This is a genomic window from Ottowia cancrivicina (genome assembly GCF_029813755.1).
GTDB lineage: Bacteria > Pseudomonadota > Gammaproteobacteria > Burkholderiales > Burkholderiaceae_C > Ottowia > Ottowia massiliensis.
This window is the reverse complement of record NZ_JARVII010000016.1, coordinates 1-55,903: the sequence shown is the minus strand read 5'-3', so window position 1 is coordinate 55,903 and position 55,903 is coordinate 1. Positions and strand designations below refer to the sequence as shown.

The following is a 55,903-nucleotide window of genomic DNA, read 5'->3' as shown; positions in this document are numbered from 1 at the left end:
GACTCGCCCGAAGCCTTGCTGCACGTGCGGCAAGTCTTCGCCCGCCTGGATGCCCTCGCGCCCGCCGTCGTCATGGACGCCGAGCGCCCCGCCCCTTGCAGCGAAAGCACCGCCAGCGCCCACGCCGCCAGCGCAGCGCCCGCGCTCATCGGCTTTGAACTGCCGCCGGAGCTGCCCTGGCCCCCTGCCCTGCCGGCCAGCCCCGCGCTTCGCATCCTGAATGTGGATGGCAGCAGCGCCCAGCGCCAGGCCGCCCTGGCCGAGCTGGCCGCGCACCCGCCCGCCGCCTTGCTGCTGGCCTGCCACGCCAGCGCCAGCCCTGACCGGGGCGCCGCCCGCTTCCTGCGCGAAGCCGCCCGCCACGCGCCGCGCACCGCGCTCTGGCTCGTGCCCGCAGACGAAGCGGCCCAGGCCGGGCACGCCGCGCGCTGGCAAAACTGGCTCCGCGCCGAAAAGCCGGGCGCCGCCCTGCTCGCCAGCAAAGCCAGCGCCCTCGCCTGGCTGCAAAAGCCATGACGGCATTGCCGCAAGCCGCGCAGCCAGTTCAGAAAAAAGAGCAAATTCAGGGCACCCAAAAACGGCATTGGCGCAAATTGCACTAGGACATCATGCTATGAATCAAGGAGCGAAATAAGCCCCCTTGATTCCGCCGCCCGCCAGCCCCCCTGAAAACAGCGCGGCCTGCGGCCATGCCCGCGAGACACGTCCGCTAACATTGCCCGCTTGTCCGCACACACAGGAGTAGGCCCTTGGCCAAACGCACCTTTCTCGACTTCGAGCAGCCCATCGCCGAACTCGAAAACAAGATTGAAGAGCTGCGCAACATGCAATCGGGCAATGAGGCGGCGGTAGATATCACCGAAGAAATCGACCGCCTCAGCCAGAAAAGCCTCAAGCTCACCCAGGACATCTACCGCAGCCTCACGCCCTGGCAAATCACCAAAATCGCCCGCCACCCCGACCGCCCCTACACGCTGGACTACGTCAAGGGCCTGTTCACCGGCTTCATTGAGCTGCACGGCGACCGCCACTTTGCCGACGACCAGAGCATCATCGGCGGCCTGGCGCGCTTTGGCGGCCATGCCTGCGTGGTGATCGGCCACCAAAAAGGGCGCGACACCAAGGAGCGCACCCTGCGCAACTTCGGCATGACGCGCCCCGAGGGCTACCGCAAGGCGCTGCGGCTGATGAAAACGGCCGAGAAATTCGGCCTGCCCGTCTTCACCTTCGTGGACACGCCCGGCGCTTTTCCGGGCATCGACGCCGAAGAGCGCGGCCAGTCTGAAGCCATCGGCCGCAACATCTATGAAATGGCGCAGCTGCGCACGCCCATCATCACCACCATCATTGGCGAAGGCGGCTCCGGCGGCGCGCTGGCCATTGCCGTGTCAGACCAGACGCTGATGCTGCAATACGCCATCTATTCCGTCATCAGCCCCGAAGGCTGCGCCTCCATCCTCTGGAAAACCGGCGAGAAAGCCGCCGAAGCCGCCGAAGCGCTGGGCATCACGGCCCCGCGCCTGAAAAGCCTGGGCCTGATCGACAAAGTAGTCAGCGAGCCGACAGGCGGCGCGCACCGCGACCCGCAGCACATGTGCACCCTGCTCAAGCGCGCCCTGGGCGAAGCCTGGCGCCAACTCAGCGCCCTGGAGCCTGAAGAGCTGCTGGAGCGCCGCTACCAGCGCCTGCAAAGCTACGGCCGCTTTGAAGCGGCCCCCGCCTGAGGGCCTGCTCAGCGCCTGGCCGTAAGGGCCGAAAGCGCAGCCCCGGGCGAAGCGGCGCTCAAACCACCATCGGCTCCGGCTCCAGGCGAATGCCGAAGCGCTCGTAAACGCTGGTCTGAATGGCCTTGGCCAGCGTCATCACTTCGCCGCCCGTGGCCGGGTGGTCGGCCGCGCCCAGGTTCACCAGCACGAGGGCCTGCTTTTCATAGACGCCCGCGTTGCCCATGCGCTTGCCGCGCCAGCCGCAGGCGTCGATCAGCCAGCCAGCGGCGAGCTTGACGCGGCCATCGGGCAGCGGGTAATGCACCACTTGCGGCTCGCGGGCAATGATGTCGCGGCACTGCTCGGCCGTGACGGTGGGGTTTTTGAAAAAGCTGCCCGCGTTGCCCAGCACGGCGGGATCGGGCAGCTTGGCGCGGCGGATGGCCACCACCCAATCGCGAATCTGGCTGGCCGTGGGCGCAGCCACGCCTTCTTCCGCCATGCGGCGCTGCAAATCCAGGTAGCCCAGCTCGGGCCGCCACTGGCGCGGCAGGGCGTAGCGCACGCGCAAGATGGCGGCGCACCCGGCCAGGCCCAGCCCGCCCGGCTCGGCGGGGGCGTGCTTGAAGATGGAATCGCGGTAGCCGAAGGCGCATTGCGCCGCGTCCAGCGTGAAGGGGCGGCCCGTGCGCAAGTCAATGGCATCCAGCGAATGAAAGCGGTCTTGCTGCTCCACGCCGTAAGCGCCAATGTTCTGCACGGGCGCTGCGCCCACCGTGCCGGGAATGAGCGCCAGGTTTTCCAGCCCCGGCAGGCCCTGCGCCAGCGTCCATTGCACAAAGCCGTGCCAGCTTTCGCCCGCGCCTGCTTCCACGATGGTGTGGCGCGCCGTCTGCTCCAGCACGCGCAGCCCCGGCACTTCCATCTTGAGCACGGCGGCGCGCACTTCGCCCGTGGCCAGCACGATGTTGCTGCCGCCGCCCAGCACCAGGCGCGGCAGGCCCGCCAGATCCGGGGCGGCCAGCGCCTGCCGCAAGTCTTGCTCGCTGCGCACGCGCACCAGCGCGGCAGCGCGCGCGGCGATGCCAAAGGTGTTGAAGCTCTGCAAGGGGGCCTGGCGGGAGACAAGCATGTGACAATTGTGGCATTGCCTTTTTGTTGCAGGAGATACAGATGCCTTCATTCGACACGGTGTGCGACCCCGACATGGTGCAAGTGCGCAACGCGGTGGACAACGCCGCCAAGGAAATCGGCACGCGCTTTGACTTCAAGGGCACCAGCGCCGCCATTGAACTCAAGGACAAGGAAATCACCCTGCTGGGCGATGCCGACTTCCAGCTCCAGCAGGTGGAAGACATCCTGCGCGCCAAGCTCGCCAAGCGCGGCGTGGACGTGCGCTTTCTGGACAAGGGCCAAGTGCAAAAAGCTGGCGGCGACAAAGTCAGGCAGGTGGTGAAAGTGCGCAGCGGCATCGCCACGGAAGACGGCAAGAAGATTCAGAAACTCATCAAGGACAGCAAGCTGAAAGTGCAGGCCGCCATCCAGGGCGAAGCCGTGCGCGTGACGGGCGCCAAGAAAGACGACTTGCAAGCCGTCATGGCCCTGCTGCGCAAGGAAATGAGCGCACTGCCGCTGTCGTTCAACAACTTTCGCGACTGAAAAAAACCTTATGCACTCACCTTCCTTTGTCTTGCTTGCCGCCTTGTTTGCCGCCTTTCCGGCAGCGGCGCAAAACGTTTCCCTGCAAGGCATGATGGGCAGCAAAGCGCTGCTGGTCATCAACGGCGGCCGCCCGCGCGCGCTGGCGCCGGGCGAAAGCGCACAGGGCGTTAAAGTCATCTCCACCGGCGCGGATCAGGCGGTTGTCTTGGCCGACGGCAAGCAACTGACCTTGCGCGTGGGCGCCACGCCCGTGAATGTGAGCGGCACCGGCAACAGCCGCATCGTGCTCACGGCTGACGCGCGCGGCCATTTCGTCACCGGCGGCAGCATCAACGGCAAAACCGTGGAGTTCATGGTGGATACCGGCGCCACGGCGCTTGCCATCGGCCATGCCGAAGCCGATCGCATCGGGCTGGACTACCAGAGCGGCCGCCCTGTGGGCTTGCGCACGGCCAATGGCATCGTGCGCGGCTGGCAAATCCACGTGGACAAAGTGCGCGTAGGCAATGTCACCGTGCATAACGTGGAAACCGTCGTCACCCCCATTCCCATGCCCTTCGTGCTGCTGGGCAACAGCTTTCTCAACCACTTCAGCATGCGCCGCGAAGGCAGCCAGATGACGCTGGAAAAGCGCGGCTGAGCGGCTCAGGCCCCTTCGCCCCACCCTTGTCCTCGCCTTTCACCCCTCATGCGCTGTCTGTCCGCCCACGCCGCTTCTGCCGCCCTGGCCCTCTTTCTGGCCGCACCGGCCTGGGCGCAGGCCCACAAATGCCAGACGCCCGGCGGCCCTGTCACCTACTCTGACCAGCCTTGCGCCAGCGCACAAGCCGGAGGCCCCATCACCCTGCGCCCCAACAGCATGGACGGCAGCGAAGGCCGCGCGCAAGACCAGCGCGCCGCAGCCGCGCAGGCTGCACCGCCCGCCAACCGTACAGGCCGCGCCAGCAGCCACCACTCAAACAGCTGGGCCTGCCGCAATGCCCTGCGCAGCCTGCAAACCCAGCCGCAGCGCGTGGATACCGAGCAGTTTGAGCAGGAACGCCAGGCCGCTTCCCGCGCCTGCGGCCATGAAGTGCGCGCCAAGCCGCCCAGGGAACCCAAAGCCCGGCTGCTGCGCAAACAGCGCGCCGCCAGCTCGCCTGCCAGCCGCGAAAAACGCCGCAGCAAGCCGTGACGCCTGGCATCAGACACACCAAAAACAGGAGCAAATCCAAGGGGCAAAAAAGGCGCTCCGCGCAGTTTCCACCAGGACATCACGCTATTGATAGAGTAGCTAAACGGCGCCACGCCTGCGGCTTGCCCGTGGTGCCCATTCATTCCCTGAAACAGCGGCCACGCCAAAACCATCCGGCTGATGAAAAAAGAAAATCAATCTGGCATTTTGTTTTATTACCCGGCGAATCATGTTTTCCCGGGGATATGAACGCCTGATTCAAGACAATGAATCAGCGGCGGAAATCATCGTGAATGTCCGGATTCATGATTTGAATGAACTGAAAATGACCGCCCGAAGCCATTGCCGGGCGGTTTTTTCATGTGATGAAGGCTGGCATTTTCAAAAGCCGCCTGCCAGCGCCGGAATGAATGGCCCGCAGCGCTTCCAGCCCGCGCGGAAGGGCTACGCCCAGCGCCGCACGCGCTGCGCATAGCGGGCATAGTCCGCGCCAAAGCGTGCGCGCAGCGCAGCTTCTTCAGGGCGGATCTGCAAGGTGTTGAGCACCGCCACAAAAAGCGGCAGCGCCAGCAGCGCAGCGGCATTGCCCAGCCACACGGCCCAGCCTGCCAGCGCCAGCAGCATGCCCAGGTACATGGGGTTGCGCGTGTAGCGATACACGCCGCCCGTGACCAGCGCGCGGGCGCGCTGCGGCGCCAGCGGATTGACGGTGGTGCGCGATCGCGCGAAGGCCCACACGCCCGCCAGCGCCAGCGTGCCGCCCGCCGCCGCCAGCGCCAGGGCTGCCGCCCAGACCCACGCACAGCCGCCCGGCGGCCAGAGCTGCCCGGCAGGCACGCTGCGGGCCAGCTGCCACATGAGGGCAGCGCAAGCTGCGTCGATCACGGGCGGAGGAATCTTGTGGGCGTACCAGGGCGAAGGCATGGCGCGGAATTTACCGGCCCTATTTACCGGCCGTAGCAGGCAGTAGCATCCGGCGGCGCGAGATGGTCTGCCGGCCTCGCGGGCGCGGCATTCCGGCGGCCCGGCTTTCATGCTCCCCGGAACAGGTTCTCATACCCCAATAAGCCGTTTGCGCCCGTAGATCAAGCGCGGGCAGCTATCAGAAACAGAGCAAAAAGGAGTGTTTTCCATGCATGAGCTGCTTCATCAGCTGGTGCGCCGTTTCAACCTGGAGGCGGCGCAGGCGCGGCAGCTGTGGCAAATGTCGCAACTGCACGCCCGGCCGCCCGCCTTGCGCGGCTGGCTGGAGGGGGCGCTGGCGGCCGTGGCGGCGCTGCTGCTGGGCGCGGGGCTGGTGTTCTGGGTGGCGGCCAACTGGCCGGAGCAAACGCGCGCTTTCAAATTCAATGCCTTGCAGGCGGCGGTGCTGCTGCCCGCGCTGGCGGCGCTGGCCCTGCCGCGCCTGCGCACGGTCTGCCTGCTGCTGGCCACGCTGGCGCTGGGCGCTTTGCTGGCGTTTGTGGGGCAGACGTATCAAACGGGGGCCGATCCCTGGCAGCTTTTCGCCGCCTGGGCCGCGCTGGCGCTGCCGTGGGTGCTGGCTGCGCGCCGCGCCTTGCTGTGGGCGGCCTGGCTGCTGCTGGCGGCGCTGGCGCTGGCGCTGTGGGGGCTGCCGCTGGAATTGGCCCGGTACGAGCTGGCGCATCCCCGCCTGCAGCTGGCGCTGGCGGGCTGGGCGCTGCTGCTGGCGCTGCCTTGGCTGCTGACCTGGCTGGGGCTGGCGCCGCCTCGCCATGCGCACTGGCTGGCGGGCGGGCGCGCGCCTTCGCTGCTGCTGATGCGCGTGGCGGCGCTGGCCGTGCTGCCGGTTTGGGTGGCGATGGGGCTGATGGGGCTGATAGGGCTGATCGAACGGGGGGGCGGCGCGCTTTACGCCATCTGTCTGCTGCTGACTGCGGCGGCGGGCGGGCTGATGGCGCGGCTGCGCGATGTGGCGGCGCTGGGGCTGGCGCTGCTGGCACTGGATTTGCTGCTGCTGGCAGGGCTGGGCTATGGCCTGCTGAAAAGCAATACCAACGTGATGGGCATGCTGCTGGTGGGCACCGTGGTCTCGGCTGCGTGCCTGGGCGGCAGCGCCGCGCTGCTGCTGCGGCTGCAAAGGCAGTGGCTGGCTGAAGAAGGCTGCGGGTAAAAAAAACAGTGGGCACAAAGGAGCATGAACATGCATCACGCATCTGAAGCGCAAAAACGCGCGGGCGCGCTGCCGCCTGAGCTGCGCCTGACCGGGCTGGGCATTCACGCGGGCCTGCTGCCGCCGCAAGCGGCCGAGTGGACCGCGCAGTGGCGCGAAAAGAAGGCGCGCGGCGAAGGGCTGTCGCACTGGATTTTTGCGGTGATGGGCTTTTTCGGCTCGCAGCTGCTGGTGTGGCCGCTGCTGGCGCTGGTGGGCTTTTTGTTCTGGAACATGCTGTCCGTGCCATTGGTGCGGCTGGCGATTTCGGGCGCGCTGCTGGCAACAGGCGCTTTCATGCTGCGCCCGCCAGTGGGCATGGCGCACGCGCAAATCGGTTTTGCCGTGCTGCAAGCCGGTTTGGTGGCGCTGTATCTGAGCCTGATGACGTTCGGCTTCATGGGGCCTGAAGACGGCCTTCTGCCAGACACGCTCGGACTGATTTTTCTGGCCGTGCTGACGGCCAGCGCGGCGCTGGCCGGGCCTGCCTGGGCACAGGCGCTGCTGGCCGCGCAGGCCACGGTGGTGGCCCTGGGGCTGTTCGGACGCTGGACGCTGTTTCATGACGGTTTCCTGTCCTGGAGCATGGGCATGCCCGTTTACGCCATCAACGCCGCCGTGCTGGCGCTGGCATGGGCCGTGCTGGTGGCCAGCGAAGGCCGCGTGCCTGGCCGCCACTGGCTGGCTGCCGCGCAGGCGCGCTGCTCACCGGCCCTGACAGGCATGGGCGTGGCGCTGGTGCTGTGCGTGACGCAAGTCAATGCCAGCCACTTTTTCGCAGCCGTAACGCTGCGCAAGCTGGCGTCAGGCTCGGCAGAGGCCGGCGCGCTAGCCGTGCCGCTGCTGCATCTGGGCCTGGGGGCCGCGCTGCAACTGGCCCTCACGCTGGCCGCCGCTGGCTGGCTGATGCGGCACTGGCGCTTGCGGCAAGCTGGCGCGCGCAGCCTGGGGCTGTTCGCGCTGGCCTATGGCGTGCTGCTGCTGGCGTGCTTTTTCATCCCGCTGATTGGCGTGGTCACGCTGGTAGGCACGGTGGCGCTGGGCACGCACCGCCGCCGCCTGCTGGCGCTGGCGCTATTTGTTCTGCTGCTCGGCCTTTCAGGCTTTTATTACGCCCTGCACTGGCCGCTGGTGCAAAAAGCCGCCGTGCTGGCCGCCACCGGCGCGGCGCTGGGCGCGCTGCTGGCCGCGCTGCGCTGGGGCACAGCCAGCCGCCGCGCCCGGCAGGCATGGAGCAGCGCCAGCCTGCTGGCGCCTGCCGTGCCCGCCAGCGCCGCCGCGTGGGCCAGCCTGGCGCTGATCGCCCTGGGCACGCTGGCCGCGCTGACGCTGGTGCGGCACGACGTGGCCGGCAAGGAAGCCGTCATCGCGCGCGGCGAAAAAATCTACGTGGCGCTGGCCCCGGCCGATCCGCGCTCGCTCATGCAGGGCGACTACATGGCGCTGCGCTTTGACCTGCCCGCCAACATCGCTGGCGAACTGGCCGTGCGTGAAAACCGGCCCTGGGCGCCCGCGCCGCGCATCGTGGCCCGGCTGGATGCGCGCGGTGTGGCCCAGCCGCTGCGCGTGGCCCGCCCCGGCGAAACGCTGGCCGCCGATGAGCGCCTGCTGCCCGTGCTGCACAAAAACGGCCGCTGGACGCTTGTGACCGACGCCTACCACTTCCCCGAAGGCCGTGGCCGCCCCTTCCAGCAGGCCCGCTACGGCGAATTCCGCACCCTGCCCGATGGCCGCGCCCTGCTCGCCGGCCTGGTAGACGAGCATTTGCAGGCCATTGAGCCAGCGCCCGCCAGCCAGGCATGGAAAGAGGCGGAAGACGAAACGGAAAACAAAACACAAACCCGCGAAGGCAGCCGCGCAACCGGCGATGCGGAAACAGAATGAAGCCAACGCGGCTGACATGAATGAAACAGCGCCCGCAATAGCCTGTTCCGGACGGCCCCTGCCCGCCTGGTCACATCAAAAACAGGAGCTAATCAAAGGGCCGAAAACACCGCTTCGCGCACATTCCACTAGGACATCACGCTATTAATAGAAGAGCGAAACGGGGCCGGCGGCACATGCTCCACATTCAGCCCCGGCCTGCCTCAGAGCCTGTCTTCAAACCCAGAATGAATAGCCAGGCTTCTCCATGTACCCAAGCGACAAGACCGGCGCGCAGCGGCAGGTGCTGACCCAACACTTTGCTGAAATGAGCGAGTGAGGACGTCCGCGCCCAAGTCCGCACTTCCCGCGCCAATGGATGGGCTCTGAACAGATTCTCAAGGCCGGGTGATTTCAGGGCCGTAGCGCAGGTTCAGCGGCGCCAGCCAGGCGCGCAAATCGGCGTAGGCGGCTTGCACGGCGGGCGGCGGGCCTTTCACGCCCAGGTCGATGTGGCGGCCGTATTCGGGGTGATCCATGCTGGGCAGGCTGAAGACTTTCACCTGGGGGTGCGCCGCTTCCACGCGCTCCATGACGGGAGTGAGCGCCGCCTCGATGGAGCCGAAGATGATGACCGAGCGCTCCAGCTGGCGCGCGCCTGTGTCCAGCCGCCCGGCGTATTCGTGCGTCAGCACCCATTCCATCATGGGCCAAGCCATGACGGGAAAGCCGGGCATGAAGTGCACTGCGCCGCCGCCGGGGCCGCTGCAACTGAAGCCGGGAATCTGGTTGTAGCTGTTGGGTATGAGCCGCGCGCCCGCTGGCAGCACGCCCATTTGCAGGCGGCGCTGGTGGTCGGGGTGATCGGGCTGCCAGGGCTGGCCCTGCTCGCGCGCGACAGCCTGCATGCGCGCATCAATCAGCGCCCTGGCTTCAGGATGCGGCTTGAGCGCCACGCCCAGGGCGGCTGCGGCGCACTGGCGCGTGTGGTCGTCTGGCGTGGCGCCGATGCCGCCGGTGCAGAACACCGCGTCGCCCGAGGCGAAGGCGCGGCGCAGCGTGGCGGTGATGCGCTGCGGCTCGTCGCCCACGTATTCGGCCCAGGCCAGCGCCTGGCCGTGGTCGGCCAGGATTTCGATGCACTTGGCCAGGTGTTTGTCACTGCGGCGGCCCGAGAGGATTTCATCGCCGATGACGATGAGGCCGAACACCGGGGCGTTCACGGTTTGTCCTCATACGGGTGCTCTTGCAGCCAGCTTTGGTAGTCAGGGTGCTCGCGCAGGGGCTTGAAGCAGTAGCCCAGCGCTTTGGCGTGGCCGATGAACTGCTTGAGCATGCCGCCTGTGACCCAGCCGTCGTGCCCTTCCCACATGCTGGTGCCCACCAGCAGCACGGGCTGGAGCGGCAGCGCCTTGAGGGCGTTGCGGGTCAGCTCGTCATAGGGCTTTTTGCCTTCGATCCAGTCTTTGCTGACCAGAAAGGAGGCGGGCGTCCAGTTCACGTGCTTGTAGCCGCAGGACTGGGCTGTTTCCAGCAAGCGGGGGGAGGCGCGCCCTTCCACGTGAAAAAGCTGTAGCGGCGGCTTGCCGGTGTAGTAGTTCAGGCGCTCGGCGGACTTGTCCAGGTTCTCGCAGTACTTGCTGCCTTTCCAGGTGAACTCGCGCCCGGCAAAAGCGCCGTCGTGTATGCGCATGCGAAAGCGCGGCTCGCGCCCCGGCAGGTCGCCATTCCATTCCACACGGTCCCAGGTGCGCGCGGCCGTGTCATGCCCTTCGCGGGCGCGCGCTTTCCACCACGGCCCCCAGGCGCGGTCCAGCGAGGTTTTGCCGTTTTTCTGCTTTTCATTGGCCGAAAAGAATGTGGCCGTCACGCCTTGCGTGTGCAGGGCTTCCACCAGCATGGGGGCCGATTCCAGATGGCCTGTTTCCAGCGCCAGATAAAGCGGCTGGCAGGCCCCGGGCGCCGTCACGGGCGCTGCGGGGGCTGGCGCGGGCGCGCTTTGCGCCGCCGCTGCCAGGCAGACGGCGCTTGAAGCAGCCAGTCCTGCGGCTCTGATCAGCGGGCGGCGCAGTAAATCAAGTTGTCGGGTCATGAAAAATCCTCAAAAATATCGCCAATGGCAAATGCCGGAACAAAACCAGCAGCATGAAGTAACTTATTGTAGTTTCCATATTCCGGTTGTCACGAAAATAAGCCGTTTCTCCTGATTCCGGAAATCAGGCCCCACCGTGAAATTTTTCTCATATTTCCTGCGATTCATTCCCACGCGCGAGCAACTCGCCAAACACCGCGCAACCCGCTGGCTGGCCCCTTGGCTGGGGCAGCGCAAGCTCTGGCACTTCTCGCGCCGCAGCGTGGCGCTGGGCATGGCCATTGGCATTTTTTTCGGTTTTCTGCTGCCCGTGGCGCAAATTCCGCTTTCGGCGGCCACCGCCGTTGTCTTGCGCGCCAACGTGCCTGCCGCCATGGGCAGCACGCTGGTGACCAATCCCATTACCTTCGCACCCATCTACTACCTGGCTTGGCGCACGGGCGCATGGCTCACCGGCCATGAAGGCGCCGCTCCCGCCAGCTTTCCGGCAGCCGAAGCAGTCAGCGCCGCTTCCGGCTCCCATGGCGCGCCGCCGCCCGGCCTGTGGCAGCACATTCAGGCGCTGGGCAAACCCCTCATCGTGGGCCTGGCTGTTTTCGCCTGTGCGGGCGGCTTGGCAACCTACGCGCTGGTTTCGCTGGGCTGGTGGCTGCACGTGCGATACAAGCGCTGGCGGCGCCAGCCCCGTTAGCTGCGCCAGGGCCGGGAGCCGGTCGCAGAGGCGGCCAGCCAGCTGGCCCACTGGCGGAGCCAGCATGAGGCAGCGATGCCAAGGGGGCCAATTTGAAAACCAGCTGGAATTCCGTTTGCCTTTTCTCTTTTCTAGACCCGCCGTTTTCCCTTCGCCTCTTTCACTGATCCCATCAATTTCAGTGATTTCTGATGGATTCACAGCTTTGCTCTGACGGGTAGTACGAAAGCCTTTTCTCGCGCGTCTGCATTCTTTGAATCAGGCCGTACAGCTGCTTCGCTTTGCAGTCTTTTTGCGCTCTCCAAGCGCTCCATGGCCGCCCGCCTGATGGGGGGAGGCAGGCTTCCAAACTCCTTTTCAAACGCGCTCCTTCCTGTTGGAAGCTGCTCAGAGCCTGGCCGCGAGAGGCAAAAACGCAGATCCGCATGGGCTGCAAGGCCCAAGAACGTCCGGGTCCGCGCTTTTTGCGCCTGCGAACGGAATTCGAGCAGGCCTCAAGCCCCCGTGATCAACACTTTCTTGATCTGCGTCTTGTTGCAACGCACAAAAAATGCTTGCAATGCGCATCGACGCTTCTAAAATTCCCTTGCTGCACTGCAACAAGCTTTTTGTGGCATGGCAGCGGTTTTTTCCCCTTTTATGTTTTTGAAGGAATCTACATGCTGACCCCTGAACAACTGCTGGCCGCCCAGAAAGCCAATATGGAAGCCCTGCACGACCTGACCACCAAGGCTTTTGAAAGCGTTGAGCGCCTGGTTGAGCTGAACATGACGGCCACCAAGGCCATGCTGGACGAATCAGCCGCTCACGCGCAGGCCCTGCTGGGCGCCAGGGACATGCAGGAGCTGCTCGCCCTGCAAGCCAGCGTGTTCCAGCCTCTGGCAGAAAAAACCGCCGCCTACAGCCGCCATCTGTATGACATTGCCGCAGGCGCAAGCGCCGAATTCGGCAAGGCTGTGGAAGCCAAGGTGGCCGAGTCGCAAACGCAGCTGTCCAACCTGGTGGAAAACACCGCGCAAAACGCCCCAGCCGGCTCTGAAACCGCCGTGGCCATGATGAAAAGCGCCGTGGCTGCCGCCAACAATGCTTATGAATCGGTGCAAAAAGCCGTGAAGCAAGCTTCCACCGTGGCCGAAGCCAACTTCAACGCCGTTACCGCCAACGCAGCCAATCTGGCCAAGAGCGGCAGCAAGAAGCGCTGATACCGTTTGTCTCCTTGGAGCCTCCCTCGCGGAGGCCACTTGCGGGCCACGCCTTTTTTCAGGCGTGGCCTTTTTTATGGCTGCGGGCCGCTTGCGCATTCAGGTCAGCGAACAGAGAAAAATCTGACGTGAAAAAACACGCCAGAGCCATCAGGCCCCGGTGCCTTTTTCATGCGCGCTGGCGCACAACCAGGCGCTTTCAATTCAGCCTTGCTTTGAAACCTGCTTGCAGCAATGACCTGGGGCGCAAAGGCAAAAGACTGCCTCTGTCAGACACGGCTGATGAATGTGATGAATAAGGCGGCACTTTCGGCGCACTCCTGCACGCCACATAAATTCAAAAACAGTAGCAAATCTAATAGGCAAGAAATACCATTCAGCGCAGATTCTACTAGGACATCATGCTATGGATAAAGGAGCAAAATAAGAGGGCAGGATGCGGGCATGGAATGCAGGTATGCAAAGGCTTGCGCGCCTGCCGCCTGCCGCCTGCCGCCTGCGCCCAGGCCTTTGCAGGCGGCTTTCTCCGCACCCGGCCAGGCTGGGGGGGTGGCTTGCAGCAAGGCGTGCGCGGGCGGCAGACAATGCTCCGCCGCGCGTGGCGCGAAGCTTTTTGTGGCACTACCTCAGAGGAAAAACACATGACCCGGCCTGATTCTTTGCTTGACTCTTCTTTTGACCTGTTCGTCATCGGCGGCGGCTCCGGCGGCGTGCGCGCGGCCCGCATGGCGGCGCAGCGCGGCGCACGCGTGGCGCTGGCCGAAGGCAGCCGCATGGGCGGCACTTGCGTGAACGTGGGCTGCATTCCGAAAAAGCTCTACAGCTACGCCGCCGGCTACGCCGAAGCATTTGAAGAGGCGCGCGGCTTTGGCTGGCGCTGGCCGCAAGCAGCCGCGCCGCAGCTGGACTGGGCCGCGCTCAAAAGCGCCCGCGCGCAGGAAATTGCGCGCCTGAACGGCGTGTATGAAGGTTTGATGGCGCAGGCGGGCGTTGCCGTGCTGCGCGGCCAGGCCGGCCTGCTGGGGCCGCAAGCGGGCGGCTTGCAGGGCGTGCAAGTCAGGGCCGCTGACGGGCGGCAGACGGCCCATGCCGCCCGCCACGTGCTGATTGCCACTGGCGGCATGCCGCGCCGCGCCAGCGTGCCGGGCGGCGAGCTGGCCATCACGTCAGACGAAATGTTTGACCTGCCCGCCTTCCCGCGCCGCCTGCTGGTGGTGGGCGGCGGCTATATCGGCTGCGAAATGGCCAGCATCTTTCACGGGCTGGGCGCTGATGTCACGCTGGTTTACCGGGGCGAGCAGGTGCTGCGCGGCTTTGATGACGAAGTGCGCACCTTCGTGGCCGGGCAAATGCAGCAGGCGGGCGTGCGGGTGCTTACGCGCTGCGATGTGCGGCGCATCAGCGCCGGTGCGGATGGCGCGCGGCAAGTGGAGCTGACCGATGGGCAGATCATCACCGCAGACGCCGTGCTCTACGCCACGGGCCGCGAGCCGAACACGCGCGGCCTGAACCTGGCCGCCGCCGGCGTGGCGGCGGATGCGGGCGGCCACATCGAAGTGGATGAACACTTCGCCACGCGCGCGCCGGGCATTTACGCCATTGGCGACGTGGTGGGCCGCATGGCGCTGACCCCCGTGGCGCTGGCAGAGGGCATGGCGCTGGCCGATCAGCTGTTTGGCCCCGCGCCGGGGCAGCCTGCGCGCCAGATGAACTACCGCAACATTCCCACGGCGGTGTTCACGCACCCGCCCATCGGCACGGTGGGCCTGACTGAAGAGCAGGCGCGCGCGGCGGGCCGTCCCATCCGCGTGTACCGCAGCGATTTCAGGCCGCTGCGCCACACGCTCTCGGGCAGCAGCGAGCGCGCGCTGGTCAAGCTCATCGTCGATGACGCCAGCGACCGCGTGATCGGCCTGCACATGGCCGGGCCTGACGCGCCCGAAATCACCCAGGGCTTTGCCGTGGCCCTGCAATGCGGCGCCACCAAGGCGCAGTTCGACGCCACCATCGGCATTCACCCCACGCTGGCCGAAGAGTTCGTAACGCTGCGGCAAGTGGCGCGCAACTGAACCAGGCCGGCAAAAGAATGGCAAAGACGCCAAAAGGCCGGCTGATTGACTGATGACGGCCCAAAAAGTCAGCCGCCGCTTGTTTGCCCAGCGGGTTCTTCAACAAACAAAGAGCCGTTTCCGTTTCATCAGAAAGCGGATTCAAGGCGCGGTGCCCTGACTTGGCAGGCCCATTGCCTACCAGCTTCCTGCCGCCTTCCCGCTTCCCGCAGCATCAGGCAAGGGGGCATTCAGGTCTGGCTGGCGGCCTGTAACTGGAGACGCGTTGGATCCGGGGCCATGTCCGGCTTGCGTTTCGTGTTCACGCACGGCTTTGAACAGGCTCTCATCACGCCCGGGCCGCCGGTTTTCAAAAAGCGCCTGGCGCTGGCATGTGCAAAGCCAGCGCTCGCGCCGGGCCTCTTTCGTCTTCCGGCCTGCGCCCAGCGGCCATCAGGGCATGCCGCTTTGGCATTTCAAAAAGGTCTCGCTCCTCGATTCATAGCATGAGGTCTTAGTGGAACGGGCGCTGGCGCCGCTTTTCATGCATCTGAATCAGCTTCTGTTTTTGTAGTGATGCCGCCCGCTCTGCTTTCTTTCCAGGCTCACCGGTTTAAAAGTGGCGGGCCTGGGCTTTGGATGCGGCTGATGCCGGAAAATCGCCGCCCATGTCTGCCTCTGCTTCTTTTGCCCTTGTGCTGGCCTCTACTTCGCGCTACCGGCGCGAGCTGCTGGCGCGGCTGGCGCTGCCGTTTGAGACGGTCGCGCCTGATGTGGATGAAACCCCGCGCGCGGGCGAAGCCCCGCGCGAGCTGGCCTTGCGGCTGGCGCTGGAGAAAGCGCAGGCGGTGGCGCAAACGATGGCAGATTGCAAGCCGCAGGCCATCGTGATCGGCTCTGACCAGGTGGCTGATTTGCATGGCCAGCCGCTGGGCAAGCCCGGCACGCACGAGCGCGCCGCCGCGCAGCTGGCCCGCATGAGCGGGCAAACCGTGCTGTTTCACACCGCCGTGGCCGTGGTGCAGGCCAGCCGGGGCTTCGCGCAAAGCAGCCTGGCCACTGTCACGGTGCGTTTTCGCACGCTGGACGCCGCCACGATCGAGCGCTACTTGCTTGCCGAGCAGCCTTACGACTGCGCGGGCAGCGCCAAGAGCGAAGGGCTGGGCATTGCCCTGCTGCAAGCCATTGAAAGCGACGACCCCACGGCGCTCATTGGCCTGCCGCTGATTCGCACCGCGCAACTTTTGCGCGCCGCCGGGCTGACGCTGCCGTAAAGCCCAAGAGCAACGCGCCATGAGCCATTCCGCCCCGCCCGCCAGCGCCCTGCCCGCTGGCACGCTGTTTTTGATGCCCGCGCCGCTGGACTTTGGCTGCGAGCCGCCCGCGCCGCTGGAAGCGGCCTTGCCGCGCCTGGCGATTGAGACCGCCGCGCGCCTGGCTTTCTGGGTGAGCGAAAACGCCCGCTCCACCCGCGCCTTTCTCAAGCGCGTGAACGCCATCGCGCCGCTGGCGCAGCCCTTGCAGGCCGTGCAAATTGCCGAACTGCCGCGCGCCGCCCACAAGCAGGGCGATCACGCAGGCGGCGGCGGTGCGCGGTTTGACGCGCGTGCCCTGCTGGCCCCCGCGCTGGCCGGGCATGACATGGCCCTGATCAGCGAAGCGGGCCTGCCCGCCGTGGCCGACCCCGGCAGCTCCGTCGTGCGTGCTGCGCACGAGGCGGGCGTGCCCGTGCAGCCGCTGGCCGGCCCCAGCTCGCTGCTGCTGGCGCTGGCCGCCAGCGGGCTGAATGGGCAGAGCTTTGCCTTCAACGGCTACCTGCCGCAGGAAGCGGCGGCGCGCGCGCGGCGCATTCGCGAGCTGGAAGCGCTGGCGCTCAAAACGGGGCAGACCCAGCTTTTCATTGAAACGCCCTACCGCAACGCCGCCTTGCTGCACGCGCTGGCGCACACCTTGCAGCCCGCCACGCGCCTGAGCGTGAGCCGGGGGCTGACGCTGCCTGCGGCCCGCTGCCGCACGCTGCCCGCCAGCGCCTGGCGCCGGCTGGGCGCGGACGCTGCGCCAGGGCGCGAGCCGGCCATCTTCGCCATCGGCCTTTGAGAAAAGCCCGCGCGCCATGAACGACCGCCAACTGCTGCGCTACGCCCGCCACCTGCTGCTGGACGAAATCGGCTTCGAGGGCCAGCAAAAGCTGCTGGATGCGCATGCGCTGGTGCTGGGCGCGGGCGGCCTGGGTTCGCCCGTGGCGCTGTATCTGGCCAGCGCGGGCGTGGGCCGCATCACGCTGGTGGATGACGATGTGGTGGACCTGGGCAACCTCCAGCGCCAAATCCTGCACACCGAAGCGCGCGTGGGCCAGCCCAAGGTGGCCTCCGCCCAGGCCGCGCTGGCCGCGCTCAACCCCGAAGTGCAGGTGCATGCCGTGCCCCGCCGCGCCGACGAGGCCCTGCTGCGCGAGCTGGCCGCGCAGGCCAGCGTGGCCGTGGATTGCAGCGACAACTTCGCCACGCGCCACGCCCTCAACCGCGCCTGCGTGGCGCAACGCGTGCCGCTGGTGGCGGGCGCGGCCATTGGCTTTGATGGGCAGGTTTCAGTGCACGATTTGCGCCAGCCCGGCGCGCCCTGCTATGCGTGCCTGTACCCGCCCACGCAGACCGTGCCCGAGCGCCGCTGCGCCACCACGGGCGTGTTCGCGCCGCTGGTGGGCATCGTCGGCAGCATTCAGGCCGCTGAAGCCCTCAAGCTGCTGACCGGCGCCGGCCAGAGCCTGGCAGGCCGCCTGCTCATGGTTGATGCCCGCGCCATGCGCTTTACCGAGCTGAGCCTGCCGCGTCACGCGCATTGCGAGGTGTGCGGCGCAGCAGCGGCATGAGAGGCTGTTCCGAGCCGCTTCAGGAGCGCTGCTTTTTGCTCCTTGTTTCATAGCATGACGTCCTAGTGGAATCAGCGCAGATGCCAATATTGGCTCCCTTGTATTTGCTTCTGTTTTTGACTCTCTTCGCGCAGACTGGCCAGGATCGCTGCGCTGCCGCCTTGGTTTTCCAGCCGCTACCAGACCTTCACGTGCCATCAATAAAGGGAGCGAATAGGAAGGGTCATAAAACCCGTTTTGCGCTGTTTCCACTAGGACGTCGCGCTATTAATAAAGAAGCAAAACAAGCCGTGGATTCGGGTCTTGCCATTCGCCGCCAGCGCCCTGTCTGTCTCCGTTCAATGCTTCCGGCAGACAAGGCATGAATCCGTGGAGCGCCCGGTCAGACCGTCCGGCCCACAACAGGGGCTGCTGGCATACTCGCCCGCTTTCCCCACGCGTTTTGAAAGCCCGGATTCATGGTTGAGTCTTTTACTTATGAGCAGCTGATCGCCTCTGGAGAAGGGCGGCTGTTCACGCCCGAAAGCGGCCGCCTGCCGCTGCCGCCCATGCTGATGTTTGACCGCATCACGCACATTGACGACGACGGCGGCGCGCACGGCCTGGGGTGCATTCGCGCGGAGCTGGATATCAAACCCGATTTGTGGTTTTTCGCCTGCCACTTCCAGGGCGACCCCGTGATGCCCGGCTGCCTGGGGCTGGATGCCATGTGGCAACTCATCGGCTTTTACCTGACCTGGCTGAAGCTGCCGGGGCGCGGCCGTGCGCTGGGCGCGGGCGAAGTCAAGTTCACCGGCGAAGTCGGCCCCGGCGTGAAGCAGGTGGTGTATGAAATCGACATCAAGCGCGTAATCAAGCGCAAGCTGGTCATGGCCATTGGCGACGCGCGCCTGCTGGCCGACGGCAACGAGATTTACACAGCCAGCGATTTGCGCGTGGGCCTGTTCCAGCGCGGTCAGGCCGCAGAACAGGGGTAAGACACATGAGCGCCAGGCAACGGGTCGTCATCACGGGCGCGGGCATCGTCTCGTGCATAGGCAACGACGAGGCCAGCGTGGTGGCTTCGCTGCGCGAAGGGCGCAGCGGCATCAGCGCCATGCCCCTGTTTGCCGAAATGGGCCTGCGCAGCCAGGTGGCCGGGCAGCCGCGCATTGACCTGGACGCGCGCATCGATCGCAAATTGCGCCGCTTCATGGGCGATGCCGCCGCCTATGCCTACGTCTCGCTGCAAGACGCCATCGCACAGGCGGGGCTGACGCCCGCGCAAATTTCGCACCCGCGCACGGGCCTCATCATGGGTTCGGGCGGCGGCTCGCCCACCCACCAGATTGAGGCGGCCGACATCCTGCGCAGCAAAGGCATCCGCCGCGTGGGGCCGTATCAGGTCACGCGCTGCATGGGTTCCACCGTTTCGGCCAACCTGTCCACGGCCTTCGGCATCAAGGGCATCAACTACAGCATCACCTCCGCGTGCAGCACCTCGGCGCACTGCGTGGGCGCGGCCGCCCAGCAAATTGCCTGGGGCATGCAGGACGTGATGTTTGCCGGCGGCGGCGAAGAGCTGGGCTGGGGCCTGGCCACGCTGTTTGACGCCATGGGCGCGATGTCGCACAGCTTCAACGCCACGCCCGAAAGCGCCTCACGCCCTTACGACGCGGCGCGCGACGGCTTCGTCATCGCTGGCGGCGGCGGCGCGCTGGTGCTGGAGAGCCTGGCGCACGCCAAGGCGCGCGGCGCGCACATCCTGGCCGAGATCGTGGGCTTTGGCCTTTCTTCGGATGGCCAGGACATGGTCGCGCCTTCCGGTGAAGGCGCCATGCGCTGCATGCGGCAGGCCATTGAAAGCGTGGAAGGCCCCATCGACTACATCAACACCCACGGCACCTCCACCCCCGTGGGCGATGTGCCCGAGCTGCACGCCCTGCGCGCCGTGTTCAGCCCCGACGGCAGCGGCGCAGGCGTGCCGCCTTTTTCATCCACCAAATCGCTCACCGGCCATTCGCAAGGCGCCACGGGCGTGCAGGAAGCCATCTACTGCCTCTACATGCTCAAGCACGGCTTCATCGCCGGCAATATCAACGTGGAAAACCCCGATCCTGCCGCGCACGGGCTGCCGCTGGTCACGGCTTCGCGCCCGGCCAGCCTGCGCACCGTGCTGTCCAACAGCTTCGGCTTCGGCGGCACCAATGCCACGCTGGTTTTGCGCCAGTTTGAGTGAATTCCAGAGAAACGCCAAAAACACGTTATACTCGCCGCTTCACCAAAACGCGGGAATAGCTCAGTTGGTAGAGCGCAACCTTGCCAAGGTTGAGGTCGCGAGTTCGAGCCTCGTTTCCCGCTCCAGGTTATATGCCTGCAAAAACAAACCGGTTTTAGCGGCAAAAAAATGAATTTTGCGGGAATAGCTCAGTTGGTAGAGCGCAACCTTGCCAAGGTTGAGGTCGCGAGTTCGAGCCTCGTTTCCCGCTCCATATAAAAAGAAAAAGGAAGCCAGCGCTTCCTTTTTCTTTTACGCAAAACCCTTCGGCGCGATAGCAAAGCGGTTATGCAACGGATTGCAAATCCGTCTAGCCCGGTTCGACTCCGGGTCGCGCCTCCAGATTGATTGGTTCTTTTCCGGAACACAAGCCGCTCGTCCGCATGGATTGGCGGCTTTTCTTTTGGCAAGCGGCCAATGCGTTCAGGCCGCAGCCGCCAGGCCAGAGCCTCTTTTGCCAGCGCTGCGCTTACCCAATCGCGGCCACGCGCAGGCCTGCGCACCATTCAGAAAGGCTTCATGCCAGGACGGAAAACATTTATGCACAATGGTGGGCGCTTATTTTCATTTCGTCATCCGCCATGCCTTCCTCTGCTGCCTCTTCGCGCCGCCTGCAACAGGTTGCTGTTTTGCTGGTTGCGCTGGCCTTGGCCGCTATTGCTGTTGCCTTGTATGCCAGCCAGCGTTTCTCCGCCCAGCGGGGGCCTTGGGCGCTGGCCGTTTTGCCTGAACAAATCGTCTGGCTCTCGGTCGATGAGCAACTGTGGCGGCTGAACGCGCACGGCAAGCGCGAAGCCAGCATCGACACCCGGCAGTCTCTGGGCGGCGCCGTGGGCGTGCTGGCAGCCCATCCTTCAGGCCAGCTCGTGGCCTGGGTGCGCCAGCAAACGGCGCTGCACATGCTGGATGCCCGCAGCGGGCAAGCGCGGCAACGCATCAATCCGCAATGGCCTGCCGATTTGCGCAGCCATGCCGATGAGGCCATCCACCTGGCTTTCGCGCCTGATGGCCGCTTTGCCATTGCCACTGGCGGCGGCCATGCCGTCGTTCTGTTCGATGCCGCCGGCCGCATGCTGGCCCGCACACCCGCCAACACTTACGTTTTCACCAACGCTCTTTGGTGGGCCGATGGCGATTGGTGGACGACCGATACCAACCGCATGGCGCTCGTGCGGCTGGACGGCGAGACGATGAGCGAAAAAAGCCGGATTCCGCTCACCCAGCGCCAATCCGCCTGGCTTTATCTTGCTGAAGCCGCCGCGCCCTCGCATGGCGCGCCACGCAACGGCCGCCAGCCGCTGGCCACCATTGCGCGCATGTCCAATGGCATGAAATATGGACGGATGAGCGACGTATTCGCAGACGGTTCGCAAGCTGACTACGCCCAGCCTGCCGCGCCCCATATGCTGGCCGCCAAGCTGGGTGAACAGCTGGCGCCTCGCGCCGCCGCCTGGCTGGACGAGCAACTGCTGGTCACGGATGGCGTCAGCCGCACCGTGCGCGTGTGGGACCGCTACCGCCGCCAGCAGGCGGATTGGGGTGATGCCGCCACGCAGGCAGCGCTGGCGCAAATCAGCGCCAGTCACCAGCGTTGGCACACGCTGTATCTGTCATCGCTGGGCCTGGCGGGCCTGTTGCTGGCAGCCGGCCTGCTGCTATCCAGGCAAGCGGAACGCCTCAAGGCTGCAGCCCGAAAGCTTCCTCCGCCTCTGCCAGCAGTGAGCAAAGGCGGCGCGCCTTTGCAGCGCCCCATGGCCGTCCATCCGCCGCCAGACGCCCGGCGCAGCCCGCAAGCCTGGTCCCTCATCGCTGTCTCGCTGCTCGTGCCTGGCGCGGCCCAATACCAGCAGGGGCGGCGTGGAGCCGCGCTGTTTCTCTTCATGCTATGGCTGCTCCTTTCCCTGCAACTGGCCTGGGTGTTGTGGATGGACTGGGGCGCACGCGCCTCCGTCAGCCGCGCCTTCATATGGCTGTCATGCTGGCTGTGGCTCATGCCCGGGCTGGTTTCCGCTGGAAACGCCTGGCAAGTGCGCCAGAAGCAAATGTCTGCGCGGGGCGGACGTCACTCTTAAAAACATAGCAACAAATCCAGCCTGCACTAGGACTCAAAGCCGATTTGCCTCAAGGCTGCCCAGCCCGCTGGCTGCCTGCCCTTAGGCAAAATTCCGCCCGCTGGCCGCCTGGCCGATTTCCATTCACTTTCTTTGCTCCATTTCGCTTCCATGATCCTGCGCCACGCCTTCATTCCTGCCCACAACACACGCCTGGCCAATTTGTGCGGTCCGGCAGACGAGCACTTGCGCACCATCGAGGCCGGGCTGCAAGTCAGCATCGCCCACCGCCACGAGCAATTCAAGATTGACGGCCCCAAAAAAAGCGCCGAACGCGCGCTGGCCGTGCTGCAAGCGCTGTATGAAATGGCGGGCAAGCCCCTGCGGCCCGACGCCGTGCAGCTCATGCTGGCCGGCGAAGAAATGCCGCTGTCGCAAGACGCAGACGGCGCGCCCGTGCTCAACACCCGCCGCGCGGGGCTGAAAGCGCGCACGCCCAACCAGAGCGTGTATCTGGAAAACATCGCCAGCCACGACATCACCTTTGGCATTGGCCCCGCTGGCACGGGCAAAACCTTTCTGGCCGTAGCCTGCGCGGTGGATGCGCTGGAGCGCCACGCCGTGCAGCGCATCGTGCTCACCCGCCCGGCCGTGGAAGCGGGCGAGCGCCTGGGTTTTTTGCCGGGCGATCTCACGCAAAAAGTCGATCCGTATCTGCGCCCGCTCTACGACGCGCTTTATGACCTGATGGGCTTTGACCGCGTGCAAAAAGCCTTCGAGCGCAACCAGCTTGAAATTGCCCCGCTGGCCTTCATGCGCGGGCGCACGCTCAATGACGCCTTCGTCATCCTGGACGAAGCGCAGAACACCACGCCCGAGCAGATGAAGATGTTCCTCACCCGCATCGGCTTTGGCGCGCGCGCCGTCATCACGGGCGACATCAGCCAGATAGACCTGCCCAAAGGCGCATCCAGCGGGCTGGTGGACGCCGAACGGGTGCTCAAACGCGTCAAGGGCCTGGCCTTCACGCGCTTTACCTCGGCCGACGTGGTGCGCCACCCGCTCGTGGCCCGCATCGTCGATGCGTATGACGCGCAGCGCAAAAGCAAAGCCGCCCCTGCCAAGGCGCAAGCCGCCGCCCAGGAGCAGGCATAACCGCGAGCTGCCCCCATGCGCCTTTATCAGTGGGCACTGACGGCAGCGGCGCTCGCGATATCGCTGCCGCTGGCCTTCTTGCTGCATTCGCAAATCACGCGTGAGCAAACAACCGGCATCGCCGTCATGGCAGGCAGTCTGTTGCTGCTCTGGAGCGTGACCGTGGCCGTCTGGCGCCGCTGGCGCGGAGCCTTCACCGTATCGCTGGCGCTGGCGGCGCTGTTATGGCTGCCGCTATGGCTCATCACCAGCAGACGCATCGCCTTCATGCTCCGGCACGGCGGCATGGACTGCGCCTCGTGCCAAGGCTCGCCCATGGTCTTTCTGCTCCAAATGGTCATGGAGCAGATGTTTTTCGTGCCGCTCACATTCGTGCTGCTTGCTGGCGCGCGCTGCGTCTGGCAATGGCGCCAAACAAGCAAAACGCGCCCTGACACCCAAACGAATCAGGCTTGCGCGCATGCCAGCGAGAAAATGCGCGAAATCATTTGAACCCTTCCCGCCTCCAGCTGGTTTTTCATGCCTGCACATTCGATTTCTGATTTCGGTTCGGATTCGCTCAAATCCATTCTTCATTCCAGGCGCGCCTACGCCTACATTTATTAACCGCATATTGGTCAATGGCGGGCGCGTGGATCTGCAAGCCACAGGCTGCCAGGGTGCGCACCACCCGAGGTCTACCCGCCCTGGAAACAGTTCTACAACACCTTTGCCCGCTGGCGTCAGCGCGGCGTGTGGGATGTGCTGCTGGCGCTGTTGCGCCAGCAGGTGCACGCCAAGGCGGGCAGGCGGTCCAAGCCCAGCAAGGCCATCAATTGACCCCTAGTCGGTCAAGACTGCCTCAAAGGAGACAGCACGGTTCGGCGCATGGTCAGGCTTCCGGCATAACTTTGAGGATGGTTTTTAGCCGCCGTACACCGGAAAAGCGCGGGTCAGCTCGGCCACTTTGGCGCGCACGGCGGCCAGGTTGGCTTCGTCGCGCGGGTTGTCGAGCACGTCGGCCACCAGGTGGGCGGTGGCGCGCGCTTGTTCTTCCTTGAAGCCGCGCGTGGTCATGGCGGGCGTGCCGATGCGCACGCCGCTGGTGATCATGGGCTTTTCGGGGTCGTTGGGGATGGCGTTTTTGTTGATGGTCATGTGGGCGGCGCCCAGCACGGCTTCGGCTTCTTTGCCGGTGATGCCTTTGGCGCGCAAATCGACCAGCATCACGTGGCTTTGCGTGCCGCCGCTGACGATGCGCAGGCCGCGCTGGGTTAGCGTTTCGGCCACCACTTGCGCGTTTTTCTTGACCTGCTCGGCGTACTGCCTGAATTCGGGCGAGAGCGCTTCCTTGAAAGCCACGGCCTTGGCGGCGATCACGTGCATGAGCGGCCCGCCTTGCAGGCCGGGGAAGACGGCGCTGTTGATGGCCTTTTCATGTTCGGCTTTCATGAGGATGAAGCCCGAGCGCGGGCCGCGCAGGCTTTTGTGCGTGGTGCTGGTCACCACATCGGCGTGCGGCACGGGGTTGGGGTATTGGCCGCCGGCAATCAGGCCCGCGTAGTGCGCCATGTCCACCATGAAGATGGCGCCCACTTCCTTGGCCACGCGGGCAAAGCGCGCCCAGTCGATTTCCAGGCTGTAGGCGCTGGCGCCGGCCACGATGAGTTTGGGCTTGTGCTCGCGCGCTTTGCGCTCCATGGCGTCGTAGTCGATTTCTTCCTTTTCATTCAGGCCGTAGGAAATCACGTTGAACCATTTGCCGCTCATGTTCAGCGCCATGCCGTGCGTCAGGTGCCCGCCTTCGGCCAGGCTCATGCCCATGATGGTGTCGCCAGGCTTGAGAAAGGCCAGAAAGACGGCTTCGTTGGCGCTGGCGCCGCAATGCGGCTGCACGTTGGCCGCTTCGGCGCCAAAGAGTTTTTTCACGCGGTCGATGGCCAGCTGCTCCACCACGTCCACAAATTCGCAGCCGCCGTAGTAGCGCCGGCCGGGGTAGCCCTCGGCATATTTGTTGGTCAGCTGCGTGCCGGCGGCTTGCAGCACGGCGGGCGAGGCATAGTTTTCGCTGGCGATCAGCTCGATGTGGTCTTCCTGGCGCTGGTTTTCGGCCTCAATGGCGGCCCAGACTTCGGAATCGGTTTGCGCGATGAGATTGCGGCGGTCGTACATAGGAATGCAGGGTGGTTGGACGGGTCGTTCAGGCCCCGTGGCGGGGCCGCCCAGGCGAGCGGCGAAAACGGCGGCGCGCTCCCCCGTGGTGTCCACGTCGGCCTCCAAAACCGGTTCTGGCTGTGAACCGGCTTTTTGGCGGCTTCATCGCCAGTCGCGCGCGGCGGCGAGTGTAGCGATTGGGTATGCGGCGGCTGGCGCACTGGCTGGTGCAGTCTCGCGGCAAGGCAGGGCCTGCATGCGCTGGCGCAGCTCCTGCCGCCGGAACTGCCACCACAGGCCCGCCGGGCCGCGCTGCATGGGCAGGAGAAAAGCCTGACCGGCAGCGCAAGGCAGCGCGCTGGCGCTTTCTTCCCATAGCTTCAATGGCCCGCCAGGCACGGCTGCCTGCAATTGGCGCAGTCCACTGGCGGGCTGCACGGCGATGGTGACCGTCACAGGCTGCATCGCCGCCAGCCAGCTGGTGAGCAAGATGAGCGCTGCCCATCCGCACAGGGCCAGCATGCCGCCCGTGGTCAATGCCAGAAGGCATTGCCAGGCGCGAAAGCGCAGCCTGAACAGCCAAGCCCCCCGGTCAGAGTTTTGCGGCTCGCACAGCAGCCAGATGAAGGCGGGCGGCCCTGTTACCGCCAAAGCCAGAGCAAACAGCGCAGTGCCAGACCAGGAGCCTGCCGGCCAGATCAGGGGGTGCGGCGGCAGGGCTGCGGTCAGCAGTGGCGCGCCGCTGGCCAGCAGCAGCGCGAAAGCCGCCGCGAGACAGCGTGTGCGAGGCGAATCCAGCAATTGCTCTGGCGCTGCGTGGCGCAGCAAGTCTTGCAGCGGCGGCAGGGCCACGCCCCGCGCGGCCAGCGCCTGCGTCAGCGGCAGGGCTTGCAGATGGGCCTGCCACTGGCGCAGGCGGTTGGGGCTGCTCCAGTCCGTCAGGCCATTGGATGGCGAGCCGGTTTGCAGCGCAGGCGCGGGCCGTCCTGCGGGCTGCCACACCTCTAGCGTGAGCCTTTGCCAGCCTGATGGAGTGCGCACGCGCAGGCAGGTCAGGGGCGGCGCGGCGGCGCTGGAGAAGATGACCTCATTCCAGCGCCACTGCGCCTTGCCGCTGCGCAGATCGTCCAGGCTGACCGACCAGCTCGTGCTCAGCCCCAGCCAGGCGGCCTGGCGCGGCAGGCCCGTTTCCACCCGCAAGGTTTGCTCATCCAGCCACAGGCGCCCATCGGCGGATTGGCGCATGCAGCGCCAGACCATCAAACCCCATATCAGCAACAGCGCCAGCAGCGGTGCGAGCCACCACTCCTCGCGCCATCTCATGTGCGCGATGACGATGACGATTGCCACCATGCCCGCCAGCAGCGCGCCATAAATGACATATGCCAGCCGCATCATCCCCAGAGTCAGCTGATCCAGGCGGCTGGGCGGCGGCGCGGGCGGGCTGCGCCATTCAAAACAGGCGCGGTTCATGAAACGGTTCTTTCATGGAAGCACATCAAAGAAAGGAGCAAATTTGATGGGTCTGAAATGGCGATTGCGCCCGTTTGGCGGGGAGGTATCGCTATGAACAAAGGAGCGGAATTCATCATTTCCCTGCCGTTTCATTGCCAGCCAATCCGCTTTTTGTAGCGCAAATGAAAACGGCCGGGGCGGCCCGCGCACAAAAAATACCCGGCGGCTTGAAATGAAAACGCCTGTCATCTGACAATCGCGCCTTTTTGAGCAAAAGGAAACAGAGCATGAGCAAGACATGGCATTTGCGCGCCGTGGCAGGCGCGGCCGCGCTGCTGGCAGCGCAAGGCGCGCTGGCGCAAACGGGGCAAACGGCACAAAACGCAGCCGATGACAAAACGCCCACCCTGCAAGAGGTGAAAGTGGTTGATACCGCCGAGCAGGCCTGGAAGCAGGCGCCGGGCGTGTCCACCATCACGCGGCAAGACCTGCAAACGCCCCCGGCGGGCGACTTGGCCGAAGTGGTGCGCAAGCAGCCGGGCGTGAACCTCACGGGCAACTCCACCAGCGGCCAGCGCGGCAACAACCGGCAGATTGACCTGCGCGGCATGGGGCCGGAAAACACGCTCATCCTGATTGACGGCAAGCCCGTGCACAGCCGCAACTCGGTGCGCTACGGCTGGCGCGGCGAGCGCGACACGCGCGGCGACATGAACTGGGTGCCCGCCGATGCCGTGGAAAAAATAGAAGTGCTGCGCGGCCCCGCCGCCGCCCGCTACGGCAGCGGCGCAGCCGGCGGCGTAGTGAACATCGTCACCAAAGCCATACCCGACAAGCTGGGCGGCAGTGCCAGCGTGTACTACCAGCACCCGCAAGACTCGCGCGATGGCGGCTCCAAGCGCGCCAGCGTCAGCCTGGCCGGCCCCATCTCGCCCATGCTGGGCTTTCGCGTGAACGCCAACATCGCCAAAACCGGCGCGGACGCCTGGGACATCAACCGGGGCCACGCCTCCACCCGCACGGGCATCTACCGGGGCACCTTCCCCGCCGGGCGCGAAGGCGTGCGCAACCGCGACGTGGCCGCTCGCCTGTCGCTCAAGCCCTCGGAGCGCCACACCATTGACCTGGACGCCTCCTTCAGCCGCCAGGGCAACATCTACACGGGCGACACGCAAAACACCAACAACTTCACCACCGACGCGCGCGGCCGCCTGGTGGCCACCTCGCAGCGCGTGCTGGACGCCATCGGCTCCGAAACCAACCGCATGTACCGCAGCGCCTTCGCCCTCACGCACAAAGGGCGCTACGACTTCGGCAGCTCGCAAGCCTGGCTGCAATACGAAAGCACGCGCAACACCCGCATGGACGAAGGGCTGGCCGGCGGCACCGAAGGGCTGTTTTCCAGCAACCACTTCAGCACCGCCAAGCTGCAAGCGCTCACCGCCCACGGCGAAGCCAGCATGCGCGGCCGCTGGGGCAGCCTGACCCACATGATGACCGTGGGCGCGGAATGGGCGCACCAGAAATTCAGCGACCCCAACTCCATGTCACAAGCCGCCACCGAAGGCGGGCGCGTGCCCGGCATCGCCGTCCGGGAGCGCAGCAGCGAAATCAGCGCGCGCATCGCCTCCGTGTTCGTTGAAGACAACATCGAACTCACCCGCGCCACCCTCATCACCCCCGGCCTGCGGCTGGACCACCACAGCAAGGCGGGCGGCAATGTCAGCCCCTCGCTCAACCTCTTGCACAACTTCACAGACCGCCTCACGCTCAAAGCCGGCGTGGCGCGCGCCTACAAAGCGCCCAACCTCTACCAGCTCAACCCCAACTACCTGCTCTACAGCCGGGGCATCGGCTGCTGGGGCGGCCACGGCTCGTGCTACCTGCAAGGCAACCCCGACCTGAAGGCCGAAACCAGCATCAACAAAGAGCTGGGCATCGAATACACGGACGACACCGTCCAGGCCGGCGCCACCCTGTTCCACAACGACTACCGCAACAAAATCGAAGCGGGCCACGACATCGCGGGCAACGCCACCGGCGGCACAGGCCCGTACGCCAACTCCGAAATCTTCCGCTGGAGCAACACGCCCAAAGCCGTCATCTCCGGCCTGGAAGGCACCTTCAGCTACCGCTTCAGCCCCGCGCTGACCTGGCGCAACAACTTCACCTGGATGCTGCAAAGCAAAAACAAGCTCACTGGCGAGCAGCTTTCCATCATCCCGAAATACACCCTCAACTCGCGCCTGGACTACAAGGCCCTGCCCGCGCTGGACGTGTTTGCCGCCGTCACCTTCTATGGCCGCCAAAAGCCCAACAAATACGACTACCAGGGCCTGCCGCTCACCGGCGAAGAAACCCGCAGCCTCAAGCCCTACGGCCTGGTCAATGTAGGCGGGCAATACGCCTTCACGCCCGGCATCGCCCTCTCGTTCGGCATCAACAACCTGTTTGACAAGCGCCTCTACCGCATGGGCAACGCCATCGGCGTGAACCGCCCGCGCACCATCTACGGCGCAGGCGCGGCCACCTACAACGAGCCGGGCCGCGCGTTCTACGTGGGCCTGTCGGCGCGCTTTTGAGAGCCAGTCCGGAGCCTGGCCATGAGACGCCGCAAGGCGCGAACCCGCAAGCAGATTTGCCTGTGACCCCGCGAAAATTTGCAAGGCCACAGACCGCCAGCCTCTCGAACAAAACCTTCCGGCAAGCCGCCGCATCCCTTGGCAGGAAGCGGCGGCTTTCTTCTGCCTCCTGAACGCCAGCATGGCCTGCGTTTCACCGGATCAGCCGCCGTATCACATCAAAAACAAGAGCGAATTCGAGTGCACGAAAAATAGCATCTGCGCCCATTCCACTAGTACGTCACGCTATGAATCAAGGAGCGAATCAGGGCTTGTTTCCCACTTCGCTATCGCCTTGCGGGCTGCTTTGCATGGGTGCCGGGCAGCGTCAAAAAACGAATGCCTGGCGCGCGCGGACAAAGCCGTCTTGACTGGATGAGGCGCGGCATATCTGCCGTCCCTTGCGGCCAGGTGATGAAGAAGACCGGAAGGCATCAAAAACAAGAGCGAATACAAGGGGTAGAAAAGTGGCTTTCACGCCCGTTGCACTAGGACCTGTCGCTATTGATTCAAGAGCATAAAACTCGCGTTTCCACGAAGCGCCCGCCACTTGCGTCAGGTATTTCAGACCCGATCCGCAGCCATTTCCCGTTCTTTCTCAGGGCCTGTTCTCCAATCAAGCCAAGCGTCGAAAGCTGGTGAGCCTGACGAATGCATCAACCGATGCCTCGCCAAGCGCAGCGTCCTTGCTCAGCCAGGCCAAAGACCTTTCAGCAATCCAGTGCTTGGGCGGTGCCTTGATGCCGTGCCGCTTATGGCGTCTGATCACTTGCACATTCTCCAGCTGCCCAGTCCACGGCCGCGTCGAACAGGCGCAGGCCGGATTCGGAGAGGTTGGTGAAGCTGGCGTTGTCCAGAAAGAACATGACGCGCCGGGCCGGGGCCAGGGTTTCGTAGTCCATCGTCGCGCCTTTTTCGTAGCCGAAGATGGCCGCTTTTTCGGGCTGGCCGTAGAGCGTGGCGATGGTGGCGGCGCCCAGGCCCGGTTTGCCCCAGCTCATGGGGGCCTGTTTCACATACACATTGGCCGCGCCGGCAGGCAGCCCTGCCGACAGAGGGTGCGGCGCATTGACCAGCCACAGGTAGCGCTCTTTTTCGGCTTCGCCGTAGTCGGCGCCGCTGCGCTTGCCGGTCATGGCCAGGTCGTCGAGCAAGTCGTTTTCCCAGGTCAGCAGCGGAGCAGCAAGCTGCCGCCAGCCGGGGTGGACGTTTTTGGCCGCCACGGTGGAGGAGATGATGACCAGCGCCATGCCTTGCGCGGCTTGCGGCGCGGCGTCTTGCCCGGCCATCGTCACGGCCCAGCCGCGCCGGGTCAGATGCTGGCGGATGGCTTCGTCCACGGCGGCGTGGGGGCCGCCCGTCTGGCCCAGCAGCAGGGTGCGGCGGGCGGCGGGCGCGTCGCCCGCATTGGATGCGTCGCTTGGCCGGGCGCGGCTTGCGGCGGGCAGCAAGGTCAGGGCAGCGAGGGCGGCCAGATGGTGTCGGCGTGTGGTCATGGGGTGAAAAGCGCCAGGCGCAAGACGATGGAGGGCAAGGGCAGGCTTGCGGGAGCGGTTCAAAGTCTGCCTGTGAACGGGTTCTGAAGCCGCTGGTTATCCGCTATTGGTTTGATAGCTTCAAGTCCCTTGAAATTGGGCGGAAGGGATGTTTTCAGGGGCCTGAATTTGCTCCCCGAAAAGGAGTGAAACGCGCACAGCCCGGGCCGGTTCCGGCTTGCGCGTTTCACGCCTGCGAGCCGCTTTGAGCAGCTTCAGAACTCGAACCCTGCCGTGAGCGACACCTGGCGCGCGTCGCCCAGGGCCAGGCCGAATTCGTTCACGCTGGAGGTGTAGTAGGTGCGGTCAAACAGGTTTTTCACGTTCAGCTGGAACTTGACTTTGCGGCCCTGAATGGGCGTTTCATACGTGGCAAACAGGTTGGCTACGGTGTAGGAAGGCAGCCAGAAGGTGTTGGCCGAGTCGCCCGCGCGCTTGCCCGCGTAGCGCACGCCCGCGCCCAGGCGCAGCTGGCCTTGTCCCCAGAGCTGGCCGGCGTTGTAGACGGCGTTGGCCGAGGCGGTGATGCGGGCGGCGTTCCACAAACGGTTGCCCTGGAATTTGGGGTCGCGGGTGGTTTTGGCGTCAATCAGCGCCAGGCTGCCAATGAAGCTCCAGCGCGGGTTGATTTCGCCGGCCACGTCCAGCTCGATGCCGCGCGAGCGGGCCGCGCCGGAGGTGCGCCATTCGGTCAGGCCCGTGTTCTGGTTGAACTGCGAGACGAGCACGCTTTTCTTGCGGATGTCAAAAAGCGCCAACGTGCCGGTCAGGCCCCCCGCGCTTTCGTATTTGGCGCCCACTTCCCAGGACTTGCCGCTTTCGGGCTTGACGCTGGAGTCAATCAGCCCGCTGGAGTGCGGGGCGATGGTGGAGATGGGTTTGAGCGACTGGCTGTAGCTGGCGTAGAGCGAGACGGCGGGCGTGAGCTTGTAGACCACGCCCAGGCGGGGCAGCCATTTGCCGTCGCGGGTGTTGGTGTTGAGCTTGAAGGGGCGGCCCCGGCCCGCGCGCTGCGCCCAGTGCAGGTAGCGCGCGCCGGCGGTGACGATCCACTGGCGGTTCAGGTGGATGGCGTCCTGAAAGAAAAGCGAGTGGTTGTGCAGCAGGTCACGCTGGTCGCTGTCGCCAGCCACAACGGTCGTGCCCGGCCGCACGCGGCCATACACGGGGTGGAGGTAGCTGAAAGCGTTGTCCACGCCGCCGCGAATCATGTCGGCGCGGTAAATCTTGCGGTATTCGGCGTCCATGCCGAATTGCATGTCGTGCTGCATGCCGCCCAGCCTGGTGCTGCCGTCGATGTAGGCGGTGCCGTAGCTGTCGGCGCTGAGCGCGCCCCGGGTGCCGTCGGCGCGGCGGCGCAGCAGGCCGGTGGCGGTGTTGATGCCCAGCAGGCGCAGCTGGTTGGCGTCATACGTTTCGCGGTTGTAGCTCAGGCTCACGTGACCCGACCAGCCGGGCGTGATGCGGTGATCCAGCGAGAACTGCGCCAGGTGGCTCTTGCCCTTCATCTGGTTGAACGGCTCGTCCAGGCGGCGCGTGGCGGGAATGTCCAGCGGCTTGTTCGTGCGCGGATCCAGCGCAGTGCCACGGTCAAACGGCACGTTGTAGTCACGGAATTCGTACCAGAGCACGGCTTGCGTGTCGCGCCCGTACCAGGCCAGCGAAGGGGCCAGCAGCACGTCGCGCCGCTTGCCGAAGTTGCGCCAGTAATCTTCATTCGTGTAGTCGGCTACCAGGCGCCAGGCCAGGCCGCTGTCGGCCACGGGGCCGGTGGCATCCAGCAGCAGCCCCGCGCCGTTGCGGCCGCGCCCGTAGCCGGAGCCGCTCAGGCTGATGGCCGTGCGCGGCTGCATTTGGGGCTTTTTGCTCACCACGTTCACCACGCCGCCCGGATCCATGATGCCGTAGAACATGGAAGACGGCCCTTTGAGCACCACCACGCTTTCGGCGGCGGCGTTCATGCCACGGCCCTGCACCAGCGGCATGCCGTTGTGCATGATGGAGCCGTCGCGGTTGCCGCCAAAGCCGCGCTTGAGGATGGTGTCTTGCGTGCCCGCCAGCGTGTTGCCTTGCGTGATGCCGCTGACGTTCATCAGCGCATCGTCCATGTAGCGCGGGCGCTGGTCGCGCAGCACCTGGGCGGAGACGGCGTTGGTCACTTGCGGCACTTCCAGCGCGGGGGCCAGCGAGCGCAGCGTGGACGCATCGGGCACGGGCTGATAGCTGCTTTCATGCTCCACCGGCACAGGCGCGGCGCGCCCCACCACCGTGACAGCGCCCAGCGTGCCGGCGCTGCCGCCGCCCGCTGCGTCGCCAGCGGTGACCTCCTCGTCCGCGCCGTCACTTTGAAGCGCGGAAGCGTCAAAAGCGGCCGCAGCCGTTTGCACATAAGCCAGCGCGGGCAGCAAAACAATGGCCGCGCAAATGCCGCGCAGCGCAAATCCAGGCGAATGGAATAAAGCCATGATGAATGCGAAGAAATGAAATCGATGAAATTGAAAAACGCCGCCCGCGCAGGGTCTGGCGGCGGGCAGCGGCGCATGAAGCGCGGTTATTTTCATTCGCATTGCATTTTTTTTGCCATTCACGATGAGATGACACAAATGCAAGCTGCGGCATTGCCGCGCAGGCAAACGTCAGGCTCATCTGAAAGCGGTGTTCGTGCGCTCAGCGCTGAATCTCTGAACAGGCTTTCAGGACGGCCTTTTTTCTTGAACTTTCAAAGCGCAAGAGCAATGCCCGCAGCATGAAGATGAAGCGGCTCCGCCCTCATTCTTTGCCTGGCTTTTGCGCTGGCCAGGCGTCAGACGCCGTCTGCTCCCGTTCCGCCCACGCGGCCAGCCTGCTTTTCGTCTGGCGCAGGCGCTTGGGTTGTCAAAAAACAGGAGCGAATAAAAAGGCCATGAAACGGCATTTGCGCAGTTTCTTCTAAGACTTCATGCTATTTTTTCAGGAGCTGATCTGGCTCGCTTTCTGGTTCTGGCAGGCATAAAAAAAGCACCGCGCGGAGGCGGTGCTTTTCATTGATGGCGGCGCTGCGGGGTTTACAGCGCTTTCACCAGTTCGGGCACGGCTTCAAAGAGGTCGGCCACCAGGCCGTAGTCGGCCACGCTGAAGATGGGGGCGTCCGGGTCTTTGTTGATGGCCACGATGACGCGGCTGCCGCTCATGCCGGCCACGTGCTGGATGGCGCCGGAAATGCCCACGGCCACGTACAGCTGCGGGGCGACGATCTTGCCCGTCTGGCCCACTTGCAGGTCATTGGGGGCGTAGCCTGCATCCACGGCGGCGCGGCTGGCGCCGATGGCGGCGCCCAGCTTGTCGGCCAGCGGGGTGAGCACGGACTGGAACTGCTCGGCGCTGCCCAGCGCGCGGCCGCCGGAGACAACGACCTTGGCGGCGGTCAGATCGGGCCGGTCGCTCTTGGCCAGCTCCTGGCCGACGAAGCGGCTCTTGCCGCTGGCGGCCACGGCGGGCACGCTTTCCACGGCGGCGCTGCCGCCCGTGGCGGCTGCGGCGTCAAAAGCCGTGGTGCGCACGGTGATGACTTTCACCGCATCGCCGCTTTGCACGGTGGCAATGGCGTTGCCCGCGTAGATGGGGCGCTCGAAGGTGTCGGCGCTGTCCACCTTGGTGATGTCGCTGATTTGCGAAACATCCAGCTTGGCGGCCACGCGCGGCGCAGTGTTTTTGCCGCTGGCGGTGGCGGGAAAGAGGATGTGGCTGTAGCCACCAGCCACAGCCAGCACTTGCGCGGCCAGGTCTTCGGCCAGGCCATGCTCCAGGGCCGGGCCATCGGCATGCAGCACTTTGGCGACGCCGGCCACTTGCGCGGCGGCTTGCGCGGCAGCGGCGGCGTTGTGGCCTGCGACGAGCACATGCACATCGCCGCCGCATTGGCGGGCGGCCGTGACGGCGTGCAGCGTGGCGGGCTTGAGGGAGGCGTTGTCGTGTTCGGCGATAACGAGGGCGGTCATGACGATTCCTTTCTCCTTGTCAGATCACTTTGGCTTCGTTCTTGAGCTTGCTGACCAGCTCGGCCACATCGGCCACTTTCACGCCGGCGCTGCGGGCGGGCGGCTCGGCCACCTTCAGGGTTTTCAGGCGTGCGGCCACGTCCACGCCCAGGTCTTGCGGCGTGATGGTTTCCAGCGGCTTTTTCTTGGCCTTCATGATGTTGGGCAAGGTGACGTAGCGCGGCTCGTTCAGGCGCAAGTCAGCCGTGACGACGGCGGGCAGCGCCACCGAGATGGTTTGCAGGCCGCCGTCCACTTCACGCGTGGCTTGCAGCTGCTGATCCTTCACTTCCAGCTTGCTGGCAAAAGCGGCTTGCGGCCAGTCGGCCAAGGCGGCCAGCATCTGGCCCGTCTGGTTGGCATCGTCGTCAATGGCCTGCTTGCCCAGCAGCACGATTTGCGGCTGCTCCTTGTCCACCACGGCCTTGAGCAGCTTGGCGACGGCCAGCGGCTGCAATTCGGCGTCGGTCTGCACCAAAATGGCGCGGTCGGCGCCAATGGCCAGCGCGGTGCGCAGGGTTTCCTGGTTTTGCGCCGCGCCGCAAGAGACGGCGACAACTTCTGTCACCACGCCTTTTTCCTTCAGACGCACCGCCTCCTCCACGGCGATTTCGTCAAAGGGGTTCATGCTCATCTTGACGTTGGCGGTTTCCACCCCGCTTTGGTCGCTTTTGACGCGAACCTTCACGTTGTAGTCCACCACGCGCTTGACGGCGACAAGTGCTTTCATGCTGCTTTCTCCTTAGGTGACTGATGAGAACGATGTGATGCAAACAATTTTATTCGGCAGGTGTTACGTTTTAACCGTATGAGCGGCAGGCTCAGGGTTATCCCTAGGGCGCTTGAATGCCTGCGAACGGGCTGCGCGGCGGCAAGCTTCAGGCGGTGTTTTCAGCCGCCAGGCGGCAAAACGCGAGCCTGTGGGCAGTGTCTGGGTCAGCTCCTTGATTGATAGCGCCATCGTGAGCTTCCACTAGGACATCAGGCTGTTTCCAGGCCGTAAATTCGCTCCTTTTTCTGATGCCCTCTCGCATGTTTTTCGCCCGCGAGGGCCGCCCGCATGGCGGGCTGCGCGGCAGGGGAGAAAACTAGAATTCGCGCTTTTGCCGCCTCTGCATTGCCTCATGAGTTCTTCCCTGTTGCCCCGGATCGTTGAGCGCGTGGATCGCCTGTTGGCGCGATACGCCCAGTTACGCAGCGCCAATGCCTTGCTCAAGCTGCAAGTGCAGGCGCTCACGCAGGAGCGTGACAGTCTTCAGTCACGCCTGACAGCGGCGCGGTCGCGCAATGAAGAGCTTCTGAGCCACTTGGCCCGGCTGGGGCAGGAGGCGCCGCGATGAAGCAGCCGGTGACCGCGCCTGCCGCGCAGACTGAAGTGCAAATCATGGGGGAGAGCTACGTGCTGGCCTGCCCGGCGGGCAGTGAAAGGCGTCTGGCCGAGGCCGTGGCCCGCGTGGATGAAGCCATGTGCCAGATTCGCAGCAGCGGCAAGCTGCGCGCCCGTGAGCGCATTGCGGTGCTGGCGGCCCTCAATCTGGTGTTTGACCGCGATACGGCTGCGCCAGCCAAGGCGGCGCGGCCTGCCGCTGCGCCTGAAGCGCCTGCTTCAGGCGAGGGTCTGCCCGCCAGCGATGAGGCTGCGCTGGCAGCCTTGTTGCAGCGGCTGGATGAAGCCCTGGCGGACGATGGCGCAGAGGAATGAACGCATGGCCTGTGCTGCTTTGGCTGTCTGAAGCAGGCATGCCCGGGCGGCGGAAAGGCTGAAGGAGCAATGCGGCGGAGGTGGCGCTTTGCGGCATTGCAAATGCCTTGATAGGCCAGCCCATTCGGGGTTCGCTCCCCCGGGCCAGACTTTGAACGGGTTCCGGCGCATCTGCCAGAAGGGCCGTTTTTTTTTGCGTTTGATGGCGCAGCCGCTTCCTGACGCTTCCTGAATTTCGCGCTTGAAGAGCCTGGCCGCATCGCGCGTCATCTTGTTTTGTTTCTGTATTTTTTCTGTGCTGGCTTCTGGCTTTTGGCAATCCGCCCTCACTGCTGAACAGGCCAGCGCCTGGCCGCTGTGGCTGCGCGTGAGCGCGGCCGGGTCTGAGCTGACGGCCTTCTGGCCGCTGCTGCTGGCTTGCATTCCGGCCTTGGCGATTTGCCTGGACCGTGTGGCAGGTGAGCCGCCCATGCGCTGGCACCCCGTGGCGTGGATGGGGCATGCGCTGCTGTGGCTGGGCGTGCGCATTGCGCCGCCTGCCGCATCGGCTTCTTCAGGCGCGGATTGGCCTGCCTTCTGGCGTGGCGCAGCGGCCTGGCTGGCAGGCGCGGGCCTGTTTGCGGGGGCGGCCTGGGGGCTGCAAGCCTGGCTGCTCACCCAGCCTGCCTGGCTGGCCACGCTGGCGCTGGCGCTGTGCCTGAAAACCTTGCTGGCCTGGGCCATGCTGCATGACGAGGTGCTGGCGGTTGAAGCCGCCCTGCAGGGCGGCCTGCCGGCGGGGCGCGCCCGCCTGGCCCGGCTGGTGAGCCGCGACACGGCGCAGCTCACATCCGGCGAAGTGCGTGAAAGCGCCATCGAGAGCCTGGCTGAAAACCTGAACGACTCGGTCATTGCCCCGCTGCTGTGGTTTGTGCTGCTGGGCCTGCCAGGCGCGGCGCTCTATCGCTTTGCCAATACGGCAGACGCCATGTGGGGCTACCGCGCCGCGCGCGAGCTGGGCGGCGTGGCGCGCCAGTGGGAATGGGCGGGCAAATGGGCCGCCCGTGCAGACGACGCCCTTTCCTGGCTGCCGGCCCGCCTGACGGCCGCGCTGCTATGGCTGGCGGCCGGGCGGCTGGCCTTGCGGCGCGGGCGGGCGCTGGCCGCCTTGCCAGAGCAGGCACGCCAAACCCCGTCGCCCAATAGCGGCTGGCCCATGGCCGCCGTGGCGCTGCTGCTGGGCGTGCGCCTGGGAAAGCCGGGCAGTTACACCCTCAACCCCGCAGGCCGCGCGCCTGAGCCGGCTGATCTGCTGCGCGCCTGCGCCCTGGGTTCGCGCGCCATTTTGGGCGCTGCGCTGCTGGGCAGCTTCGCTCTGATGGCGCTCATCCTGGCGTAGCAGGGGCTGAAAATTTGTTCAGAGTTTGAATCGGCGGCGGCGAACCGGTCAGACGAAACCGCCGTTATCCAAGCGCCACAATGGCGGCCCGGCTTTGCCCGACGCCGGTTTTGACGCAGCGCGAAAGCGGCGCCCGGCTCTGGGCCGCAAAGCGGCCATCAGCCTTGCATGCGCCGCGCGCTGGAATCAAAGAGCCGGATCATCCCCAACAAGATAGGAGCGACTTTCATCATGTCATCAACCCAATCTCTTTCCATAGGCATTGCGGGCGCGGGCCTGCTGGGGCGCTTGCTGGCGTGGCAGCTGTCGCGCGCGGGGCACCGCGTGAGCGTGTTTGACGTGGCCCGTGGCCCCGGCCCCGTATTCCGCAGCCAGGCGGACGATTCTGATGTGCCCACGGCGGCAGGTTTCACGGCGGCGGGCATGCTCAGCCCGCTGGCAGAGCTGGATACGGTGGAGCCTGCCGTGGCGGCGCTGGGCTGGCGCTCCATCGCCCTGTGGCGCGACATTGCCGCCGCGCTGCCGCAGCGCCCCATGTTCCGCAGCGAAGGCAGCCTGATGCTGGCCCACCGCGAAGACCTGGGCGCAGCGCAGCGCGTGCTGGAGCGCCTGCGCACGGCCTGCGAAACCCAGGCTTGGCAAAACCTCAGCCCGCCCGAAGGCGTGCAGCCGCTGGAGCTGGCGCGGCTGCGCGAGCTGGAACCCGCCTTGCAAGGCCCCGCGCACGCCTGGCTGCTGCCGGGCGAAGGGCAGCTGGACGCCGTCGCCATGATGATGGCCCTGCACGACGACAGCCCCGGCGCGCAATGGCACTGGAGCCGCCCCGTGCGCTGCGTGGAAGAAAACGGCACGCTGCACTTTGCAGACGGCGGCCAGGCCGCGTTTGACGCCGTGATCGACACGCGCGGCGTGGGCGCGCAAGCCAGCCGGCAAGGCGCATGCGCCAGCGCATCGCCCGTTTTTGACGTGCGCGGCGTGCGCGGCGAAGTCATCTGGCTGCAAGCGCCCGCCCATGGCCTCACGCGCCTGACACGCCTGCTGCACCCGCGCCACGGCATCTACATCGTGCCGCGCTCGCCCGATCTGCTCTTGATTGGCGCCAGCGAACTGGAAACCGAAGACCGCAGCCCCGCCAGCCTGCGCAGCACCGTCGAGCTGCTGGCCGCCGCCCACAGCGCCATGCCCGCCCTGGCCGAAGCGCGCATCCTGCGGCTGGACGTGAACCTGCGCCCCGCGCTGCCCGACAACAACCCCTGCACCGAATGGCGCGGCCGCTGCCTGCGTATCAACGGCCTGTTCCGCCACGGCTGGCTGCTGGCCCCCGCGCTGACCGAGCAGGCCATGCAACTGACAGGCTGGCTGAAATAAGAGCCTGTTCAGAGAGCCTGGCCGTGAGAGGCCAAAACGCGGCCCCGGGATGGGTTGCAACGCCGCAAAGCGCCCGGATCCGCGCTTTTCGCGCCCACGGACAGGCTCCGAACAAACTCCAGGAGCGCAACGCGGCAAGCTGGCAACGTGAAATACACGGTGTATTCGCTACTCTATTCATAGCAATACGTCCTAGTCAATACTGCGCAAGGCGTATTTCGACCCCATCAAATTCGCTCTTGTTTTTGATACTGCCCGACGGGCTGGCTTCAAGAGACCTTCTGCGCCCGGCAGCCGCTTGGCACGGCCAAGCAGCCCGGCTCAATCGCGTGAAACGGGCAAGCCCTTGAGCTTCATGCCCGCCTGTAGCTTGCGCTGGCTGAACCAGCCCTGATTCACTTCCAGCACATAGCGCACGGGGCGGCTGGAGCAGTGCGTGTTCTCGTCCAGCGGCTGCATGTCAGCCAGATTGACGATCACGCCGTCATCCGCCACAAAGGCGGCAGTCAGGGGAATGAGGGTGTCTTTCATCCAGAAGCACTGCACGCCAGGCCGCTCGAACACGAACAGCATGCCTTCGTGCTCAGGCATGCTGCGCCGGTGCATCAGGCCCACCTGGCGCTGCCAGTCGGTTTGCGCCAATTGAACATCGATGTGATGCATGCCGATAGTGAGCGTCGCGCGGGGCAAATCCATTTGCGGCGCAGGCGGCGTGGCTTGGGCGCAGGCCAAAGCGGGGCAGAGCAAAGCGGCGGAAATCAGGGTTTTCATGGGTGAAACTCGAAAAAAGCAAAGCGGCTCCAGGCAAAGCTGGCCGCTAAAATCGCGCGTGGCCTTGCAGGCGCGAAACGCGCCGCAAACAGGCGGGGAATTGCAAAGGCCCGCGCCATTTTCCTTGTTTTTACCGGAGAGATGATTCAATGTACCAGCACATCAAAGTGCCAGCCCAGGGCGAAAAAATCACGGTCAATGCCGACATGTCACTGAATGTGCCGGACCAGCCCATCATTCCCTATATCGAAGGCGATGGCACTGGAGTGGACATTACCCCCGTCATGCTGAAAGTAGTGGATGCGGCCGTGGCCAAAGCCTACGGCGGCAAGCGCAAGATTCACTGGATGGAAGTCTATGCAGGCGAGAAATCCACCAAAGTCTATGGCCCCGACGTATGGCTGCCTGACGAAACCCTTGAAGCCGTGCGCGACTACGTAGTTTCCATCAAAGGCCCGCTCACCACGCCCGTGGGAGGCGGCATCCGCAGCCTGAACGTGGCCCTGCGCCAGCAGCTTGATCTGTATGTGTGCCTGCGCCCCATCCAGTATTTCAAGGGCGTCCCCTCGCCTCTGAAAGCGCCGGAGAAAACCAATATGGTGATATTCCGCGAAAACAGCGAGGATATTTATGCCGGCATCGAATTTGAAGCCGGGTCTGAAAAGGCGAAAAAACTCATCAAGATATTGCAGGACGATTTTGGCGTAACCAAAATCCGCTTTCCTCAAACATCAGGCATCGGCATCAAGCCCGTATCGCGTGAAGGCACCGAACGCCTGGTGCGCAAAGCCATTCAATACGCCATTGACAACGACAAGCCCAGCGTGACGCTGGTGCACAAGGGCAACATCATGAAATTCACCGAAGGCGGGTTCCGCGACTGGGGCTATGCCCTGGCCAAGCGTGAATTCGGAGCGGTGGAAATTGACGGCGGCCCGTGGTGCAAGTTTGCCAACCCCAAAACAGGCAAGGAAATCACCATCAAGGACAGCATTGCCGACGCCTTCCTGCAACAAATCCTGCTGCGCCCTGCCGAATACAGCGTCATTGCCACACTCAACCTCAACGGCGACTACATCTCCGACGCGCTGGCCGCGCAAGTAGGCGGCATCGGCATTGCTCCCGGCGCCAACCTGTCAGACACAGTCGCCATGTTTGAGGCCACGCACGGCACGGCCCCCAAATACGCAGGCAAAGATTATGTGAACCCTGGCTCTGAAATCCTGAGCGCCGAAATGATGCTGCGCCACATGGGCTGGACGGAAGCGGCCGATCTCATCATCAGCAGCATGGAAAAATCCATTCTGAGCAAAAAGGTCACCTACGACTTCGCCCGCCTAATGGAAGGCGCCACGCAAGTGAGCTGCTCCGGTTTTGGTCAAGTGATGATCGAAAACATGTAACAAATCAGCCGGTTGCCAGGAAAACCCCGTTCTCGAAAGAGACCGGGGTTTTTCTTTTCTGATTCGGCCGTGCGGCAAAAACTGCTCGCACTTCCTATGCCAACAGCGCCTTGCGCTGCCGCTCGGCCAGCCAGCGCGCGCGGCTGACGGACATGAGAATGCCCAGCGCCACGCCCAGCGTCACCATCGCTGTGCCGCCGTAGCTGATGAAAGGCAGCGGCACGCCCACCACGGGCAGCACGCCGCTGACCATGCCGATGTTCACGAAAGCGTAGGCAAAGAAGATGGTGCTCACCGCCGCCGCCAGCAGCCGCGAAAACAGCGTGGGCGCCACAGCGGAAAGGGCCAGCGCGCGCAGCACCAGGCACCAGAAGCCAAAAATCAGCAGCAGGTTGCCCGCCAGGCCGAATTCTTCGGAAAAGGCGGCAAAGATGAAATCGGTGGTGCGCTCGGGAATGAACTCCAGATGCGTCTGCGTGCCCTGCATGAAGCCCTTGCCGTGCAGCCCGCCCGAGCCGATGGCAATCATGGCTTGCAGGATGTGAAAGCCCTTGCCCAGCGGGTCGCGCATGGGGTCCAGCAGCGTGCACACGCGCTGGCGCTGGTATTCACGCAGCACGTGCCAGTCCACCCCGTCGGCACAAAGCTCATCGCCAAAAAACACGATGCCCGCCACGCCCGCCAGCGCCAGCGCCACCGGCGGCAGCACCCAGCGCCAGGGCAGCCCGGCGAAAAAAATCACGGCCAGGCCGCTGGCCATGACCAGCAGCGCCGTGCCCAGATCAGGCTGCTTCATGATGAGCGCCACCGGCACGGCCAGCAGCGCAAAAGCGCCCGCAAAGTCCACCGCCCGGCTGCGCCCCTGCCCCTGCCGCCACTGAAACCAGCAAGCCAGCATGAGCGGCACGGCAATCTTCATGATCTCGCTGGGCTGAATCACCACGCCCACATTCAGCCAGCGCTGCGCGCCTTTTTTGGTGATGCCAAACAGCGCCACCGCCACCAGCAGCAGCACGCCCGCCGTGTAAACCGGCACGGCCAGCCGCATCAGCCGCTGCGGCGGCGCTTGCGCCACCACGAACATGATGGCCGCCGCCAGCAGCATGTTGCGCCCGTGCATGACAAAGCGCGTGCCGTGGTCAAAGCCGGAGGAATACATGATGGTCAGCCCCAGCCCCGCCAGCAGCAGCACGGCGGCCAGCAGCGGCCCGTCAAACCCCCGGAACATGGGCAGCACGCGCTGCCACCAGGGCGGCGTGTCAAAAGCAGTGGCTTGCATGGATGAAAAAGCGAAAGCGCAAAAGAAAAACGGCGGCGGCAGGCGGCCTGATTATGAAATAGGCGGCAGGAATCGCTCTTAATTCAATAGCGCAAAGTCCTGGTGAGATGGCGCGAAAGCCGTTTTTCACTCGTCAAATTTGCTCCTTTTATTGAGTGAAGTTCTTCTGCTTTCTTCAGGGCGCAGGTTCTGCCTGGCCGTTGCTGCGCCAGCAAGGCGGCTTTCGCCAGCCGTTCTGGGGGCCTGCTCGGAGTTTGTCTGTGGATACGAAAAACATGGCCTCGAACACTCTTGACCTTGCAAGTCTCAGCAGGCTACAAGACCTCCCGTTTGCGTTTTGCAGCGCATCCCGATTCCTGCGCTTTTGCGCCCCATGGCCAGACTGCAAGCAGGATCAAAGAAGGAAAGCTGCCGCGATTAGCTCCTCTATCCATAGCATGATGTCCTAGTGGAGCTTGCGCAGAAAGGCATTTCAGCCCCCTCAAATTTGCTCTTCTTTTTGAATGCAATCAGGCTGGCGGGGCAGCTTTGTGAGCAGGTTTTCAGCTTTGCCCGGCAGACAGGCGGGCCTTGTGGCGCGCGATCTGCGCCTGCACCTGGGCGGGGGCGGTGCCGCCCAGGGTGTTGCGTGCATTCAGGGCGGCTTCGAGGGTGAGGGCCTTGTCGTACACGTCGGCTTCGATGCGGGGGTCGAAGGCTTGCAGGGTTTCCAGGGGCAGCTCGGCCAGGTCCACGCCTTGCTGCTGCGCGGCTTTGACGGCGCGGGCCACGGTTTCGTGGGCGTCGCGGAAGGGCAGGCCTTTTTTCACCAGGTAGTCGGCCAGGTCGGTGGCGGTGGCGTAGCCCCGGCTGGCGGCCTGGCGCATGGCGGCGGCCTGGACGGTGATGCCGCCTTCGCGCGCGCCGGTTTGCGCGTTGGGCTGGCCGCCGATCATGTCGGTGAAGATGCGCAGGGTGTCGCGCACGGTGTCCACGGTGTCAAAAAGGGGTTCCTTGTCTTCCTGGTTGTCTTTGTTGTAGGCCAGGGGCTGGCCTTTCATGAGGGTGATGAGGCCCATGAGGTGGCCGGCCACGCGGCCGGTTTTGCCGCGCGCGAGTTCGGGCACGTCGGGGTTTTTCTTCTGCGGCATGATGGATGAGCCGGTGGTGAAGCGGTCGGCGATGCGGATGAAGGCGAAGTTCTGGCTCATCCAGAGCACGAGTTCTTCGCTCAGGCGGCTGATGTGCACCATGACGAGCGAGGCGGCGGCGGCAAATTCAATGGCGAAGTCGCGGTCGCTGACGGCGTCCAGGCTGTTTTGGCACACGCAGGGCCGGCCTTGTTCATCGACCATGCCCAGCGCGCGGGCGACGCTTTCGCGGTCGAGCGGGTAGGTTGTGCCCGCCAGGGCGGCGCTGCCCAGGGGCAGCTGGTTCACGCGCTTTCTGACGTCTTGCATGCGGGCTTCGTCGCGGGCGAACATTTCGACGTAGGCCAGCAGGTGGTGGGCGAAGCTGACGGGCTGGGCCACTTGCAGGTGGGTAAAGCCGGGGAGGATGGTGTTCACGTTGCGCTCGGCCACGCTGATGAGCGCGGCTTGCAAGTCGCGCAGCAGGCGGCTGATGAGGTCGATTTCGCCGCGCAGCCACAGGCGGATGTCGGTGGCGACCTGGTCGTTGCGGCTGCGGCCGGTGTGCAGGCGCTTGCCGGCGTCGCCCACGAGCTGGGTCAGGCGCGCTTCGATGTTCAGGTGCACGTCTTCCAGCGCCAGCTTCCATTCGAACTGGCCGGTTTCGATTTCGCGGCGGATTTGCGCCATGCCTTGCTGGATGGCGGCCAGATCGGCGGCGCTGATGATGCCTTGCGCGGCCAGCATGCCGGCGTGGGCCAGGCTGCCGGTGATGTCGGCTTCGGCCAGGCGCTTGTCAAAAAAGACGCTGGCGGTGTAGCGCTGCACCAGCTCGCTCATGGGTTCGGAAAACAGGGCGGACCAGGCTTGGGATTTCTTGTCGAGTTGGTTGCTCATGGGCTTTCGGGGAAAAAAGCAGGGTAGGGCTGAAAAAGAGATTTGAAAAACAAACGCGCCCAAGCCGGAAAAACGGCGAAAAAAAATGGCAAAAGCGGAAAAAGGCGGCGTTTGCAGGGCTGGCGCTTGTTGTGGTTATCACAAATAATTGACACACTTTCCTGTGTGTTGCAAAGCCCGTGAAAGATTCGCAAATTTTATCGACCCTCACAGGCCGCCAGCGCAGCGCGCGCGCCGTGGCTGCTGCGGCGGCGCGCGCCGAGACGCCGCTGGTGTTTGACGTTTGCCGCGCGGGCGTGGTGCTGCGCGCCGTGCTGGGGGTGCAGGCGGCGCAGGCGGCGGCGCTGCTGTTCATGCCGGGCGGCGCGCTGGAGTGGCTGCTGCGCCTGGCTTTTGTCACGGGCGGCACGCTGCCGGCCACGCTGCTGTGGCTGGTGGCCGGGTGCAGTTTGAAAAAACCGCTGGCGCGCCTGCCCGTGCAGGCGCAAATGGCGGCGGGCGTGGCGCTGGGCGCGCTGGCAGGGCTGGCGGCCTGCGCCATTCTCATGGCGCTGACGGTCGATGTGCGCGCCGCGCCGCCCTGGCTGGCCAGCGCCGTGGCCGGGGCGCTGCTGGCGGCCGTGCTGACGGCGGCGCTGATGTGGCGCGTGCGCGGCCGCGCGCCTGCGGCCACCACGGCGCGGCTGGCGGAGCTGCAATCGCGCATTCGCCCGCACTTTCTGTTCAACACGCTCAACACCGCCATCGCCCTGGTGCGCGGCGAGCCTGAAAAGGCCGAGCGCGTGCTGGAAGACCTGGCGGACTTGTTCCGCCACGCTCTTGCCGAGCAGGGCGACAGCGCCACGCTGGCGCAGGAAATCGAGCTGGCGCGGCGCTATCTGGACATTGAGCAGATCCGCTTTGGCGAGCGCCTGCGCGTGCAGTGGTCGCTGGATGCGCGCACGCTGGCCGCACGCCTGCCGCCGCTGATCTTGCAGCCGCTGGTGGAAAACGCCGTCAAGCACGGCGTGGAGCCTAGCCCCAGCGGCGCGCAGCTGCGCGTTTCCACGCGCCTTCGCGGCCAGGTCGCCGTGATCAAGGTCACCAACACCGTGCCTGCCGGCCAGGGTCGCAAGGGCCACGGCATCGCCCTGGGTAATGTGCGAGACCGCCTCAAGCTGCTGCACGACATGGAGGGCAGCTTCAAAACCGCCCTCATCGGCGATCTCTACCAGGCCCGTCTGGAAGTGCCCATGACCGCCGCGCAAATCCGCGCCGCACAGGCCGCGTCTTCTTCCCGTCATCACTGAAAAGGCCACCGCCGACACCTGCCATGAACAAAACCGCCCAGCCAAAAGCCGGCAAGCCCGAAGCCGCCCAGCCAAAAGCTGGCAAGCCCGAAACCGGCGAGCCAGAAACCGGACAGTCCGAAAAGCCCCTGCAAGTTCTCGTCGTGGATGACGAACCCTTGGCGCGCTCGCGCATGCGCAGCCTGCTGGGCGACTGCCGCAACCCCCGCGCCGAATTGGCCGCCGAAGCCGCCAACACGCCTGATGCGATGGATTTGCTGGTGCGCCAGCGCTTTGACGCGGCCCTGATCGACATTCACATGCCCGGCGCCAACGGCATGCAGCTGGCCCGCCAGCTCAATGCCTTGCCTGCGCCGCCGCCCTTCATCTTCGTTACCGCCTACGCCGAGCACGCGCTTGACGCTTTCGAGCTTGACGCCGTGGATTACCTCACCAAACCCGTGCGCTGCGAGCGCCTGGAGGCTGCCTTGCAAAAGGCCGTGCGCGCCCGCCTGGCGCGCGCCGCCCAGGGCGACGCGCTGGACGGGCAATGGGTGCTCATTTCCGAGCGGGGCCGCGCCCAGCGCATACCGCTGGCCGAAGTGCTTTATTTCAAGGCGGAGCAGAAATACGTCACCGTCCGCACCGTCGCCGCCAGCTATGTGCTGAACGACAGCCTCAACCAGATTGAAGCCAAGTACCCGGGGCGCTTTCTGCGCATAAACCGCAATGCTCTCGTGCTGCCCGCCGCCATGCGCGCCATCGTGCGCCAGCGCGACTTCATCGACGGCGAAAGCTGGGCCGTGCGCCTGGCTGGCGTGGATGAACTTCTGACCATCTCCCGCCGCCAGGTCAGCGCCGTGCGCCAGGCGCTGGGGCAGGAGTGAATGGCGGGTGAAGGCATCAGAGCCTGCACGGAGCCTGTTTGTGGACATGAAAAGCGTGAAAAGCGCGCAGGCGTGAACTTGGGCGCTCCTGGGCCTTGCAAACACCTTGCCGGGGGCCGCCTCGCCAGGCCGCACGAGGAAACAGCCAGGCCCGGCTGCGGGTTGCGTCTTGCCGCCCGTCCCGATTCGCCTCCTTGCTCCTTGCGCTCAGGCTCTGAACAGGTTCCTGGAAACAGGTTGATTTAGCTCCTTTATCAATAGCATTACGTCCTAGTAGAAACTGCGCGGAACGGTATTTCAACCCCCTTGAATTTGCTCCTGTTTTCAATGCTTTCCGGCGTCTTTGGCAGCCCGTCAGCAGGCTGGGGCAGACTGCATGCGGGCGATGGAGCACCGCGTTTACCCTCTGGTCATGCATCTCTTGCAATAGTAGGATTCACTCCTCTGGGCCGCGCTGCATCCGGAAGTAGCGCTTCTGGCTGAATGCAGCGGCCCAGCGGTTTTCGACTTCCTCTCAACCCAGGTCACAGGCAGTATCAAATGGCCGTCTCCGTACGCATGAATCCGGAGCTCGAGAAAGAGCTTGAACTCGCCGCCCAGAGCAAGGGCATTACCAAATCGCAATTCATCATTGACGCCGTGGAGCACGCGCTGGGGCGCAAAGACCCCTATCAGCTGCTGCTGCAAGTGCGCGCCGAAATGGACCAGGCCCTGCAAGGCGAGGCCATGAACGAAGCCCACGGCGCCACGGCGGCCTCCCCTTACGACACAGGCCGCACCCGCGCCGCCCTGATTGCCAAGCTGAGGGCCAAACATGGCCTCGGCACTGATTGACGCCAGCGCCCTGGCGGCGCTGTTCGGGCGCAACCCGATCCAGACACAGAAGTACGACGAGCTGCTGGCGCTGGCTTCGCTGGAACACTGGGCGCTGGCCACCACATGGCCCTGCGTTGCCAAAGCCTGCGCCCTCATTGCGCCGCCCGGCCGCTTCGCCCTTCTGAACTGGCTGGGCAAGGAAGCCATCTTCATCTTCCCCTTTGAGCAGACGGCCCTGCTGGACTTCTCTGCGCTGATGATGCGCCACACCCACCCCCCGAAAGACGAAGCGGGCCAAAAAGGCGGAGAAAGCGAAATGGACCTGGCCGAAGCCTCGCTCTACCGCCTGGCCGTGGAAACGGGCGTGACCCGCATCATGACGCTGGACGGCCTTGACTTCGCCCGCTACCGCCTGCCGGACGGGCGGCAGTTTGAAATTCTCTGAAGCCCGCCGCCGGCATGACCGCCCCTGCCCTGTCGCCGCAAGACCTGCAAGCCATCGCCAGCGCCGCCTCCCAGTGGCGCGGCGGCAATGTGGCGGTGGTGCAAACGCCCCATGCGGGCCGCGTGGTCGTCAAAAGCATGCGCGCGCCACGGCATCCGGCCCGCTACCGGCTGCTGGGCGCGCTGGCCGGGCTGCTGGGCGCGCCCTACCTCAAAACCGCGCCGCTGCTGGGCGGCGCGGCCGGGCAGGCGCTGGAAGTGCGCCGCCTGCGCGCCCTGCATGCCGCAGGCGTGCGCGTGCCGCAGGTGCTGCACGTGGCGCCAGACCACTTCGTCATGCAATGGCTAGGCCCAGGCGACCTGGCCGCCGCCTTGCGCCAGCGCCACCCGCAAGCGGCCGCGCTGTGGCGCGAAGGCGGCGAAGCGCTCACACGCATTCACTGCGCGGGCCAATGCCTCAGCCAGGCCTTTGCCCGCAACATGATCGTGAGCGAAACAGGCACGCTGGCCGGAATGATCGACTTCGAAGACGACCCCCTGCAAGTCATGCCCCTGGCCGACGCGCAAGCGCGCAACTGGCTGGACTACCTGCACAGCACCCTGTGGCTGGCCCCCCTGCCCCAGGCCGAGGCGGATGCCTGCCTGGACGCCTGGATGCAAGCCGCGCCCGCCGCCACGCGCGCCCGCTTCACCCACGCCTGCCAGCGCCTGGCCTGGCTGCGCGCGCTGCCTACGCATCGCCGCTGGGGGCGCGACACCGTCTCGCTGCAAGCCGCCGCCGCCGCCGCCCACCGCTTTCTGGGCAGGCAGGCGGCGCCATCCGCGTGAAGCGCGCCCGGCTAACCCGCCATGAGCGCCATGCTTTTCAAACTGCCCATCCACGCCACCCCCGGCGCCCGGCGCACCGAGGCGGCAGGCGCCCACGGCGCGGCCCTGCGCGTGCGCCTGGCCGCCCCGCCCGTGGACGGCAAAGCCAACGCCGCCCTGATTGCATGGGCCGCCCGCGCCTTCGGTGTGCCCAAGGCCAGCGTGCAACTGCTGCACGGCGCGGCGGGGCGGCAAAAAACCCTGGGCATCACCCTGGCAGACGAAAAAGCCCTGCAAGCCGCGCAGGCGCTGGTAGCGGCCTGGATGAAGCCAGACGCCTGAAAGCCTGCCGCCCCACCTTCCCGCAGGCAAAACCCAAAGCGCCAGCCCTCAGCCTGCGCGCTGGATGAAATGCAAGACCGCCTTCCAGCCGCCAGATCGCATGGCCTGAACGCATGACTGGGGAGCCTCAAAAACAGAAGCAGATTCAAGGGGCCAAAAATGCCATTTCGCGCAGGTTCCACTAGGACCTCATGCTATTGATTTGGAAGCAAATCAACGCGCTTGTCACGGCTGGCCCACCCGCTTTTGCGCCGCTCTTGTCCCTTCACTGCCCGCGCCCTGCCCCGCTTTGCCCGTCGATCAAAACCAAACGGCAACGCTGATTCCGCCCAAGCGCGGCCTCTGGCACAGACGGCCTTGCGGCCCCTCCAGCCGCTTGCGCCGGAGCGGGCGGTTGGAGGAGCAGGCGCGCACCCCGGCGAATCAGCGGAAATCGCGGACGATCAAAACGCCTTGCTCCAGCACGATGTACAGATTGCCGTCAGGCCCATATTTCAGGTGCTGCACGGGCGGCAAAGCAAACTGGTCAGGGTGCTTGACAAAATCGTCCAGCGAGGCCGGCACGCGGGTTCCCGTCAATTTTTTGATCACCCCCTGGCTGGATACGCGATACAAAACGCTGGCGCCGTGCTCGGCCCACCGGTCCGCCAGCACAATCTCATTATCTAGCACCGTAAAGGCGATCACCTTTCGCGGTCTGGGAGTGAACTCGGTCATATCACTTGGCCTTAGATCGATATCGGTTTTCGAGCCATCCGAAAGCCGGTGCCATGCAAATGATTTGGAGCTTGTTTCCGCCAGCGCATGAATATGGCCCTGGCGGTCGGCATCCAGCGCCCGGATATACCACTGCCGGTAGCCGTTCAGCGTTTTGACTTCGCCGCTGCTGTTGATGGTGCGAATGTGCGTGTAATCGCCGCCGTCAATCACGTAAAGCAGGCCGGAAGCATCAACTTCCAGATCATGCGGCGTCTGAAACTGCGCCATTTTGCCGCGCCCATCCACAAAGCCGCGATCATCCAAAAGGAACTCGGGCCTTTTGCCCGGCATGCCTGCCAGCAAGTTGTTTTCGCCCGCCGCATTTCCTTCATATTTGAAAATGCCCGGAACAAAATAATTCCATGCGCCGGCCTTGTCATACCAGTCCATCCTTTCTTTGCCCATCATGTGGTTGTATTTGAATCTCGCGGCGGCATAGCCCGCCACGTAGAATGCGCCGCTTTTCTCGTCACGGTAAAAACCGCCGGGAAACCTTGCCATGGCGCCCTGCCGATCCAATACTTCCGGGCTGAAAAGCGAGAGCGCCGTTTCCACTTTTCCGCCGCTCAGTTTCCTGATTTTCGGCGGCATTTTCTGCGCCTGCTGCGCAGGGGGCGTGGAAAAATCATCTTTCAGGCAGCCATTACCCGTTTCGGCCAGATAAATCGCGTCCTTGTAAACAACGATGCGCTCCAGATAGGAAAACCGCGCTTCGCTGGCCGGGCCGTCTGTGGACTGGCAATGATTCAAATCAGCCATGGCCGTGCCTGTCAGCAGCTCGAATTTGAGCTGGGCATTTGGCTGTAGCGTCGGCGTCGGTGTTGGTGTCGGTGTTGGCGTCGGCGTCGGTGTTGGCGTCGGCGTAGGACTCGACGTCGGTGTTGGCGCTTCAGGCCCCGAATCGCTGCCGCCGCAGCCTGTCGCCAGGCAGGCGGCCAGCACAGCCGCCATCAGGGCGCTGCCGCAATGCCATGTTTTAGTAACCATAATTTTAGTAGCCATAAACTTCAACCTCCGAATAAGAAAGCCACGATGCCATATTGGCCGCTTCAAGCATGATGTAGCGGTAATTGCCGCTGGCAGGAATGTAATAGGGCGTCAGGTCAAACTGATCGGTCGTATTTTGTAGGCGATGGGATTCGCAGGTATTTCAGCCCTGGCTTTGCCCGTTCGACAAAACAAAATGGCAACGCTGATTGCGCAAATTCCGCCCAGGCGCGGCCTCTGGCACAAACGACCGTGCAACCCTTCAGCCGCTTGCGCCGGGACGGGCGGCCAAAGGGGCAGGCGCGCCAGCGGCGAATCAGCGGAAATCGCGGGCGATCAAAACGCCTTGCTCCAGCACGATGTAGAGATTGCCGTCCGCGCCGTATTTCAGGTGCTGCACGGGCGGTAGACGGAATCTTTCCGGATGCTCCAGAAAATCCTGCGGCGTGGCGGGAGCCTGCTCACCCGTCAATTGGGTGGCCACGCCCTGGCTGGAGACGCGATACAGAGTGCTGGGGCCGCCTGTCACCGTGTGGGTCGCCAGCACAATGCCATCGCCAACCACCGTAAAGGCATCCACTGTTCGCAGTCTGGGAGAAAGCTCGCCCACCTCATTCGGCCTCAGTCTGAAATCAATTTTCGAGCCATCCGAAAGCCGGTGCCATACATAACTTGAGCCACTTACTATTTCCTCCAGCGCATGAATATGGCCCTGGCGGTCGGCATCCAGCGCCCGGATATTTTTCCTGTAGCCGTCCAGCGTTTTGACTTCGCCGTTGCTGCTGATGGTGCGAATGCGCGTGTCATCGCCGCCGTCAATCACGTAAAGCAGGCCGGAAGCATCCGCCTCCAGATCATGCGGCGCCTGAAACTGCGCCATTTTGCCGCGCCCATCCACAAAGGAATCGGGCCTCTTGCCCGGCATGCCTGCCAGCAGGTTGTTTTCGCCCGCTGCATTTCCTTCATATTTGAAAATGCCCGGAACGAAATAATTCCATGCACCGGCCTTGTCATACCAGTCTGATATTTCGCTATTTGGCCCATAGTTATAGATGATTCGTGTGGCCGCATAGCCTGCCACGTGAAACGCGCCGCTTTTTTCATCGCGATGGAAACCGCCGGGATACCTTGCCATGGCGCGCTGCCGGGCTGGTGAATCCGGGTTATACAGAGAAAGCGCCGTTTCCACCCTTCCCTTGCTCAGTGTCCTGATTTTCGGCGCCACCTGCCGCGCTTCCTGATCGGGCGTCATGGCGGCTGGCACAGGCGTGGAGAAATAGCGCCTCTCTGGGCAGGCGCCGCCTGTTTCCGTCAGGTAAATCGCGTCCTTGTAAACAACAACGCGCTCCAGATAGGAAAACCGCGCTTCGCTGGCCGGGCCGTCTGTGGACTGGCAATGCTTCAAATCAGCCTGCGCCACGCCCGCCAGCAGCTCGAATTTGAATTGGGCATTTGGCTGTGGCGTAGGCGTGGGTGTCGGAGTAGGCGTAGGAGTTGGCGTCGGCGTGGGTGTTTCAGGCCCCGAATCGCTGCCGCCGCAGCCCGCCGCCAGGCAGGCGGCCAGCACAGCCGTCATCAGGGCGCTGCTGGAATGCCATGTTTTTGCAGTCATCAACTTTCACCTCCGAATCAGAGTAAAAAAACCAAAAACCGGGACGCCAAATTGGCCGTTTCCGGCATGGAGCAAAGTCATTGCCGCTTGCAACATCTCGTTTCTAACATGCGCACGCGATTCTGCGACGGCATTATTGATATGTAAAGGCTTGTTCCCGGAGGCTTCATTCGTATTGACAAATATTAAATTCACCGTCTTTGACTTGACCCAAGTCAAAATAAAGTCAAAACCGCAGCTTCAATGCTTTGATTGAAATCAAAAAATGGGTATTGCTCCGCCCATAAGGTATGCCCTCATTTCAGCCTTGATGGAGGATGACCACGATGGAGACAGCCGAAGCCGCGCGCCCGCAGGCCGATGCCGCAAAAAACGCTGCCGCAAAAAATGCCGATGCCGCGCCAGAGCTGAAGGCGCCGGAGCTGGTGTGCCCTGCCGGCAGTCTGCCGGCGCTCAAAGGGGCGATTGACGAGGGGGCCGATTGCGTTTATCTGGGCCTGCGCGATGCGACCAATGCGCGCAATTTCGCGGGGCTGAACTTTGATGAAAAGGCCATTCTCACGGGCCTGGCCTACGCGCACGAGCGCGGGCGCAAGGTGCTGATGGCGCTGAATACTTACCCGCAGGCGAGCAACCCCGCGCCCTGGAAGGCGGCGCTGGACAAGGCGGCGGCCTGGGGGATTGACGCGGTGATCCTGGCCGACCCGGGGCTGATGCGCTATGCCGTGCAGCGCCATCCTGATTTGCGGCTGCATTTGTCGGTGCAAAGCTCGGCCACGAATCACGAGGCCATCAATCTCTACCGCGATCAGTTCAACATTCGCCGCGCGGTGCTGCCGCGCGTGCTGTCGCTGGAGCAGGTGCGGCAGGTGACGCAGCGCACGCCGGTGGAAATCGAGGTGTTCGGCTTTGGCAGCCTGTGCGTGATGGTGGAGGGGCGCTGCGCGCTGTCGTCTTACGCCACGGGCGAGTCGCCCAACACGCACGGCGTGTGTTCGCCCGCCAAGGCGGTGCGCTGGGCGCAGACGCCCAAGGGGCTGGAGTCGCGCCTCAATGGCGTGCTGATTGACCGCTACGGCCCCAATGAGAACGCGGGCTACCCCACGCTGTGCAAGGGCCGCTTTGACGTGGCCGATGAGCACGGCTACTACGCGCTGGAGGAACCCACCAGCCTGAACACGCTGGATTTGCTGCCCCAGCTGTTGCAGATGGGCGTGCGCGCCATCAAGATTGAAGGCCGCCAGCGCAGCCCGGCTTATTCGGCGCAGGTCACGCGCGTGTGGCGGCAGGCCATTGACCACTGCATGGCGCAAAGGCATCTGTACACGCCCAAGACCATCTGGCTGACCGCGCTGGATCAGGTGGCAGAAGGCCAGCAGCACACGCTGGGGGCCTATCACCGTTCATGGAAATGAAGCGAAAGGAAACGGCATGAGCACTGAAGCAGCGAACTTTTCCCCCGCAGGCGGCGGCAACGGTGGCGGCAATGGCGGCAGCGATGCGCCGCCGCCCGTCATCCTCTCTCACGTTTCGCTGGGCACCAACCGCTTTGAGGAGGCCGTGGCCTTCTACGACCGCGTGCTGGCTACGCTGGGCGTGGGCCGCGTGATGGACTTGAGCGCGCAGCGCGCCGTGGCCTATGGCCGCGCCTTCCCCGAGTTCTGGGTGCAGGCCCCTTGCGACGGGCAGCGCGCGCAGGCGGCCAATGGCGTGCACGTGGCTTTTCTGGCCGCTTCGCCGCAGCAGGTGCAGGCTTTTCACGCCGCCGCCCTGGCCGCAGGCGGCACGGATGACGGCGCGCCCGGCCCGCGTCCGCACTACGGCCCGCAGTACTGGGGCTGCTTCGTGCGCGATCTGGACGGGCACAAGATTGAAGCCATGGCCTGGCTGCCCGCCGCGTGATTTCGCGGCCTTGTTCCGGGCCATTTTTCGCTCCTCGATCAATCGCACGGTCTCCCCGCCAATTGGGCGGGGATGCCGTTTTTTGATGCCCTGAATTTGCTCTTTTTTTGCTGTTTCCGGATGCGCCGCCTGTCCGCTTGTCCATCAAGCCGCGCCGCGCCCCGCAGGAACTTTCCGCAACCATCCCCACGAAAAAACCATGCAACTCGCCCTTGGCCCCCTGCTTTACTACTGGCCGCGCCTGACGGTGTTTGACTTCTACCAGGCCGCCGCCGAATGGCCCGTGGACATCGTCTATCTGGGCGAGTCCGTCTGCTCGCGCCGCCACGAGCTGCGCCTGTCTGACTGGCTGGACATTGCCCGCATGCTGCGCGACGCGGGCAAAACGCCCATCCTCTCCACCATGGTGCTGCTCGAATCCACGGCGGATGTGAGCAACATGCAAAAGCTGGTGAACAATGGCGAATTCATGGTGGAGGCCAGCGACATGGGCGCCGTGCGCGGCGTGGCGGGCAAGCAGCCTTTCGTGGCCGGGCCGCACCTGAACCTGTTCAACGCCGACGCGCTGGAGTGGATGGCCAGCCTGGGCGCCACCCGCTGGGTGATGCCGCTGGAGATGACGCGCGAGCAGCTGGCCACCGTGCTGCAAGGCAAGCCCGGGGGGCTGCAAACCGAGGTGTTCGCCTTTGGCCGCCTGCCGCTGGCCTTTTCGGCGCGGTGCTTCACGGCGCGGCACTACAACCTGCCCAAGGATGACTGCGGCTTTCGCTGCATTGAACACCCGGACGGCCTGCCGCTGAACACGCGCGAGGGCGAGGCCTTTCTCACCATCAACGGCATTCAGACCCAGTCCGCCCGCATCCACAGCCTGCTGACCGACATGCCCGATCTGCTGGCCCTGGGGGTGGACGTGCTGCGCCTTTCGCCCCAGTCGCAGCACATGGATCAGGTAGTGGCCGCCTTCGACCACGCCCGCCGCGAAGGCCGCGCGGCCCCCGACGCGCTGGACGCCCTGCGCCCGCTGCTGCCCGCCGCCCCCTGCAACGGCTACTGGCACGGCAAGCCGGGCATGGATCTGGTGCTGACGGCGTAAAGCGCGGCAAGCCTGCGGCAGGTGATGATGCAAAGGCTGGCGGATCCCGCCCTTGAATTCCGGCTCGCATTTCGCTCCTTCATTTCGCTCCTTCATTCATAGCAATACGTCCTAGTGCAGATTGCGCAAACGCCCTTTTTCACGGCCTGAATTTGCTCCTTCTTTTGATGCAAACCATGCCTGACTACGCCCGCCAGCGTCCATTGCCGGTTTTCAGGCCGCCATGCGGCGAGACAATCGCTGCCTTGCCCGCCTTTTCATTTAAGCCATGACCGCCACCCCGCCCTGCCCTGCCGCCCCGCCGGCCGCTTCCATCGCCCTGGTCACCGGCGCCACGGCCGGGTTCGGCCAGGCCATCAGCCGCGCGCTGCTGCAA

General features: G+C 64.7%; 52 protein-coding genes, 3 tRNA genes and 1 riboswitch (1 of these 56 cut by a window edge). Of the genes, 39 read left to right on the top strand and 16 right to left on the bottom strand.

Annotated elements, in window-relative coordinates; translation table 11 throughout:
• Both QB898_RS08665 and QB898_RS08660 read left to right on the top strand, forming a co-directional pair.
• Positions 1-516, top strand: partial view of a DUF2868 domain-containing protein gene (locus tag QB898_RS08665; RefSeq protein WP_279524620.1) — the end only. Its footprint begins 990 nt before the window's first position; the window shows 516 of its 1,506 coding nt (coding positions 991-1,506); its start codon lies off the left edge, out of view; it ends in the stop codon at positions 514-516.
• Between the two features lie 233 nt (positions 517-749).
• Positions 750-1,724: an acetyl-CoA carboxylase carboxyltransferase subunit alpha gene (locus tag QB898_RS08660; RefSeq protein WP_050714538.1), complete on the top strand. Its 975-nt coding sequence runs from the start codon at positions 750-752 to the stop codon at positions 1,722-1,724.
• A gap of 58 nt (positions 1,725-1,782) precedes the next feature.
• On the opposite strand, the gene murB is transcribed toward QB898_RS08660, so the two are convergent.
• A complete protein-coding gene (gene murB, locus QB898_RS08655; protein WP_279524619.1) occupies positions 1,783-2,838 on the bottom strand; it encodes a UDP-N-acetylmuramate dehydrogenase in 1,056 nt (351 codons plus the stop codon).
• 41 nt (positions 2,839-2,879) lie between these two features.
• Here murB and QB898_RS08650 point away from each other — a divergent pair, with 41 nt between their 5' ends.
• From QB898_RS08650 to QB898_RS08635, 4 genes are all read left to right on the top strand, one after another.
• Complete coding sequence (locus tag QB898_RS08650) at positions 2,880-3,365, top strand: YajQ family cyclic di-GMP-binding protein (protein ID WP_102284051.1); 486 nt, start codon at positions 2,880-2,882, stop codon at positions 3,363-3,365.
• Between the two features lie 10 nt (positions 3,366-3,375).
• Positions 3,376-4,008: a retropepsin-like aspartic protease family protein gene (locus tag QB898_RS08645; protein WP_279524618.1), complete on the top strand. Its 633-nt coding sequence runs from the start codon at positions 3,376-3,378 to the stop codon at positions 4,006-4,008.
• Positions 4,009-4,056: 48 nt separating this feature from the next.
• Positions 4,057-4,542 (top strand): DUF4124 domain-containing protein, encoded by a 486-nt coding sequence (locus tag QB898_RS08640; protein ID WP_279524617.1) that lies wholly within the window; start codon positions 4,057-4,059, stop codon positions 4,540-4,542.
• 229 nt (positions 4,543-4,771) lie between these two features.
• Positions 4,772-5,017: a hypothetical protein gene (locus QB898_RS08635; protein ID WP_279524616.1), complete on the top strand. Its 246-nt coding sequence runs from the start codon at positions 4,772-4,774 to the stop codon at positions 5,015-5,017.
• Here the strand turns inward: QB898_RS08635 and QB898_RS08630 are convergent.
• On the bottom strand, positions 4,987-5,466 hold the full coding sequence (locus QB898_RS08630) for a methyltransferase family protein (RefSeq protein WP_279524615.1): 480 nt from the start codon (positions 5,464-5,466) through the stop codon (positions 4,987-4,989). The two genes, QB898_RS08635 and QB898_RS08630, sit on opposite strands and share 31 nt — an antisense overlap.
• Positions 5,467-5,674: 208 nt before the next feature.
• On the opposite strand from QB898_RS08630, the gene QB898_RS08625 reads away from it, so the two are divergent.
• Positions 5,675-6,676, top strand: coding sequence for a DUF2157 domain-containing protein (locus tag QB898_RS08625; RefSeq protein ID WP_279524614.1), 1,002 nt, complete (start codon positions 5,675-5,677; stop codon positions 6,674-6,676).
• Between the two features lie 30 nt (positions 6,677-6,706).
• Positions 6,707-8,599, top strand: a complete 1,893-nt coding sequence (locus QB898_RS08620; protein ID WP_279524613.1) for a GDYXXLXY domain-containing protein — start codon at positions 6,707-6,709, stop codon at positions 8,597-8,599.
• A 377-nt stretch (positions 8,600-8,976) separates the two neighbouring features.
• Here the strand turns inward: QB898_RS08620 and QB898_RS08615 are convergent, their stop codons facing one another.
• Both QB898_RS08615 and QB898_RS08610 read right to left on the bottom strand, forming a co-directional pair.
• A complete protein-coding gene (locus QB898_RS08615; protein WP_279524612.1) occupies positions 8,977-9,801 on the bottom strand; it encodes a competence/damage-inducible protein A in 825 nt (274 codons plus the stop codon).
• Positions 9,798-10,670: a polysaccharide deacetylase family protein gene (locus QB898_RS08610; protein ID WP_279524611.1), complete on the bottom strand. Its 873-nt coding sequence runs from the start codon at positions 10,668-10,670 to the stop codon at positions 9,798-9,800. The genes QB898_RS08615 and QB898_RS08610 overlap by 4 nt, the downstream gene beginning before the upstream one ends.
• Before the next feature lie 136 nt (positions 10,671-10,806).
• On the opposite strand from QB898_RS08610, the gene QB898_RS08605 reads away from it, so the two are divergent.
• The 14 genes from QB898_RS08605 (at position 10,807) to QB898_RS08540 (ending at position 23,435) form a co-directional block, all read left to right on the top strand.
• Positions 10,807-11,361, top strand: a complete 555-nt coding sequence (locus QB898_RS08605; protein ID WP_279524610.1) for a DUF2062 domain-containing protein — start codon at positions 10,807-10,809, stop codon at positions 11,359-11,361.
• Positions 11,362-12,020: 659 nt separating this feature from the next.
• Positions 12,021-12,563 (top strand): TIGR01841 family phasin, encoded by a 543-nt coding sequence (phaP, locus tag QB898_RS08600; RefSeq protein ID WP_279524609.1) that lies wholly within the window; start codon positions 12,021-12,023, stop codon positions 12,561-12,563.
• A gap of 641 nt (positions 12,564-13,204) precedes the next feature.
• On the top strand, positions 13,205-14,632 hold the full coding sequence (gene gorA / locus QB898_RS08595; protein WP_279524608.1) for a glutathione-disulfide reductase: 1,428 nt from the start codon (positions 13,205-13,207) through the stop codon (positions 14,630-14,632).
• Positions 14,633-15,279: 647 nt separating this feature from the next.
• Positions 15,280-15,885 carry a Maf family protein gene (locus QB898_RS08590; RefSeq protein ID WP_279524607.1) on the top strand — a complete coding sequence of 202 codons (606 nt, stop codon included), beginning with the start codon at positions 15,280-15,282 and terminating at the stop codon, positions 15,883-15,885.
• A 19-nt stretch (positions 15,886-15,904) separates the two neighbouring features.
• The gene (locus QB898_RS08585; protein WP_279524606.1) at positions 15,905-16,708 is read left to right on the top strand and encodes an SAM-dependent methyltransferase; all 804 of its coding nucleotides are present in this window, start codon (positions 15,905-15,907) and stop codon (positions 16,706-16,708) included.
• 16 nt (positions 16,709-16,724) lie between these two features.
• Positions 16,725-17,480 (top strand): HesA/MoeB/ThiF family protein, encoded by a 756-nt coding sequence (locus QB898_RS08580; protein ID WP_279524605.1) that lies wholly within the window; start codon positions 16,725-16,727, stop codon positions 17,478-17,480.
• A gap of 458 nt (positions 17,481-17,938) precedes the next feature.
• A complete protein-coding gene (gene fabA / locus QB898_RS08575; RefSeq protein WP_050714554.1) occupies positions 17,939-18,457 on the top strand; it encodes a 3-hydroxyacyl-[acyl-carrier-protein] dehydratase FabA in 519 nt (172 codons plus the stop codon).
• Positions 18,458-18,462: 5 nt separating this feature from the next.
• Positions 18,463-19,698 carry a beta-ketoacyl-ACP synthase I gene (gene fabB, locus QB898_RS08570; RefSeq protein ID WP_050714555.1) on the top strand — a complete coding sequence of 412 codons (1,236 nt, stop codon included), beginning with the start codon at positions 18,463-18,465 and terminating at the stop codon, positions 19,696-19,698.
• A 49-nt stretch (positions 19,699-19,747) separates the two neighbouring features.
• A tRNA-Gly gene (locus tag QB898_RS08565) sits at positions 19,748-19,823 on the top strand.
• Positions 19,824-19,875: 52 nt separating this feature from the next.
• A tRNA-Gly gene (locus QB898_RS08560) sits at positions 19,876-19,951 on the top strand.
• 54 nt (positions 19,952-20,005) lie between these two features.
• Positions 20,006-20,079: transfer RNA gene (locus tag QB898_RS08555), tRNA-Cys, on the top strand.
• Between the two features lie 239 nt (positions 20,080-20,318).
• Positions 20,319-21,809: a WD40 repeat domain-containing protein gene (locus QB898_RS08550; protein ID WP_279524604.1), complete on the top strand. Its 1,491-nt coding sequence runs from the start codon at positions 20,319-20,321 to the stop codon at positions 21,807-21,809.
• 150 nt (positions 21,810-21,959) lie between these two features.
• Complete coding sequence (locus tag QB898_RS08545; protein ID WP_050716341.1) at positions 21,960-22,943, top strand: PhoH family protein; 984 nt, start codon at positions 21,960-21,962, stop codon at positions 22,941-22,943.
• Positions 22,944-22,958: 15 nt separating this feature from the next.
• The gene (locus QB898_RS08540) at positions 22,959-23,435 is read left to right on the top strand and encodes a hypothetical protein (RefSeq protein WP_279524603.1); all 477 of its coding nucleotides are present in this window, start codon (positions 22,959-22,961) and stop codon (positions 23,433-23,435) included.
• A 411-nt stretch (positions 23,436-23,846) separates the two neighbouring features.
• Here the strand turns inward: QB898_RS08540 and glyA are convergent, their stop codons facing one another.
• The 3 genes from glyA to QB898_RS08525 form a co-directional block, all read right to left on the bottom strand.
• Positions 23,847-25,094: a serine hydroxymethyltransferase gene (glyA, locus tag QB898_RS08535; RefSeq protein ID WP_102284036.1), complete on the bottom strand. Its 1,248-nt coding sequence runs from the start codon at positions 25,092-25,094 to the stop codon at positions 23,847-23,849.
• A gap of 41 nt (positions 25,095-25,135) precedes the next feature.
• Positions 25,136-25,262: riboswitch (ZMP/ZTP riboswitch) on the bottom strand.
• A complete protein-coding gene (locus QB898_RS08530) occupies positions 25,239-26,549 on the bottom strand; it encodes a hypothetical protein (protein ID WP_279524602.1) in 1,311 nt (436 codons plus the stop codon). (Overlaps the previous riboswitch by 24 nt.)
• 12 nt (positions 26,550-26,561) lie before the next feature.
• Positions 26,562-26,780 carry a hypothetical protein gene (locus tag QB898_RS08525; RefSeq protein ID WP_279524601.1) on the bottom strand — a complete coding sequence of 73 codons (219 nt, stop codon included), beginning with the start codon at positions 26,778-26,780 and terminating at the stop codon, positions 26,562-26,564.
• A 38-nt stretch (positions 26,781-26,818) separates the two neighbouring features.
• On the opposite strand from QB898_RS08525, the gene QB898_RS08520 reads away from it, so the two are divergent.
• A complete protein-coding gene (locus QB898_RS08520) occupies positions 26,819-29,113 on the top strand; it encodes a TonB-dependent siderophore receptor (RefSeq protein ID WP_279524600.1) in 2,295 nt (764 codons plus the stop codon).
• Between the two features lie 791 nt (positions 29,114-29,904).
• Here the strand turns inward: QB898_RS08520 and QB898_RS08515 are convergent.
• Positions 29,905-30,648 (bottom strand): hypothetical protein, encoded by a 744-nt coding sequence (locus tag QB898_RS08515; protein WP_279524599.1) that lies wholly within the window; start codon positions 30,646-30,648, stop codon positions 29,905-29,907.
• Positions 30,649-30,902: 254 nt separating this feature from the next.
• A complete protein-coding gene (locus QB898_RS08510) occupies positions 30,903-33,152 on the bottom strand; it encodes a TonB-dependent siderophore receptor (RefSeq protein WP_279524598.1) in 2,250 nt (749 codons plus the stop codon).
• 15 nt (positions 33,153-33,167) lie between these two features.
• On the opposite strand from QB898_RS08510, the gene QB898_RS08505 reads away from it, so the two are divergent.
• A complete protein-coding gene (locus tag QB898_RS08505; protein WP_279524596.1) occupies positions 33,168-33,437 on the top strand; it encodes a hypothetical protein in 270 nt (89 codons plus the stop codon).
• A gap of 294 nt (positions 33,438-33,731) precedes the next feature.
• Here the strand turns inward: QB898_RS08505 and QB898_RS08500 are convergent, their stop codons facing one another.
• A complete protein-coding gene (locus QB898_RS08500; RefSeq protein WP_279524594.1) occupies positions 33,732-34,664 on the bottom strand; it encodes an electron transfer flavoprotein subunit alpha/FixB family protein in 933 nt (310 codons plus the stop codon).
• 19 nt (positions 34,665-34,683) lie between these two features.
• Entirely contained in the window at positions 34,684-35,433 is a 750-nt protein-coding gene (locus QB898_RS08495) for an electron transfer flavoprotein subunit beta/FixA family protein (RefSeq protein ID WP_279524593.1), read from the bottom strand.
• A gap of 394 nt (positions 35,434-35,827) precedes the next feature.
• On the opposite strand from QB898_RS08495, the gene QB898_RS08490 reads away from it, so the two are divergent.
• The 4 genes from QB898_RS08490 to QB898_RS08475 all read left to right on the top strand — a co-directional run bounded on the left by QB898_RS08490 (position 35,828) and on the right by QB898_RS08475 (position 39,151).
• Positions 35,828-36,043: a hypothetical protein gene (locus QB898_RS08490; protein ID WP_050714564.1), complete on the top strand. Its 216-nt coding sequence runs from the start codon at positions 35,828-35,830 to the stop codon at positions 36,041-36,043.
• Complete coding sequence (locus QB898_RS08485) at positions 36,040-36,405, top strand: cell division protein ZapA (RefSeq protein ID WP_050714565.1); 366 nt, start codon at positions 36,040-36,042, stop codon at positions 36,403-36,405. The genes QB898_RS08490 and QB898_RS08485 overlap by 4 nt, the downstream gene beginning before the upstream one ends.
• Positions 36,406-36,760: 355 nt before the next feature.
• The gene (gene cbiB, locus QB898_RS08480; RefSeq protein WP_428982779.1) at positions 36,761-37,783 is read left to right on the top strand and encodes an adenosylcobinamide-phosphate synthase CbiB; all 1,023 of its coding nucleotides are present in this window, start codon (positions 36,761-36,763) and stop codon (positions 37,781-37,783) included.
• A 231-nt stretch (positions 37,784-38,014) separates the two neighbouring features.
• Positions 38,015-39,151, top strand: coding sequence for an FAD-dependent oxidoreductase (locus tag QB898_RS08475; RefSeq protein WP_279524592.1), 1,137 nt, complete (start codon positions 38,015-38,017; stop codon positions 39,149-39,151).
• Between the two features lie 321 nt (positions 39,152-39,472).
• Here the strand turns inward: QB898_RS08475 and QB898_RS08470 are convergent, their stop codons facing one another.
• Positions 39,473-39,922 (bottom strand): DUF192 domain-containing protein, encoded by a 450-nt coding sequence (locus QB898_RS08470; RefSeq protein WP_050714567.1) that lies wholly within the window; start codon positions 39,920-39,922, stop codon positions 39,473-39,475.
• A 149-nt stretch (positions 39,923-40,071) separates the two neighbouring features.
• Here QB898_RS08470 and icd point away from each other — a divergent pair, with 149 nt between their 5' ends.
• Positions 40,072-41,325: an NADP-dependent isocitrate dehydrogenase gene (icd, locus tag QB898_RS08465; protein ID WP_279524590.1), complete on the top strand. Its 1,254-nt coding sequence runs from the start codon at positions 40,072-40,074 to the stop codon at positions 41,323-41,325.
• A 94-nt stretch (positions 41,326-41,419) separates the two neighbouring features.
• Here icd and rodA read toward each other — a convergent pair whose 3' ends face one another.
• The gene (rodA, locus tag QB898_RS08460; RefSeq protein ID WP_279524589.1) at positions 41,420-42,604 is read right to left on the bottom strand and encodes a rod shape-determining protein RodA; all 1,185 of its coding nucleotides are present in this window, start codon (positions 42,602-42,604) and stop codon (positions 41,420-41,422) included.
• Between the two features lie 542 nt (positions 42,605-43,146).
• Entirely contained in the window at positions 43,147-44,610 is a 1,464-nt protein-coding gene (gene argH, locus QB898_RS08455; protein WP_279524588.1) for an argininosuccinate lyase, read from the bottom strand.
• Between the two features lie 179 nt (positions 44,611-44,789).
• Here argH and QB898_RS08450 point away from each other — a divergent pair, with 179 nt between their 5' ends.
• The 6 genes from QB898_RS08450 (at position 44,790) to QB898_RS08425 (ending at position 49,174) form a co-directional block, all read left to right on the top strand.
• The gene (locus tag QB898_RS08450; RefSeq protein WP_428982776.1) at positions 44,790-45,899 is read left to right on the top strand and encodes a sensor histidine kinase; all 1,110 of its coding nucleotides are present in this window, start codon (positions 44,790-44,792) and stop codon (positions 45,897-45,899) included.
• Between the two features lie 23 nt (positions 45,900-45,922).
• Entirely contained in the window at positions 45,923-46,765 is an 843-nt protein-coding gene (locus QB898_RS08445) for a LytR/AlgR family response regulator transcription factor (protein WP_279524587.1), read from the top strand.
• 540 nt (positions 46,766-47,305) lie between these two features.
• The gene (locus QB898_RS08440; protein WP_102284028.1) at positions 47,306-47,599 is read left to right on the top strand and encodes a toxin-antitoxin system HicB family antitoxin; all 294 of its coding nucleotides are present in this window, start codon (positions 47,306-47,308) and stop codon (positions 47,597-47,599) included.
• Entirely contained in the window at positions 47,580-48,026 is a 447-nt protein-coding gene (locus QB898_RS08435; protein WP_050714573.1) for a PIN domain-containing protein, read from the top strand. Before QB898_RS08440 ends, QB898_RS08435 begins: the two co-directional genes overlap by 20 nt.
• A 14-nt stretch (positions 48,027-48,040) precedes the next feature.
• Positions 48,041-48,853: a BUD32 family EKC/KEOPS complex subunit gene (locus QB898_RS08430; RefSeq protein WP_279524586.1), complete on the top strand. Its 813-nt coding sequence runs from the start codon at positions 48,041-48,043 to the stop codon at positions 48,851-48,853.
• Positions 48,854-48,874: 21 nt separating this feature from the next.
• On the top strand, positions 48,875-49,174 hold the full coding sequence (locus QB898_RS08425; RefSeq protein WP_279524584.1) for a DUF167 domain-containing protein: 300 nt from the start codon (positions 48,875-48,877) through the stop codon (positions 49,172-49,174).
• 423 nt (positions 49,175-49,597) lie between these two features.
• Here QB898_RS08425 and QB898_RS08420 read toward each other — a convergent pair whose 3' ends face one another.
• Together QB898_RS08420 and QB898_RS08415 are read right to left on the bottom strand one after the other, a co-directional pair.
• Positions 49,598-50,920, bottom strand: a complete 1,323-nt coding sequence (locus QB898_RS08420) for an NHL repeat-containing protein (RefSeq protein WP_279524583.1) — start codon at positions 50,918-50,920, stop codon at positions 49,598-49,600.
• Positions 50,921-51,236: 316 nt separating this feature from the next.
• Positions 51,237-52,172, bottom strand: a complete 936-nt coding sequence (locus QB898_RS08415) for a hypothetical protein (protein ID WP_279524582.1) — start codon at positions 52,170-52,172, stop codon at positions 51,237-51,239.
• A 187-nt stretch (positions 52,173-52,359) separates the two neighbouring features.
• Here QB898_RS08415 and QB898_RS08410 point away from each other — a divergent pair, with 187 nt between their 5' ends.
• The 4 genes from QB898_RS08410 (at position 52,360) to QB898_RS08395 (ending at position 55,527) form a co-directional block, all read left to right on the top strand.
• A complete protein-coding gene (locus QB898_RS08410; RefSeq protein ID WP_279524580.1) occupies positions 52,360-52,788 on the top strand; it encodes a hypothetical protein in 429 nt (142 codons plus the stop codon).
• Between the two features lie 70 nt (positions 52,789-52,858).
• Complete coding sequence (gene ubiU, locus QB898_RS08405) at positions 52,859-53,947, top strand: ubiquinone anaerobic biosynthesis protein UbiU (RefSeq protein WP_279524578.1); 1,089 nt, start codon at positions 52,859-52,861, stop codon at positions 53,945-53,947.
• A 16-nt stretch (positions 53,948-53,963) separates the two neighbouring features.
• Positions 53,964-54,434: a VOC family protein gene (locus tag QB898_RS08400; RefSeq protein ID WP_346429805.1), complete on the top strand. Its 471-nt coding sequence runs from the start codon at positions 53,964-53,966 to the stop codon at positions 54,432-54,434.
• 199 nt (positions 54,435-54,633) lie between these two features.
• Entirely contained in the window at positions 54,634-55,527 is an 894-nt protein-coding gene (locus tag QB898_RS08395) for a U32 family peptidase (protein ID WP_279524577.1), read from the top strand.
• Positions 55,528-55,903 lie beyond the last annotated feature (376 nt).

Bases quoted from the DNA above. Each gene is read 5' to 3' on its own strand.
- QB898_RS08515 (WP_279524599.1), bottom strand. From the start codon at position 30,648: ATGACCACACGCCGACACCATCTGGCCGCCCTCGCTGCCCTGACCTTG.
- rodA (WP_279524589.1), bottom strand. From the start codon at position 42,604: ATGCAAGCCACTGCTTTTGACACGCCGCCCTGGTGGCAGCGCGTGCTG.
- QB898_RS08645 (WP_279524618.1), top strand. From the start codon at position 3,376: ATGCACTCACCTTCCTTTGTCTTGCTTGCCGCCTTGTTTGCCGCCTTT.
- QB898_RS08440 (WP_102284028.1), top strand. From the start codon at position 47,306: ATGGCCGTCTCCGTACGCATGAATCCGGAGCTCGAGAAAGAGCTTGAA.
- glyA (WP_102284036.1), bottom strand. From the start codon at position 25,094: ATGTACGACCGCCGCAATCTCATCGCGCAAACCGATTCCGAAGTCTGG.
- QB898_RS08620 (WP_279524613.1), top strand. From the start codon at position 6,707: ATGCATCACGCATCTGAAGCGCAAAAACGCGCGGGCGCGCTGCCGCCT.
- ubiU (WP_279524578.1), top strand. From the start codon at position 52,859: ATGGAGACAGCCGAAGCCGCGCGCCCGCAGGCCGATGCCGCAAAAAAC.
- QB898_RS08580 (WP_279524605.1), top strand. From the start codon at position 16,725: ATGAACGACCGCCAACTGCTGCGCTACGCCCGCCACCTGCTGCTGGAC.
- QB898_RS08495 (WP_279524593.1), bottom strand. From the start codon at position 35,433: ATGAAAGCACTTGTCGCCGTCAAGCGCGTGGTGGACTACAACGTGAAG.
- QB898_RS08445 (WP_279524587.1), top strand. From the start codon at position 45,923: ATGAACAAAACCGCCCAGCCAAAAGCCGGCAAGCCCGAAGCCGCCCAG.
- gorA (WP_279524608.1), top strand. From the start codon at position 13,205: ATGACCCGGCCTGATTCTTTGCTTGACTCTTCTTTTGACCTGTTCGTC.
- QB898_RS08430 (WP_279524586.1), top strand. From the start codon at position 48,041: ATGACCGCCCCTGCCCTGTCGCCGCAAGACCTGCAAGCCATCGCCAGC.
- QB898_RS08540 (WP_279524603.1), top strand. From the start codon at position 22,959: ATGCGCCTTTATCAGTGGGCACTGACGGCAGCGGCGCTCGCGATATCG.
- icd (WP_279524590.1), top strand. From the start codon at position 40,072: ATGTACCAGCACATCAAAGTGCCAGCCCAGGGCGAAAAAATCACGGTC.
- QB898_RS08640 (WP_279524617.1), top strand. From the start codon at position 4,057: ATGCGCTGTCTGTCCGCCCACGCCGCTTCTGCCGCCCTGGCCCTCTTT.
- QB898_RS08610 (WP_279524611.1), bottom strand. From the start codon at position 10,670: ATGACCCGACAACTTGATTTACTGCGCCGCCCGCTGATCAGAGCCGCA.
- QB898_RS08490 (WP_050714564.1), top strand. From the start codon at position 35,828: ATGAGTTCTTCCCTGTTGCCCCGGATCGTTGAGCGCGTGGATCGCCTG.
- QB898_RS08635 (WP_279524616.1), top strand. From the start codon at position 4,772: ATGTTTTCCCGGGGATATGAACGCCTGATTCAAGACAATGAATCAGCG.
- QB898_RS08420 (WP_279524583.1), bottom strand. From the start codon at position 50,920: ATGGTTACTAAAACATGGCATTGCGGCAGCGCCCTGATGGCGGCTGTG.
- QB898_RS08395 (WP_279524577.1), top strand. From the start codon at position 54,634: ATGCAACTCGCCCTTGGCCCCCTGCTTTACTACTGGCCGCGCCTGACG.
- QB898_RS08525 (WP_279524601.1), bottom strand. From the start codon at position 26,780: ATGACAGGCGTTTTCATTTCAAGCCGCCGGGTATTTTTTGTGCGCGGG.
- phaP (WP_279524609.1), top strand. From the start codon at position 12,021: ATGCTGACCCCTGAACAACTGCTGGCCGCCCAGAAAGCCAATATGGAA.
- QB898_RS08530 (WP_279524602.1), bottom strand. From the start codon at position 26,549: ATGAACCGCGCCTGTTTTGAATGGCGCAGCCCGCCCGCGCCGCCGCCC.
- QB898_RS08585 (WP_279524606.1), top strand. From the start codon at position 15,905: ATGAGCCATTCCGCCCCGCCCGCCAGCGCCCTGCCCGCTGGCACGCTG.
- QB898_RS08630 (WP_279524615.1), bottom strand. From the start codon at position 5,466: ATGCCTTCGCCCTGGTACGCCCACAAGATTCCTCCGCCCGTGATCGAC.
- QB898_RS08545 (WP_050716341.1), top strand. From the start codon at position 21,960: ATGATCCTGCGCCACGCCTTCATTCCTGCCCACAACACACGCCTGGCC.
- QB898_RS08510 (WP_279524598.1), bottom strand. From the start codon at position 33,152: ATGGCTTTATTCCATTCGCCTGGATTTGCGCTGCGCGGCATTTGCGCG.
- QB898_RS08470 (WP_050714567.1), bottom strand. From the start codon at position 39,922: ATGAAAACCCTGATTTCCGCCGCTTTGCTCTGCCCCGCTTTGGCCTGC.
- QB898_RS08425 (WP_279524584.1), top strand. From the start codon at position 48,875: ATGAGCGCCATGCTTTTCAAACTGCCCATCCACGCCACCCCCGGCGCC.
- QB898_RS08590 (WP_279524607.1), top strand. From the start codon at position 15,280: ATGTCTGCCTCTGCTTCTTTTGCCCTTGTGCTGGCCTCTACTTCGCGC.
- QB898_RS08475 (WP_279524592.1), top strand. From the start codon at position 38,015: ATGTCATCAACCCAATCTCTTTCCATAGGCATTGCGGGCGCGGGCCTG.
- QB898_RS08505 (WP_279524596.1), top strand. From the start codon at position 33,168: ATGAAATCGATGAAATTGAAAAACGCCGCCCGCGCAGGGTCTGGCGGC.
- QB898_RS08500 (WP_279524594.1), bottom strand. From the start codon at position 34,664: ATGACCGCCCTCGTTATCGCCGAACACGACAACGCCTCCCTCAAGCCC.
- QB898_RS08400 (WP_346429805.1), top strand. From the start codon at position 53,964: ATGAGCACTGAAGCAGCGAACTTTTCCCCCGCAGGCGGCGGCAACGGT.
- QB898_RS08625 (WP_279524614.1), top strand. From the start codon at position 5,675: ATGCATGAGCTGCTTCATCAGCTGGTGCGCCGTTTCAACCTGGAGGCG.
- QB898_RS08550 (WP_279524604.1), top strand. From the start codon at position 20,319: ATGCCTTCCTCTGCTGCCTCTTCGCGCCGCCTGCAACAGGTTGCTGTT.
- fabB (WP_050714555.1), top strand. From the start codon at position 18,463: ATGAGCGCCAGGCAACGGGTCGTCATCACGGGCGCGGGCATCGTCTCG.
- argH (WP_279524588.1), bottom strand. From the start codon at position 44,610: ATGAGCAACCAACTCGACAAGAAATCCCAAGCCTGGTCCGCCCTGTTT.
- QB898_RS08415 (WP_279524582.1), bottom strand. From the start codon at position 52,172: ATGACGCCCGATCAGGAAGCGCGGCAGGTGGCGCCGAAAATCAGGACA.
- fabA (WP_050714554.1), top strand. From the start codon at position 17,939: ATGGTTGAGTCTTTTACTTATGAGCAGCTGATCGCCTCTGGAGAAGGG.
- QB898_RS08485 (WP_050714565.1), top strand. From the start codon at position 36,040: ATGAAGCAGCCGGTGACCGCGCCTGCCGCGCAGACTGAAGTGCAAATC.
- QB898_RS08650 (WP_102284051.1), top strand. From the start codon at position 2,880: ATGCCTTCATTCGACACGGTGTGCGACCCCGACATGGTGCAAGTGCGC.
- murB (WP_279524619.1), bottom strand. From the start codon at position 2,838: ATGCTTGTCTCCCGCCAGGCCCCCTTGCAGAGCTTCAACACCTTTGGC.
- QB898_RS08435 (WP_050714573.1), top strand. From the start codon at position 47,580: ATGGCCTCGGCACTGATTGACGCCAGCGCCCTGGCGGCGCTGTTCGGG.
- QB898_RS08520 (WP_279524600.1), top strand. From the start codon at position 26,819: ATGAGCAAGACATGGCATTTGCGCGCCGTGGCAGGCGCGGCCGCGCTG.